The 52,329-nt window shown below is 57.7% G+C and carries 49 protein-coding genes (2 of these 49 cut by a window edge); 17 read left to right on the plus strand and 32 right to left on the minus strand.

Going from position 1 to position 52,329, the window contains the following annotated elements; genetic code table 11:
- The 4 genes from rocF to H1Y61_RS03895 all read left to right on the plus strand — a co-directional run.
- Nucleotides 1-18: the final stretch of an arginase gene (gene rocF, locus H1Y61_RS03880; protein ID WP_180573758.1), read on the plus strand. The gene continues 915 nt to the left of window position 1, outside the view; 18 of the gene's 933 nt are visible here — the last part of the coding sequence; the start codon falls outside the window, past its left edge; the stop codon is at nt 16-18.
- An 11-nt stretch (nt 19-29) separates the two neighbouring features.
- On the plus strand, nt 30-1,085 hold the full coding sequence (locus H1Y61_RS03885; protein WP_180574400.1) for an ornithine cyclodeaminase: 1,056 nt from the start codon (nt 30-32) through the stop codon (nt 1,083-1,085).
- Between the two features lie 86 nt (nt 1,086-1,171).
- On the plus strand, nt 1,172-1,330 hold the full coding sequence (locus tag H1Y61_RS03890; RefSeq protein WP_012654247.1) for a YqaE/Pmp3 family membrane protein: 159 nt from the start codon (nt 1,172-1,174) through the stop codon (nt 1,328-1,330).
- A gap of 132 nt (nt 1,331-1,462) precedes the next feature.
- Nucleotides 1,463-2,578: a glycoside hydrolase family 88/105 protein gene (locus tag H1Y61_RS03895; RefSeq protein WP_180574401.1), complete on the plus strand. Its 1,116-nt coding sequence runs from the start codon at nt 1,463-1,465 to the stop codon at nt 2,576-2,578.
- Nucleotides 2,579-2,601: 23 nt separating this feature from the next.
- On the opposite strand, the gene H1Y61_RS03900 is transcribed toward H1Y61_RS03895, so the two are convergent.
- Genes H1Y61_RS03900 through exbB form a run of 3 tightly spaced genes read right to left on the minus strand, consistent with a single transcriptional unit; the run spans nt 2,602 to nt 5,022 of the window.
- Complete coding sequence (locus H1Y61_RS03900) at nt 2,602-3,555, minus strand: energy transducer TonB (protein WP_180573759.1); 954 nt, start codon at nt 3,553-3,555, stop codon at nt 2,602-2,604.
- Nucleotides 3,552-4,019 carry a TonB system transport protein ExbD gene (gene exbD / locus H1Y61_RS03905; protein ID WP_012654250.1) on the minus strand — a complete coding sequence of 156 codons (468 nt, stop codon included), beginning with the start codon at nt 4,017-4,019 and terminating at the stop codon, nt 3,552-3,554. The genes H1Y61_RS03900 and exbD overlap by 4 nt, the downstream gene beginning before the upstream one ends.
- Before the next feature lie 4 nt (nt 4,020-4,023).
- A complete protein-coding gene (gene exbB / locus H1Y61_RS03910; RefSeq protein ID WP_409363969.1) occupies nt 4,024-5,022 on the minus strand; it encodes a tonB-system energizer ExbB in 999 nt (332 codons plus the stop codon).
- 461 nt (nt 5,023-5,483) lie between these two features.
- On the opposite strand from exbB, the gene H1Y61_RS03915 reads away from it, so the two are divergent.
- On the plus strand, nt 5,484-5,648 hold the full coding sequence (locus H1Y61_RS03915; RefSeq protein ID WP_041698999.1) for a DUF1328 domain-containing protein: 165 nt from the start codon (nt 5,484-5,486) through the stop codon (nt 5,646-5,648).
- Nucleotides 5,649-5,827: 179 nt separating this feature from the next.
- Here H1Y61_RS03915 and H1Y61_RS03920 read toward each other — a convergent pair whose 3' ends face one another.
- Entirely contained in the window at nt 5,828-6,601 is a 774-nt protein-coding gene (locus H1Y61_RS03920) for a Crp/Fnr family transcriptional regulator (protein WP_012654253.1), read from the minus strand.
- 141 nt (nt 6,602-6,742) lie between these two features.
- On the opposite strand from H1Y61_RS03920, the gene H1Y61_RS03925 reads away from it, so the two are divergent.
- Nucleotides 6,743-7,171, plus strand: a complete 429-nt coding sequence (locus tag H1Y61_RS03925; protein ID WP_180573760.1) for a response regulator — start codon at nt 6,743-6,745, stop codon at nt 7,169-7,171.
- 52 nt (nt 7,172-7,223) lie between these two features.
- Here the strand turns inward: H1Y61_RS03925 and H1Y61_RS03930 are convergent, their stop codons facing one another.
- Together H1Y61_RS03930 and H1Y61_RS03935 are read right to left on the minus strand one after the other, a co-directional pair.
- Nucleotides 7,224-7,790, minus strand: a complete 567-nt coding sequence (locus H1Y61_RS03930; protein WP_012654255.1) for an RNA polymerase sigma factor — start codon at nt 7,788-7,790, stop codon at nt 7,224-7,226.
- Nucleotides 7,787-8,002, minus strand: coding sequence for a NepR family anti-sigma factor (locus H1Y61_RS03935; RefSeq protein ID WP_070167055.1), 216 nt, complete (start codon nt 8,000-8,002; stop codon nt 7,787-7,789). Before H1Y61_RS03935 ends, H1Y61_RS03930 begins: the two co-directional genes overlap by 4 nt.
- 419 nt (nt 8,003-8,421) lie before the next feature.
- On the opposite strand from H1Y61_RS03935, the gene H1Y61_RS03940 reads away from it, so the two are divergent.
- Nucleotides 8,422-8,586: a DUF1328 domain-containing protein gene (locus H1Y61_RS03940; protein WP_012654256.1), complete on the plus strand. Its 165-nt coding sequence runs from the start codon at nt 8,422-8,424 to the stop codon at nt 8,584-8,586.
- Between the two features lie 142 nt (nt 8,587-8,728).
- Here H1Y61_RS03940 and H1Y61_RS03945 read toward each other — a convergent pair whose 3' ends face one another.
- The 4 genes from H1Y61_RS03945 to H1Y61_RS03960 form a co-directional block, all read right to left on the minus strand.
- A complete protein-coding gene (locus H1Y61_RS03945; RefSeq protein ID WP_156535737.1) occupies nt 8,729-9,043 on the minus strand; it encodes a hypothetical protein in 315 nt (104 codons plus the stop codon).
- Nucleotides 9,044-9,205: 162 nt separating this feature from the next.
- A complete protein-coding gene (locus H1Y61_RS03950) occupies nt 9,206-10,273 on the minus strand; it encodes a putative zinc-binding metallopeptidase (protein WP_180573761.1) in 1,068 nt (355 codons plus the stop codon).
- 254 nt (nt 10,274-10,527) lie between these two features.
- Nucleotides 10,528-11,523: a sensor histidine kinase gene (locus H1Y61_RS03955; RefSeq protein ID WP_071203295.1), complete on the minus strand. Its 996-nt coding sequence runs from the start codon at nt 11,521-11,523 to the stop codon at nt 10,528-10,530.
- Between the two features lie 177 nt (nt 11,524-11,700).
- Nucleotides 11,701-12,495, minus strand: coding sequence for a response regulator (locus H1Y61_RS03960; protein ID WP_012654260.1), 795 nt, complete (start codon nt 12,493-12,495; stop codon nt 11,701-11,703).
- A gap of 751 nt (nt 12,496-13,246) precedes the next feature.
- Between H1Y61_RS03960 and H1Y61_RS03965 the strand changes: the two genes are divergently transcribed.
- Nucleotides 13,247-13,441 (plus strand): NepR family anti-sigma factor, encoded by a 195-nt coding sequence (locus H1Y61_RS03965; RefSeq protein ID WP_234903485.1) that lies wholly within the window; start codon nt 13,247-13,249, stop codon nt 13,439-13,441.
- A gap of 134 nt (nt 13,442-13,575) precedes the next feature.
- Here H1Y61_RS03965 and H1Y61_RS03970 read toward each other — a convergent pair whose 3' ends face one another.
- The 3 genes from H1Y61_RS03970 to H1Y61_RS03980 all read right to left on the minus strand — a co-directional run bounded on the left by H1Y61_RS03970 (nt 13,576) and on the right by H1Y61_RS03980 (nt 14,954).
- Nucleotides 13,576-14,088 (minus strand): Dps family protein, encoded by a 513-nt coding sequence (locus tag H1Y61_RS03970; protein ID WP_174112998.1) that lies wholly within the window; start codon nt 14,086-14,088, stop codon nt 13,576-13,578.
- A gap of 128 nt (nt 14,089-14,216) precedes the next feature.
- Nucleotides 14,217-14,651, minus strand: coding sequence for a hypothetical protein (locus H1Y61_RS03975; RefSeq protein ID WP_180573762.1), 435 nt, complete (start codon nt 14,649-14,651; stop codon nt 14,217-14,219).
- Between the two features lie 3 nt (nt 14,652-14,654).
- The gene (locus H1Y61_RS03980) at nt 14,655-14,954 is read right to left on the minus strand and encodes a DUF883 family protein (RefSeq protein ID WP_180573763.1); all 300 of its coding nucleotides are present in this window, start codon (nt 14,952-14,954) and stop codon (nt 14,655-14,657) included.
- Between the two features lie 286 nt (nt 14,955-15,240).
- On the opposite strand from H1Y61_RS03980, the gene H1Y61_RS03985 reads away from it, so the two are divergent.
- The gene (locus H1Y61_RS03985) at nt 15,241-15,438 is read left to right on the plus strand and encodes a CsbD family protein (protein WP_180573764.1); all 198 of its coding nucleotides are present in this window, start codon (nt 15,241-15,243) and stop codon (nt 15,436-15,438) included.
- 95 nt (nt 15,439-15,533) lie between these two features.
- Here the strand turns inward: H1Y61_RS03985 and H1Y61_RS03990 are convergent, their stop codons facing one another.
- Complete coding sequence (locus H1Y61_RS03990; protein ID WP_180573765.1) at nt 15,534-17,150, minus strand: cisplatin damage response ATP-dependent DNA ligase; 1,617 nt, start codon at nt 17,148-17,150, stop codon at nt 15,534-15,536.
- Complete coding sequence (locus H1Y61_RS03995; RefSeq protein WP_180574403.1) at nt 17,150-18,160, minus strand: ligase-associated DNA damage response exonuclease; 1,011 nt, start codon at nt 18,158-18,160, stop codon at nt 17,150-17,152. Before H1Y61_RS03995 ends, H1Y61_RS03990 begins: the two co-directional genes overlap by 1 nt.
- A gap of 113 nt (nt 18,161-18,273) precedes the next feature.
- Here H1Y61_RS03995 and H1Y61_RS04000 point away from each other — a divergent pair, with 113 nt between their 5' ends.
- Together H1Y61_RS04000 and H1Y61_RS04005 are read left to right on the plus strand one after the other, a co-directional pair.
- The gene (locus tag H1Y61_RS04000; RefSeq protein WP_180573766.1) at nt 18,274-19,305 is read left to right on the plus strand and encodes a MerR family transcriptional regulator; all 1,032 of its coding nucleotides are present in this window, start codon (nt 18,274-18,276) and stop codon (nt 19,303-19,305) included.
- A 183-nt stretch (nt 19,306-19,488) separates the two neighbouring features.
- Nucleotides 19,489-19,725, plus strand: coding sequence for an Lrp/AsnC ligand binding domain-containing protein (locus H1Y61_RS04005; protein ID WP_012654268.1), 237 nt, complete (start codon nt 19,489-19,491; stop codon nt 19,723-19,725).
- A 91-nt stretch (nt 19,726-19,816) separates the two neighbouring features.
- On the opposite strand, the gene H1Y61_RS04010 is transcribed toward H1Y61_RS04005, so the two are convergent.
- Nucleotides 19,817-22,741 carry an aminotransferase gene (locus H1Y61_RS04010; RefSeq protein WP_180573767.1) on the minus strand — a complete coding sequence of 975 codons (2,925 nt, stop codon included), beginning with the start codon at nt 22,739-22,741 and terminating at the stop codon, nt 19,817-19,819.
- 278 nt (nt 22,742-23,019) lie between these two features.
- The gene (gene purU / locus H1Y61_RS04015; RefSeq protein ID WP_012654270.1) at nt 23,020-23,904 is read right to left on the minus strand and encodes a formyltetrahydrofolate deformylase; all 885 of its coding nucleotides are present in this window, start codon (nt 23,902-23,904) and stop codon (nt 23,020-23,022) included.
- Nucleotides 23,905-24,318: 414 nt separating this feature from the next.
- Between purU and H1Y61_RS04020 the strand changes: the two genes are divergently transcribed.
- Nucleotides 24,319-25,356 carry a glycoside hydrolase family 5 protein gene (locus H1Y61_RS04020; protein WP_235680827.1) on the plus strand — a complete coding sequence of 346 codons (1,038 nt, stop codon included), beginning with the start codon at nt 24,319-24,321 and terminating at the stop codon, nt 25,354-25,356.
- Here the strand turns inward: H1Y61_RS04020 and H1Y61_RS04025 are convergent.
- Together H1Y61_RS04025 and H1Y61_RS04030 are read right to left on the minus strand one after the other, a co-directional pair.
- A complete protein-coding gene (locus H1Y61_RS04025; protein ID WP_180573769.1) occupies nt 25,299-26,609 on the minus strand; it encodes a UDP-phosphate alpha N-acetylglucosaminyltransferase in 1,311 nt (436 codons plus the stop codon). The genes H1Y61_RS04020 and H1Y61_RS04025 overlap by 58 nt on opposite strands.
- Nucleotides 26,606-28,813, minus strand: a complete 2,208-nt coding sequence (locus tag H1Y61_RS04030) for a GumC family protein (RefSeq protein ID WP_180573770.1) — start codon at nt 28,811-28,813, stop codon at nt 26,606-26,608. Before H1Y61_RS04030 ends, H1Y61_RS04025 begins: the two co-directional genes overlap by 4 nt.
- A gap of 273 nt (nt 28,814-29,086) precedes the next feature.
- On the opposite strand from H1Y61_RS04030, the gene H1Y61_RS04035 reads away from it, so the two are divergent.
- The 4 genes from H1Y61_RS04035 to H1Y61_RS04050 all read left to right on the plus strand — a co-directional run bounded on the left by H1Y61_RS04035 (nt 29,087) and on the right by H1Y61_RS04050 (nt 35,072).
- Nucleotides 29,087-30,280: a glycosyltransferase family 4 protein gene (locus tag H1Y61_RS04035; RefSeq protein ID WP_180573771.1), complete on the plus strand. Its 1,194-nt coding sequence runs from the start codon at nt 29,087-29,089 to the stop codon at nt 30,278-30,280.
- A complete protein-coding gene (locus tag H1Y61_RS04040; RefSeq protein WP_180573772.1) occupies nt 30,277-31,428 on the plus strand; it encodes a GumK N-terminal domain-containing glycosyltransferase in 1,152 nt (383 codons plus the stop codon). Before H1Y61_RS04035 ends, H1Y61_RS04040 begins: the two co-directional genes overlap by 4 nt.
- A gap of 54 nt (nt 31,429-31,482) precedes the next feature.
- The gene (locus tag H1Y61_RS04045) at nt 31,483-33,003 is read left to right on the plus strand and encodes a lipopolysaccharide biosynthesis protein (protein WP_180573773.1); all 1,521 of its coding nucleotides are present in this window, start codon (nt 31,483-31,485) and stop codon (nt 33,001-33,003) included.
- A gap of 158 nt (nt 33,004-33,161) precedes the next feature.
- Entirely contained in the window at nt 33,162-35,072 is a 1,911-nt protein-coding gene (locus tag H1Y61_RS04050) for an alpha/beta fold hydrolase (protein WP_180573774.1), read from the plus strand.
- Here the strand turns inward: H1Y61_RS04050 and H1Y61_RS04055 are convergent.
- The 7 genes from H1Y61_RS04055 to epmA all read right to left on the minus strand — a co-directional run bounded on the left by H1Y61_RS04055 (nt 35,052) and on the right by epmA (nt 43,233).
- Nucleotides 35,052-37,499 (minus strand): glycoside hydrolase family 2 protein, encoded by a 2,448-nt coding sequence (locus H1Y61_RS04055; protein WP_180573775.1) that lies wholly within the window; start codon nt 37,497-37,499, stop codon nt 35,052-35,054. The genes H1Y61_RS04050 and H1Y61_RS04055 overlap by 21 nt on opposite strands.
- A gap of 54 nt (nt 37,500-37,553) precedes the next feature.
- Nucleotides 37,554-38,516 carry a DUF1839 family protein gene (locus H1Y61_RS04060; protein ID WP_180573776.1) on the minus strand — a complete coding sequence of 321 codons (963 nt, stop codon included), beginning with the start codon at nt 38,514-38,516 and terminating at the stop codon, nt 37,554-37,556.
- Nucleotides 38,517-38,518: 2 nt separating this feature from the next.
- Entirely contained in the window at nt 38,519-39,427 is a 909-nt protein-coding gene (locus H1Y61_RS04065) for an amino acid--[acyl-carrier-protein] ligase (protein ID WP_174113028.1), read from the minus strand.
- 4 nt (nt 39,428-39,431) lie between these two features.
- Complete coding sequence (locus H1Y61_RS04070) at nt 39,432-40,631, minus strand: acyl-CoA dehydrogenase family protein (protein WP_180573777.1); 1,200 nt, start codon at nt 40,629-40,631, stop codon at nt 39,432-39,434.
- Nucleotides 40,631-40,882: an acyl carrier protein gene (locus H1Y61_RS04075; protein WP_087730395.1), complete on the minus strand. Its 252-nt coding sequence runs from the start codon at nt 40,880-40,882 to the stop codon at nt 40,631-40,633. The genes H1Y61_RS04070 and H1Y61_RS04075 overlap by 1 nt, the downstream gene beginning before the upstream one ends.
- A 231-nt stretch (nt 40,883-41,113) precedes the next feature.
- On the minus strand, nt 41,114-42,163 hold the full coding sequence (locus H1Y61_RS04080) for a lysine-2,3-aminomutase-like protein (RefSeq protein WP_180573778.1): 1,050 nt from the start codon (nt 42,161-42,163) through the stop codon (nt 41,114-41,116).
- Complete coding sequence (gene epmA, locus H1Y61_RS04085; RefSeq protein WP_180573779.1) at nt 42,160-43,233, minus strand: EF-P lysine aminoacylase EpmA; 1,074 nt, start codon at nt 43,231-43,233, stop codon at nt 42,160-42,162. The genes H1Y61_RS04080 and epmA overlap by 4 nt, the downstream gene beginning before the upstream one ends.
- Nucleotides 43,234-43,395: 162 nt before the next feature.
- Here epmA and efp point away from each other — a divergent pair, with 162 nt between their 5' ends.
- A complete protein-coding gene (gene efp, locus H1Y61_RS04090) occupies nt 43,396-43,965 on the plus strand; it encodes an elongation factor P (RefSeq protein WP_012654285.1) in 570 nt (189 codons plus the stop codon).
- A 220-nt stretch (nt 43,966-44,185) separates the two neighbouring features.
- On the opposite strand, the gene H1Y61_RS04095 is transcribed toward efp, so the two are convergent.
- The 6 genes from H1Y61_RS04095 to H1Y61_RS04120 form a co-directional block, all read right to left on the minus strand.
- Nucleotides 44,186-45,637 (minus strand): efflux transporter outer membrane subunit, encoded by a 1,452-nt coding sequence (locus tag H1Y61_RS04095; RefSeq protein ID WP_012654286.1) that lies wholly within the window; start codon nt 45,635-45,637, stop codon nt 44,186-44,188.
- A 110-nt stretch (nt 45,638-45,747) separates the two neighbouring features.
- On the minus strand, nt 45,748-48,882 hold the full coding sequence (locus H1Y61_RS04100; protein ID WP_174113036.1) for an efflux RND transporter permease subunit: 3,135 nt from the start codon (nt 48,880-48,882) through the stop codon (nt 45,748-45,750).
- A 44-nt stretch (nt 48,883-48,926) separates the two neighbouring features.
- Nucleotides 48,927-50,162, minus strand: a complete 1,236-nt coding sequence (locus H1Y61_RS04105) for an efflux RND transporter periplasmic adaptor subunit (protein ID WP_180573780.1) — start codon at nt 50,160-50,162, stop codon at nt 48,927-48,929.
- A gap of 172 nt (nt 50,163-50,334) precedes the next feature.
- Nucleotides 50,335-51,003: a TetR/AcrR family transcriptional regulator gene (locus tag H1Y61_RS04110; RefSeq protein ID WP_180573781.1), complete on the minus strand. Its 669-nt coding sequence runs from the start codon at nt 51,001-51,003 to the stop codon at nt 50,335-50,337.
- A gap of 5 nt (nt 51,004-51,008) precedes the next feature.
- Entirely contained in the window at nt 51,009-51,959 is a 951-nt protein-coding gene (locus tag H1Y61_RS04115) for a phosphoribosylaminoimidazolesuccinocarboxamide synthase (protein WP_180573782.1), read from the minus strand.
- A 215-nt stretch (nt 51,960-52,174) separates the two neighbouring features.
- Nucleotides 52,175-52,329, minus strand: partial view of an energy-coupling factor ABC transporter permease gene (locus H1Y61_RS04120; RefSeq protein WP_180573783.1) — the 3' portion only. It continues 499 nt past the right edge of the window; only the last 155 of its 654 coding nucleotides appear in the window; its start codon lies beyond the right edge, outside the window — the gene reads right to left on this strand; it ends in the stop codon at nt 52,175-52,177.

The following is a 52,329-nucleotide window of genomic DNA, read 5'->3' on the forward strand; positions in this document are numbered from 1 at the left end:
TACGCCGGGAGTGTTTGATGAGTGCCCCTATGACTGCCATTGCCAATCTGAATATCGTCCCCTTCGTCAGCGTCGATCACATGATGAAACTGGTGCTGCGGATCGGGGTCGAGACCTTCCTCACCGAACTGGCCGAAGTGATCGAGGAGGATTTTTGCCGCTGGGAGGTGTTTGACAAGACGCCGCGCATCGCCTCGCATTCCAGCGATGGGGTGATCGAGTTGATGCCGACCAGCGACGGCACGCTCTATGGCTTCAAATATGTCAACGGCCATCCGAAGAACATGCGGCAGGGCCGCCAGACCGTGACGGCTTTCGGCGTGTTGTCGGATGTCGGCAATGGCTATCCGATGCTGCTGTCGGAAATGACAATTCTGACGGCATTGCGCACGGCAGCGACATCGGCAGTCGCGGCCAAATATCTCGCGCGGCCCGATGCCCGCTGCATGGCGGTGATCGGCAATGGCGCGCAAGCCGAGTTTCAGGCGCTGGCCTTCAAGGCGATCTGTGGCATCACGCATCTTCGGCTCTACGACATCGACCGCAGCGCAAGCGACAAATGCCTGCGCAATCTTGAGGGAAGCGGATTGGCGATAACGCTGTGCCATTCCTCGCAGGAGGCGGTCGAGGGCGCGGATATCATCACCACTGTCACCGCCGACAAGCAATGCGCCACTATTTTGACTGACAACATGGTTGGTCCCGGTGTTCATATCAACGCGGTGGGTGGTGACTGCCCGGGCAAAACCGAATTGCACCGCGATATCCTCCACCGTGCCGATATTTTTGTCGAATATCCACCCCAGACCCGGATCGAGGGGGAGATCCAGCAAATGGCTCCCGATCATCCCGTCACAGAACTGTGGCAGGTCATGACCGGCACGGCCAAGGGACGTAGCGATTCGCGCCAGATCACCCTGTTCGATTCGGTCGGCTTTGCCATCGAGGATTTTTCGGCCCTGCGCTATGTGCGCAGCAAGCTGGCCGAAACCGGGCTTTTCACTGAGCTGGACTTGCTGGCCGACCCCGATGAGCCTCGTGATCTCTATGGCATGGTGCTGCGCAGCAAGGGTTCTGTCGGTTGATGACCAAAATTTCATGATTGGCGGCATGGACCCTTTTGCCTCGATATCCATTTCTGCATGGACATGTGTTGCACAAAGGATAGGTCATGGACGTCGTTCGCATTCTGTTTGCCATTCTTCTACCCCCGGTCGGGGTTTTCCTTCAGGTCGGCATTGGCCTGCAATTCTGGCTGAATATTCTGCTGACATTGTGCGGCTATATCCCTGGCATCATCCACGCCATCTGGGTCATCTTGCGCAGGTAACATACTGAAGTGACGCATTGACGGTTACCGGCTGGCGACATGGCGATTGACAATGGGGCCAAGCCGGATGACCTTGGCGCCCGTGGCAACGGTTGGAGGACCGAGGCCTGTATCGCTTGGGAGGCCTGCCGTATGACTGTCGATCTGGTCGAGTATTTCGACGCCTATGCTCGTGATTATCAGCCTTATAAGGGCGGCAGCTGGTGCTATGAGGACGGTTGTCTCTATGCCGGGCTGATCGCGCTTTACGAGGCGACCGGTGATACGAGATGGTCGGCGCATCTGAAGCGGCTGGTCGATGGCCAGTTGGATGATCAGGGCCAGATGCGTGATTACGTGCTGACCGAGTATAATATCGACAATATCCTGCCGGGCCGGGCGCTGATTTTCCTGTTGAAAATGACCGGTGACGATCGTTACCGGGTTGCGGCAGACCGGCTTGCCCGGCAATTGCAAAGCCATCCGCGTCTTGGCGCCGGACCTTATTGGCACAAGCTGCGCTATCCCCATCAAGTCTGGTTGGATGGGCTCTATATGGGCCTCGCCTTCAAGGCCGAATACGGAAAGTTGGCTGGCGAGGAGTCTATGGTCCGCGATGCGCTCGAGGAACTGCTGGTCACGCTCGAGCTGACCTCGGATGGTGTGAGCGGGCTTTATCGTCACGGCTATGATGAGGAACGGCTGCAAGCCTGGGCCGATCCGCAAACTGGCCTGTCGCCTGCCCATTGGGCACGGGCGATCGGCTGGCTGGTGATGGCCATGGTCGATCTCTACGACTTGGTGCCACAAGGCGCGGATAAGTCTTTACTGGCTGAAAAGCTTGGCGGACTTCTCGCCCGGCTTTCACACCTGCGCACCCGGGATGGACGCTGGTTGCAGGTTATCGATCAGCCCGATCTTAGCGGCAATTATCCTGAAAGCTCTGCCACGGCGATGTTCGCCTATGCCTCTCTGAAGGCAGACCGGCTCGGGATCGCGGCGGCAACCGCAGAGGTCGGGTCAAAGGCATTGGAGAGCCTTCACCGTCATGCGCTTGGTCCCAACGCTTCTGGTCGGATCGTAATGAAGCAGATTTGCTGTGTGGCCGGACTGGGCGGTTTTGGCGGCGTCTACCGGGATGGAACGCCTGCCTATTACCTGTCCGAAGCGTTGAACGACGACGACATCAAGGGTGTCGGCCCATTGATGATGGCTGAAGCGGAGCGTCTGCGTTGCGCGACACACTCCGCATCTCCCGCACTGGTCTGACGGGAGTTGCCTTTTTCCGGTTGTTATTTGAGATTGAAGCGGAACGGCACCGTAATCGTCTTGCTGACACCTGGCGGAGGTGCTGGCACCGGCGACGAACGCTTTATGGCATCGACCGTTGCCTGATCCAGATTTGGAAACCCTGAAGAACGGGAAATCGACACAGAGAGAACATTGCCGCTGTCATCGATCTGGAAGCGGGCATAGGCCGTGCCTTCCTCCTTGTTGGCGCGGGCTTCGCTTGGATAGCGCTTGCGTCGCTCAAGATAGGCCGCCAACCGTGCCTGCCATTTTTGCGGGCTGACGCTCGATGAAAACAGACCAGAACTGGTGGTGGAGGCCGCCGTCCTGTCCGATTGCGTCACCTCTGCCTGGGCCTCGCGCTGGGCTTTCTGGGCCTGCGGCTGCGGGGCGGCTTTCGGTTGCTTCTTTTTAACCGGCGTCGTGTCTGCGGTCTCCACCGGCTTTTGCACTGGGCGAGTTACGGGCAGCGGGACTTCCACATTTTCCAGTTCCTTGGTTACCTGTTCCTCCACCGTCGGTTCTTCCACCGGTTTTGGCTCGGGTTCCGGTGGTGGTTCGGGCTGTACTTCCGCGACGTCGGGTGGCGGTGGTGGTGTCTCCTCGACTTTTTCAGGCGGTGTCGGTTCCGGTGGCTGCACCTCGGGCGGCTGTGGCACGGGTGGCGGTTCGACCGGCTGGGGCGGCTTCTGCACCGCTTCGGATTTTACCTCTTCGGCATCCTGTTGATCGGGCGTGATCTGGTTTTCTTCGACCTTGGAAGCGACCGGCTCGGGAGCCAGTTCGATCATGATGGCAGCAGGCGGAGCACCGTCGGCCAACGGTTCTTCCGGTTGTTGCAGCATCAGCACCACGGCACCGGCATGGGCGGCAAACACCAGGGTTCCGGCTGTACACCAGAGCAGCCAATCGAGGGCGGAACTGCGCCGCCCTGTCGGATCCGCTTGCCTGCTCATTGGCCGTTGGTATCCTCTGCGGGCGGCGTAATGCTGGTCGCCTGCGGCAATGTTTCCACCCCAACCAAGGCGATCTTCAGATAGCCCGCGTCGCGCAGCAGGTTCATCACCGTCATGAATTCGCCGTAGCCGACATTCTTATCGGCGCGCAGGAAAATCCGCGTGTCTTTATTGCCCTTGGAGACCTGTTCCAGCACGGTCGGCAGTCTGTCGCGGCTGACCGTGTCATTGCCAAGCGCCAGGCTGAGATCCTGTTTCAGGGTGAGATAGACCGGTTCATCCGGCCGTTTGGCCGGTGCGGCGCTGGAGGCGGGGAGATCGACATTGACATCGACAGTCGCCAGCGGCGCGGCCACCATGAAGATGATCAGCAGAACCAGCATGACATCGATGAAGGGCGTGACATTGATCTCGTGGTTTTCAACCAGATCGTCGCTCGAATTTTCGCGGATACCTCCAGCCATCGGATTATTCCGTCACCACCTTGAGGCGGGCGGCGCGCACATCGGCCGGCACCTTGCGGAAATCGAGATCCCGGCTGACCAGCCGCTCCACTGCCGTTGCCGCATCCAGCAATTGCTGGCGATAGCCGGTCACCGCGCGGGCAAACACGTTATAGATCACCACGGCGGGAATGGCGGCAACCAGGCCAATGGCCGTGGCCAGCAGCGCCTCGGCAATACCAGGCGCGACGACGGCAAGATTGGTGGTCTGCGATTGCGAAATGCCAATGAAGGAATTCATGATGCCCCAGACGGTGCCGAACAGACCGACAAAGGGACCGATCGAGCCGATGGTGGCAAGAATGCCGGTTCCGGCGGTCATCCGGCGTCCGGCGCGCGATTCGATCCGCGACAGGGCCGAGCTCACCCGTTCCTTGACCCCGTCATTGCCAGCATAATCGAGCGCAGGCTCTGACAGTTTCAACTCGCGTGCAGCGATCAGCAGCATGTCGGGCACGGTGCCGCGCCGCTTCTGCAATGCGCCTGCCGCTTGCGAAAGGGATCGCGCCTCTTGCAGCACAGCCAGACCGCGCCGCAGCCTCGCCTTTGAGCCGGAGAGCTGAAGGGTTTTGACAAGGAGGATGGTCCAGGTTGCAACGGAGGCAAGGCCAAGGGCAATCATCACTGACTTAACGACCCAGTCGGCGGCCATGAACATGCCAACAGGGGAAAGATCGTGGGGAATGTCAGAGCGCTGGACTGCGGCGGGAGCCTCCACTGCGACGCCTTCTGTGGGCGAGGGTGCCGGAGCTGGCGTGCCGTTTTCCGCTGGTTGGGTGTCAGATGGTGGGGCTGTCAAATTGGTGGGTGCCGCAGGCGCCTCTTGTATCGACGTTTGCGCAGGAATGGCTGGGCCCGGTTCGCTTGTGGTTTGGGCGGGCGCCGTCCCTTGCTGGGCCAAGGCGGCGGACGAACTCATCAGGGTGCCGGTTATCAGCAGACCCGAGCCAACAACCACGGTCATGCTCACGCGAGCGAGCGAAGAGGAGCGACGATACGCCATCAAACAACCTTCCGATCAAAATCCATTGCCAGCATGTCCCGCGCATGGCGGGGCTGTGCCTTTAATTGTTTGTCGATATTAAAGTTGAGTTATGTTTTCAAGTATAATCTTGCCAAGGATGCATTTTCCCTGAGCTTGCCCCAGAGCTTGCCAGGGAAAAGTGGTTCCCGGTTTTCCCGATCAGGCAAGCTCACACAGAAGATCAGAGAGACTGCCTGGTTCAGAATGAAGCGGGCAGTCTCTCGTGCTTGCCAGGGAAAAGTGGTTTCCGGTTTTCCCGATCAACGGGCATGGAGCATGGCGGCTTGTTGCCTGCGAAGACCATGGAAAATTGCCCATGCCGGGTGTCGCTCATTGCCAATGAAGGAACATTTTCAGTCGCTTGCCGTTCTCCTGCCGATAATTCTTTCAAGGAGCCTGTCATGCTGCACTGGATTTTGATTTTTCTGTTGATTGCTGCCGTTGCCAGCCTTCTGGGCTTTCGGGGCGTGGCGGGCGCTTCTGCCGGTATTGCGAAAATCCTGATCTTTATCGTGTTGGTAATCTTCATCATCGCCTTGGTCAGCGGCATTGTCATCGTCGCATAAAATACAGGTATTACAATAGACTTGCCTTATCCTGCGTCCTTCGGCGTGGGAGAAGATGCCCGTTCCTTGCCCCCCAAGGCGGGCGAAGCCGAAGTCCGCCGGATCTCCAGCTGACGGACTTCGGTTTCTTTATGAGAAACGGCAGATAGCGTATCGATTGATCTCAACAAAAATGCCGTTCATATAAATGGACGGCGCATGACGCCATCGGGCGTCCAGTTTGCGGCAGCCTGAAGACCGGCGCTGTCGAGGATCTCGCACCCACGGTCCAGCCAGCGGATCAGGCCACGGGCAGTCAGCTTTTTCAATGTCTTGTTGGTGTGAACGATCGAAAGGCCGAGCGTGTCGGCAACATGGACCTGGGTGATTGGCAAATAGGGTTTCTCCGCGTCGATGAGCCCAGCCACCCGGCCGCGATCATCCAGGAAAGCCAGCAGATAGGCAGCGCGTTCCAGTGCGGTGCGCCGGCCAATGCTGATCAGATGATCGTCCAGCATGCTTTCTTCGCGTGAAGCAATCCAGGTCAGGTCGTAGCCAAGGCCTGGATGTTTTTCGAAAAGGGAAAAAAGCCGCTCTCGCTCAAAGACGCAAAGCCGCATGGGTGTCAGCGCTTCGACGGAATGGGCCATTTCATCGAAAACCGCGCCCTGTAAACCGATCATATCGCCGGGAACCACGTAATTCAGAATCTGCCGGCGACCGTCCTCCAGGATTTTATAGCGAAATCCCCAGCCGGTCAGGGTTGTGTAAAGATGGGCGCTATGGCTGCCTTCAACAAGGATTGTCGTCCCCGCGTCAGCATGAAATTCACCCTTTCGGAACGCGCGAACGAACTCAAGTTCGCCGGGTGTAAACTCCCGGAAATGATCGTTGAGGCGGATGGGGCAGACCAGGCAGGCCGTGTGAATTCCGTTCTTGAGCCGTTCTCCATGTCTTGCCGGTTCCTCTGGCATTCCGCCTCCTTATTTGCTTTTATTTTCAGTAAAGTATCAGATGGAGCAAATGTTCCTGATTGAGGAGGGGTGACATGTCTTTTTTAAATGACCCGAAGCGATGAAGCACCGATAAGGGCTTTTAAGCAAAAAGGTTAATCAATGACTGAAAAACCGCTGCATGTACTCGTTGCTGAAAAGCAGGCCTTGATCGCCATTGAGATCGAGGTCGTGCTCACGGAAGTGGCAGGCGGTAAAATCACCGTTTGCCTCCCTCGCGATATGCCATTGAGATTGAGCGAAGCCCGCTATGATGTGGTGCTGATCGATGCGACCATCATGCCGGAACAGAACCGCACGCGGTTCGATCTTATTCGAAGTCATAATGCCGGAGTGGTGTTTCTGACCTCCTTCGACGAGGTGCCCGGGTTTAACCAGCCGGAACCGGGCTTTGCGCTCCTGACGAAGCCGTTTGACGAGCAACGGCTCCTGGCTGCGGTATTCGAAGCGGCGGCCAATCGAGATCGGATGGGCACTGGTTCAGACATAAAGATCAAGGGGAATGGCGCCGATCAGGGGCCGAACAGATGACAAGCAGATCTCTCCCAATCGGCGCGACCCGCGCGCCGATTGGGAGATGTCGTTATACCGCGAATGCGCGTTTCGTTACCGCAGCGTCATGAGCGTCGGGTCCGAAATCGCCTTCACCGCTCACACCAAGGATCTCCTGCAGGCGGTTTCGCGCCCGGTTGATCCGGCTCTTGATGGTGCCGACGGCGCAACCGCAAATTTCCGCTGCTTCCTCATAGGCGAAACCGGAGGCACCCACCAGAATAATGGCTTCGCGCTGGTCGCTCGGCAGTTGATCGAGCGCCTTTTTGAAGTCCTGAAGGTCGAGCGAACCGTATTGCTGAGGATGAACGGCCAGCTGTGAGGTGAAAATGCCGTCTGGGTCCGAGACCTCGCGGCCGCGCTTGCGCATTTGCGAATAGAATTCATTGCGCAGAATGGTGAACAGCCAGGCTTTCATATTGGTGCCTGGTTCGAAATGATCCTGCTTTGCCCAGGCTTTCATGATCGTATCCTGGACAAGATCATCCGCGACGTGATGGCGTCCCGCAAGCGAGACGGCAAACGCACGTAGATTGGGCAGGGCAGCCAGCATATCTCTCTTGAAGCCGCGATCATCCGATTGCTTTTCAAGGGTCATCGAGCAGTGTCCTTCCTGTCGCACTGTTTCCCCGCATTTTGTTCGGCGGCATCCAGACGCTCAAGCAAGTCCATGAAACGGTCCGGAATTCCTTCTTCCTGGACGGAATCATAGAATTGCCGGAGCTTGCTGCTGATCGTGCCGTGTGCCTCAGCCGGGATTCCCCCGGTTCCATCCTCTCCTGCGTCACGATGATTATGCTGGTTGTTCATGATGTCTCTGACGGTTGATTTTAATGTGAGGCTTAACGGACCATATCTGAGAAGGTTCCGCTTCTCCCCGCATATTTTTTCTCCGGGTTAGTCTCTAGCGTCAGACATGAAGCAAGGAGGAAATTATGCTGAAAATATAACGTGTTAAATTGAAATGTCGCATATCGAGAACAAGATGTCGAGTGACAGCATTTCATCAAATTAAGGTGAAATGATAACGGTCCTCAATTACCGGCTGTCGGCGACAGCGATCTATGGACCCGGCTCGGTGTGCTGCGCTTTGGGCGGGCAAGAAATTATCGAGAAGATCCAGACTGTCGTTAACCGGTTTGCGACAAAAAGTAACGTCTTGACGAGGTGGATGGAACTTTGGCCCCAGATTTTCGTTTCTAAATCAGTTGATAACGGAGTTCAAATCCATGCTGTATTATTCTCTCGTCTTTCTCGTCGTCGCTCTTATCGCCGCCGCATTGGGTTTTGGTGGTATTGCTGGCGCTTCGGCCGGTATTGCAAAGATCCTGTTCTTTGTCTTCATCGTGCTCTTCCTGATTTCGCTGGTGAGCCGTCTGTTCAGGCGCGCCTGATCCCTGCGAACTGGTAACAACGATAGGGCCCGGCAACTTGCCGGGCCCTATCGCGTTTTATCACCGGACGGAAAGCACAGTGAGCGTGAAAAAGCTCACACTGCCCTCGGGTGTCCAGGGGCTTATGGATATTTAGAAGACTTTAGAAGCGGTTATTGTCCAAGGCCACAGCCTGCACTTGTTTTTGAGAGCCGCCCTGGCTTTTCAACGCTTGCAGTTCGCGCGCCCCCATGATGGAGCGAATGCCGGTTTTTCCTGCAAGCAGGCTGGGTGCGACTGGAATACAATCCCCATACATCTTCAGGGCATAACCTTCCAGACGACGCAATTTCTCCGGCAGATCAGCCCGGCACAGGTTCGCATCGGCATAATCGATCACGGCCACAGGCCGGTCTATGCAATCCGTTCGTTCGGGATGACAAGCAACAATCACCATTATTGCCGCAAAGCTCATCATGGCCAATCTCCTTACCCTTGAAAAGGGTAACGGCCTTGCTATTCGCTTGTTCCTGATGGGGCTGGCGGGAGAAGGACAACATGGGCATGCTGTCGCCAAAATATCACAGTGATCAGCTGCGAGTACCCGGGGAACCCGATGGTTCCCCGCTGCAGGTCGATTTCAGAAGCCGGCTTTATGCGTGGCCCCATGAATGAGGTCGTGGATATATTGAAGTTTCACCAAGACGGGTTCCGACAGCACGAAGGGATAGAGATCCGGCTGGCCCATACTGCGGTTGATACTGTTGACGGCGACAGTCAGCGGGACCCATGCATCGATCAGGGCTCTGACGCCATCCACTCTATAGGGGTCGAAATCGACTTTGACGGTCAGATTTTGTTCATCGATGATCGGACGGGTGCGCAGGCCGAACGCGTAGGCCGTTTCCAGGGCATCGACAATATGGATGTAGTGAGCCCAGGTTTCGGCGAAATCTTCCCAGGGGTGGCTGGCGGCATAGGCGCTGATGAAGCTGCCCTCCCAACCCGGAACCGGTCCATTGGCATAATGCCGTTGCAGGGCTTCGCCATAATCTTCTTCATCATTGCCGAAAATTACCCGGCATTGCTCGAGTTGGTTGCCGTCGCGCACCAGGACATTCCAGTAGTAATGGCCGACTTCGTGGCGGAAATGGCCGATCAGGGTCCGAAACGGTTCGCCCAGGGCCACACGCCTTGCTTCGCGCTCCGCATCGGAACCCTCGGCGATATTCAGGGTGATCAGGCCGGAATCATGGCCGGTCATGACGGGCTGGCCGCCGGTGCGGGCTGAATCGTCTTCCAGGAACTCGAAGGCCAGCCCGTCTGGCGTCGCATCAGTGCGCGTGACCAACGGCAGGCCGAAGCGCTGGAGTGAATAAAACAGCACATGCTTGGCATTCTCGATCTTGCGCCAGTTTTCGAGATTGTCGTTGCTGGAGAGATCAGGAATAACCAGATTATGGCGGCAGGCGAGGCAAAATTCCTCACCGTCCTCGACCAGCCAGTTGCAGGCGTCATGGCGCGCATTGGCGCAGAGCCGGATAAAGCCCTGCTGCGGCACGCCATCAATCAGCGCGGCATTGCTGGAATCAATGGCGATAAACCCGTTGTCGGATGGGCGGAAACCCAACAGGGAATGGCAGGACAGGCATTGGGTGTTATCGAAGAACACCATGTTTCTGCAATTGGAACAATTAAAGAGGCGCATCAGGGCTCCATGGCTCACTCCTGCACAATCGCTCGCAAACCGGAATAGTGTTGCGACAGGATTATGCAGCAGGTTTGAATTGTCTCGCAAGTGGACTTGCATCGTTTCCGACGCACCGTATTGCGGCGGGGTGCAGTGTCGCGGCGTGTAAACGCATTCGCATACACAAAGTCCGCACTCACGAAAGCCCGCACCCACAAAAGATTGGCGAGAGGAATAGGTTCCCTGCTCAGGGACCGTAGCGTGAAATACAGTTATTCATGCAGTTCGACTGGAAATGTCAGCTCATAATAGACGCTTTCCTTATCGAACCGGTGGACGACATGGCCGTTGACGGAAGCGGGCACAACACGTTCGAGCACCGTGCTGCCAAATCGTCCCCTGGCGCGTTCCAGATCCTCGCCAGACAGTGTTTCAATCGGCTCGTTCCAGGTCACCCGGATTTCCTCGCCATTGCGTGTCCATTGCTGATGACAGGCGACCTCGATTTTCTTGCGTTGGCTGATGAAATCGCCGTGGCTGACCGCGTTGACGATCAGCTCATGCAGGGCAAGCCCGATATGCAGGGAAGCATTGGGCGACAGCAGAACATTATCACCGGACACCTGAACGAGATTTGCCGTTTCCGGCACGTATTTTTCCAATTGCTGGCGGACAAGATCCTGAAAATAAGCGCCACGCCAACTGGAATCAGTAATCAGGTCCTGCGACATCGACAGTGCATGCAGCCTGCCGCGAAACTTGCCCAGAAACTGGTCGAGCGTCCCGGAATAACGGGCTGTCTGGAAAGCGATGCTTTGAATGATCGCCAGCAGGTTTTTCGAACGGTGGCTGACCTCACGCAACAGCGCGCGCAATAGGCGTTCGCGGCGCTTTTCTTCGGTCCGGTCCACCAGGATCGTCATCATGCAGACCTCTTCCGGGCTGATGCGGATCATCCGGCAGCGAAATTCAAACACCGTATCGTCGCCCGGTTCGACATTCAGTTCCGCACCCTGGTCCGCCTCCACCAGCCCGGCTTTCAACTCCCGCAACTGGGCGCCGATTTCGGGTCCGAAAATCGAATCGTCACTGGGTTCTTCGCCATGGGCAAGCGGCCAACGCTGCGGCAGGGATGTAATGCAGATATAGCGCCCGTCCATGTCCTGAAGGGTCAGGCTTGCGCCAATGTCCAGCAGGGCCGTGATAAAGAACTCACGCAAGGGCCTGTCAGCACGCTGCGGTTCGAACCATGTCAACCGATTTACCAAGTGCTTCTCTCCGGCGGCGGTAGCCCTCTTTCAAGGGCCCGCGGCATCCATGCGCCTGCATAGTTTCACCAACATCGCAATGACGATCCGTTTTATCCGGCGCCTCGTGCTTCGACGCTATCCCTTCATTGACTGCGATGCCAAACCGGACCGGTCCAAAATCGCATGGTCCAGCCGTCAGGCATCCTGTTTGGCATGTTCGTTGAAGAACAGTGCCTGGCTGATCAGTGCCTTGACCATATCGGGATTGAACGGCTTGGTGACGAGAAACGCCGGTTCCGGCCGCTCGCCGGTCAGCAAACGTTCCGGGAAGGCGGTAATGAAGATCACCGGTACGGTATCCACCTTCAGGATATCATTGATGGCGTCGATGCCAGAGCTTCCATCGGCTAGCTGGATGTCGGCAAGCACCATTTTCGGGTTGGTTCGGCCATAAAGCTCGACCGCTTCCTTGTGCGTCCGGGCAATGCCGGTGACGCGATGACCGAGATCTTCCACCATCTGCTCAATATCGAGCGCGATCAACGGCTCGTCTTCGATGATCATGATATCGGTTGCCACCTGGCGGGAGATTTCCACGGCGGCCTGGTTGAACAGACCCCGGAAGTCGCTGTCGCTGACGCCGAGCACTTCCGCAGCTTCCTCATAGGTAAAGCCTTCGACTGAGATCAGCAGGAAGGCGTGGCGCTCACGCGGAGGAACGGCCAAAAGATTAGAAGCGGCCCGCTTTTCCCAGGCAAAAGGCGAGGTCATCGGCCGGATTTCGACATGGGTCGAGCCGAAAATCGTGACAAACAGTTTATAAAGTGAAACCCGATCACTGCTGGCTTCGGGATAGACCGAAAGATCGGCGATCAGAGCCTCCAGAACAGCGGCGACATAGGCGTCGCCCGATGTCTGCGAGCCCGTCACAGCTCGGGCATATCGCCTCAAATAAGGAATATGAGCAGCGACGCGGGTGGTAAGGGACATTCAGCTTCTCCAGTTTGCACGAATGCAGCATAAACTCGCTAGCAAACGCGGGGATCCAAAAAAAGTTCCAAATTTCGTCCGGCTATTTGCCCGATCCGTGCGGGGTGCCGGTCGATATCGATCCATTCTATCCACGTCATGACCTGCACTTATATTATGGTGCAAGGAGACCGATGTGTCCCCGCCTCGAAGAGGGCGCAATATATCAAATCTGTCAAAGGCTTGAGATATTTGCAAAGGGTATGATGAGCGATCTTCGATGATTTTCGTCTTTATGGGCAAGGCAAACCACTGTCGCGAGACTGGGAAAAGAATGGGCAGGCGTTAAAATCAGATGATGCTCACGAGCTTATGCCAGCGGACCGATGAAGTTCAAGACGCAAATCCTGCTGCAATCCTTTCCTGCCAAAATCATTGAAGGCTTTTCGGTCAGTCGGGACAAAAGGGTTTTGATTCGACCAACAACCCCTGGATTTCTAGAATTGCTATAGATATCCCCAGTGGTTTAAACAAGCAGCGATATTCATTCTGATGTTCAAGGTCAATGCATCGGATGCGGTTGATTTATATGTTCGAATGTTCGGATCTCTATTTGATAAAGATCAAGAAAGCCATGCCCGGTATTGTGCTATTATCTTATTTGTAACTGTCTTGGATACAAAAAACCAGGATTTCTCTTGCTGCGATCTATTTCTTGATAGAATGCATATCATATAACAAGCTCCCTCTCCAGGCCGCAGGCATTGACATCATGTCCGAAAAAAAGTCCTCGAAATCCGTCAAAGCTCCGACAAAGGAGAGCCAGGCCAATGCCATGATCGCGGCGCGTTTGAAAACCTATTACGATGAGCTTGTCGAGGAGGGGACCCCGGATCACTTTCTGGACCTGCTGGAGAGGCTCGATGCTGCCGAGCAGACTGCGAAGTCCAAGTCGGGTAACGCCTGAAACCGGTGTTTACGACAGACGGGGTGACGGGAAATATAGAAAAAGCGTCATGTGTTTGCAAATCACATGACGCTTTTGTTGTTCAAATCAGTCTCTTCGGTGAAACCGGCTCCCGCATTTTTCTAAAAATACTCTTATGAAGCGATAATCGCCCGCAACATCCACAATGCTTTTTCGTGGAAGGTCAGGCGCGCTGTCAGCATGTCTGATGTAACCAGATCGCCAGCTTCGTCGGCAGCCTCGCCTACCTCGCGCATCTGGCGCACGGCAGCCTCGTGGTCTGCGATCAGATCCCGGACCATGTCGATGGCGGCGTGATGCTGGGTTTCGCCAGTCTTTGGCGCGAAATTGCTGCTGCTTTGCAGGTTGACTGGGGCAAGATGTCCGAGGGCGCGAATACGCTCGGCAATAATGTCGACGGCGGCAAACAGCGTGTTATAATGTTCTTCCGTCAGTTCGTGGATCGGCTTGAATAGCGGACCAACCACGTTCCAGTGATAGACTTGGGTCTTGATTGTCAGCGCATAAGTGGCTGCCAGGATCTTGGAGAGATCCTTGGAGGCCTGTTCGCGGTACTTGTCTTCGAGACCGGTGCTGATTTTTTCGTCACGGGCTCTGGGCTTCAATACTTCTGCAACTTTGGCCATGGATTTGGTCCTTTCGGTTAAAAACAAGGCGACAAAGAACACCGCCGAAACAGGGCTCCGTCGTCGGTTGAGGTTATGACTGCACTTAACAACTGCTATTGGATTTGCCGTTACTTACGACCGATCCCTTACTTACGACCGATCCCTTGGCTGCGCGCAAACAGATAGGCCAGCATGCCGACCGCCGCGACCCCGACGATGGGGTTGACCTTCAGCATCCCAGGCAAGCGTCCCATCAGGCCCATGGTCAGTGGATCAGTCGCTGCCAGTGTCGCGGTTTGAAGAAATGCCCGCCTGCGCGCCTCACGCCGATTGATAATGGAGACGACCGCGAGCGTGATCAGACCGATCAACACCGCAATACCTGCAATCACCAGCCCGGCCGGACCAGCACCGATTTCAGCTGCCAGGAAGATCCAGCCGGAAACAATCCCCGCAACGATGGCAATCAGAAAACAAAACCCGGAAATAGCGCCAGCGATGGCGTTGCGCCGAGCCTTGTCGATCCTTGGCTTCACGCCTTCTGCGGCCACCAGTGTCAGACGTGTGAGCAAACCGAACATTGATTAGCGCCGCGACAGCAGGGCGAAAATGAAGCCGAGACCAGCGGCAACCGCGACCGACTGCAATGGTTTTGCCCGAATTTTATCTTCCAGATCCTGTTCCAGCGCGGAAACGCTGCTACGTGCGGAGCTGATCGCATCCGATGCCTTGTCGCCGACCTGATGCAAGGTTGCACTGCCGAGGGAGGCGAGCGTGCTCGTCAGCGAGGCAACGTCCTGCTTGAGCTGCTCGATCTGCGCTTCGAGTTCCTTGGACCGTGCTTCTGCTTCCACATCATTGATGGCTTCATTGATATCGACCATGGACGAACTCCTTCTGGATTTTAAGGCTGCGCAAACTGTTATCCCGTCTGCGGCGCGAACTCCATCAACAAACGTTGTTCAGGCCCAAGGGTTCCATTTTTCAACTATTTTCGGATCACCTATCTTGCATGGGGTGATTGTATCGACCCCTGTGCAATCGCGCCCGATCGCCATAATCGGAACCTTCCAGGTTGCATGACGTTAATCTCATGCTACCATGCTCGGACCGCTGATATTTGACGGCGGCACGGGCTTCTTTAAATCGCCAATCGCAGAGGAGACCGCGATGAACTGGAACCGTGTTGAAGGCAATTGGGAACAATTCAAGGGCAAGGCCCAGGCTCAATGGGGCAAGCTGACCGGCGACGACCTGGATGTTATTGCCGGTAATCGCAAACAATTGAGCGGCAAATTGCAGGAACTCTATGGAAAAGGCCAGGATGAGGCCGACCGAGAGATCGACGAGTGGGTCAAACGCCACTAATATAACTAAACCGCAGCTGGCGACATGATGTTGTTTTGCGGGTGCGGCGCTGGAAACCATGATGGTTCTGGCGCCGCTTTTTTATGATCTGATGGTTATGCTGGCAGCATATGCAGCAGCGTTTCCAGGCGGTCAGCATCACGCGGAAGTTTGTCGCTCCGCAACCGTGAAATTCGGGGAAAGCGCATGGCGACGCCGGATTTGTGCCGGGTGGACCGGTTCAGCCCTTCAAACGCCACCTCCACCACGAAACCATGCTCCGGCTCGGCGCGGATCGAGCGGACTGGTCCGAACCGGTCGATGGTATTGTTGCGCACATATTTATCGAGAATTTCCAGCTCCTGGTCGGTAAAGCCGAAATAGGCCTTGCCCACCGGCACCAGCTGATCTCCACCATCAGGCATCTGCATCCAGACCCCGAAGGTAAAATCGGAATAATAGCTGGAGCGCTTGCCATGGCCGCGCTGGGCATACATCAGCACCGCATCGACATTCAGCGGTTGCTTTTTCCATTTGAACCATGGCCCCTTGGCGCGTCCCGCCTGATAAATGCTGTCACGGCGCTTGATCATCACCCCTTCGATGACCGGATCGGGCGGGGCGTGCCGCAGTACGTCCAACTCGTCCCAGCTGGAAAAAGCAATCAGCGGTGAAAGATCGAATCGGGTGGCGGGGGCATTTTCGACAATCTTTGCAAGCAGCCCCCGGCGAGCCTCATAGCCAAGGTTTCGCACGTCCTGGTCGCCGGTAAACAGCAGATCATAGGCGCGGATGAAGGCCGGGTAATCGCTGAGCGTTTTCGTCGTAACGCTTTTGCGGTTCAGCCGTTGCTGAAGATCGGAAAAGCTGCGGGTCGGCTGGTTGGAGCGGGCGGTGCCGCCGACCAGCAATTCGCCATCGATCACCCCATCGAAATTCGCTGCGGCGACAATATCGGGAAAAGCCCCGGAAATGTCGTCGCCGGAGCGGGAATAGAGGCGGCAGGTGTCTCCATGGCGCGACAGTTGCACCCGGATACCGTCCCATTTCCACTCGGCGGCGAAATCGGCGGGCTCGAGACCATCCAGATCGCCATTGCCGACCGGATTGGACAGCATGACCGAATGAAAGATTGCCGGTGTCGCCAGCACAGGCTTGTCGGCTCCGTCCTCAAGCCAGGCAAACAGGCTCACATAGGGTGGCTCCAGCCCATGCCACAGCGTCTCGATCTCACCGACATCCTTGCCCGACATCTCGGCAAGCGCTTGTTTGGCAAGCCTTGCAGAGACCCCGATCCGCAAGCCGCCGGTCGCCAGTTTGAGAAAGGCAAAGCGGCCAGACGTGTCAAGCTGGTCGAGCAGGTCGCGCACGGCACCCCGCACCTGGGTGCGGCCAAGCGATTGCATGAGGGCCACGACCTCGCCAAGGCTCGGTTCGGCTATTTCGGCCTTTTCACCGCGGTCCTGGTTCCAGACCAGCGAAATGGTTTCGGCGAGATCGCCGACATAATCATAGGAATAACCGAAGAGAACCGGGTCCATCCGCTCCAACACCAGTTCTTTCAGGAGGGCTGGCTTGACCGTCTTCAGATCGAGCGTTCCGGCCAGAACGCCCAGCGCATAGCCCCGGTCCGGGTCCGGTACGCTGGCAAAATAATCTGACAACAGCTTGAGCTTGCCATTGCGGCTTGGGGTCAGGACGAGGCGGTCGAGAAGCGTAGCAAAGGCGCGCATCAATCGCCCTCATCTTCATAGCCAACCAGATGCAGCGGCTTGGCGGCGATACCGTTCAACTCGCACCAGCGCACCAAAGCCTCTTCGCGCCCATGCGTGACCCAGACGGCGCCGGGCTGCAATTCGCTAATCGTCTCGATCAGCTCCGGCCAGTCGCAATGGTCGGAAATCACCAGCGGCAATTCAACCCCGCGCTGCTTGGCCCTTTGGCGCACCATCATCCAGCCGGAGGCGAAAATCGGCAATGGGTCGTGAAAACGCCGCGCCCAGCGATCGGCAAAAGCCGAAGGCGGGCCAATGACGATAGCGCCTTCGAAATGGCTGGATCCGCCGTTTTCCACCGTTGCGGGGCGCAATTCGCCCAGCTCGATGCCCTGGCTCTGGTAATAGTCGCAGAGCTTGGCGAGCGCACCATGAATATAGATCGGCCTGTCATAGCCCGCCTGGCGGATCAGCGAGATCACCCGCTGCGCCTTACCCAGCGCATAGGCTCCGACCAGATGGCTGCGCTGCGGAAACTGTTCCAGCGACCGCAAAAGCTTGCTGATTTCCAGCGCTGGATCGGGATGGTGAAAGACTGGCAGCGCAAAAGTCGCTTCGGTGATGAACACATCGCACGGCACAGGCATGAAAGCCGCACAGGTGGCATCTGGCCGGCGCTTGTAATCGCCGGAAACGACAATGCGGGTGCCCTCCCGCTCGATAGAAATCTGCGCCGACCCCAGAACGTGTCCGGCTGGGTGAAAACCGATGGCAACGCCATCCAGCGTGAGGGTTTCCCCAAAATCGACCGGCTGCGACGATCTGGCAAAGTCCGCGCCGTAGCGCAACGCCATGATGTCAAGCGTCTGCCTTGTGGCCAATACTTTATCATGACCAGCGCGGGCATGATCGGAATGGCCATGAGTAATCAACGCCCGTGCCACAGGTCTTACCGGATCGACATAAAAATCGCCGATCGGACAATAGAGACCGGCAGGAGTCGGATGCAGCAGGGCCTCGGGCTTGATCATGATGCTAAAATAGGGCGGGAGGCTTGAGAAGTGTAGAGCGAATTTGCTCTTGACCTGTCCCTTGGGGCCGCTTCCATACGTATGGCGGTTAACAACGAACGAGGTGATTCGTGACGTATTCCGCTCAATATCTAAATGCTTCCGAGGCAGCGAGCCGACTTGGCGTATCGATGAAGGCCCTGAGGCTCTACGAGCAGAAAGGGTTGATAACGCCGGTTCGCACCACTGCGGGATGGAGGACTTATGGTCTTGCCGAAATGGCCCGCGCCACGGACATCATTGCCCTGCGAGATCTGGGCCTCAGTCTTGCAGAGGTCAAGCGCGTGCTGGAAGGGGACCCGCAATGCCTCGAACCGGCTTTCGCGCGGCATCAGTCCGCGCTTGAACGGACCATCCGGCAGACGGCGCAAGCCCTGGAGAAAATCCGGGCGCTGCGCCAGGATATAGCTGCCGGGACTGTCCCGTCATTCACCGATCTGGTGGGCCTGTCTCGTCGCAGTGGCGACGTTCGGCTTGCCCTGGATCTTCCTTGGCCGTGGGGCGGAGAACGCTTCGAGCTGCTGGATATTCGTCCAATCAATTATATTGTCGGTCCACTCGGATGCGGCAAGACCAGGCTTGCCCATGCCATCGCCGCCGCTTTGCCCGATGCAGCATTTCTTGGTCTGGACCGGCTTGAGGACAAGGGCAGTGCGGCAAAGGCGCGTCTTGATGCCGATCTCTGTTTAAGGGAAAGCATTGAGCGGGCCTTGGCTTGGCTCATGGAGGAAGGGGCTGTTCCTTCTGATGCCTTGACGGCCCTTTTGGTCGGGCTGGAAGCTCAGGGTCCCGCCTGCCTGGTTATCGACATGGTGGAGGATGACCTGGATCGCGCCACGCAGGAGGCGTTGACCGGTTACCTGCGCCATCACTGCTCCCAATCACGCCCGCTGTTTCTCATGACCCGATCGGCGTCAATCCTGGAGCTGGATGCGGTGACGGGGGACGAAGCCATCATTTTTTGCCCGGCGAACCACAGCCCGCCAAGCGTAGTCGCGCCTTATCCCGGTGCGCCCGGCTATGAGGCCCTTTCCACATGTCTTGCCTCACCGGAGGTTCGGGCGCGCAGCCGGGGTGTCGTTGCCTTCAGGCCTCATTCGTAAATACTGCTGATTTGGCGAAGTGCCATTCGCCTGTGCATCCGTGCGCAGGCGAGACCTGCGATTGCAGGGTGACATCCCGCTTGTATTTGCGGTATCGGATAGAGACAGTGTGGCATTGTTTTCTCAGGCATTGCCCGCACGGTCTTTCAGACGTTTCGACGCGCAATCTCAGGATCTATTTCCATGAAACCCATTTTCGTTCAGCTGCAATGTGTTCCCGGCAAGACCTATGAGGTGGCCGATGCGATCTATAAGGCGGAGATCGTCTCAGAACTTTATTCCACCTCGGGCGAATATGATCTGCTGATGAAGGTCTATATCGAGGATGGGCAGGACGTCGGCAAATTCGTCAATGAGCAGATTTCGGCCGTACCCGGCGTGGTCCGTTCGCTGACGACAATGACGTTTACCGCTTTCTAGAGTTTATCAGGGAAAGCGGAACCCGATTTTACCGAAAAGCCCGATTTTACCGAAAAGATGGACTCTCCTTAAAGTCATCAGGCGAAGCCTGTTACCAGCCTTCGGTTAGGACCTTGTCCAGCATGGCGACGAAGAAGCTGGCGCTTTCATAGGTCAGGCAGAGCGGCGGCTTGATCTTCAGGACGTTGAGATGGTCGCCGGTCGGCTGCATGATGATGCCGAGGTCGAGCAGCCGTTCGCAGATGGCGGCGGTTTCTTGGGCCGCCGGTTCCAGCGTCTGGCGGTTGCGGACCAGTTCGAGGCCAAGATAAAGCCCCATGCCGTGCACGGCACCGGCCAGGGGATGGACGGCAACCAGATCCTCCAGTTTTTCACGCAGGAAATCGCCGACATCGCGGGCATTGTCCTGCAAGTTTTCGTCGCGCATGATGTCCAGCACCGTCATGCCGATCACTGAACTGACCGGGCTTCCACCGGAGGACGAGAAGAAATAACCGTCCTGCTCGAAGGTATCGGCAATCGCCTTTGTGGTGATAACGGCGCCGAGCGGCTGACCATTGCCCATGCCCTTGGCGATGGTGATGATATCAGGGATGACGCCCTGCTGCTCGAAACCCCAGAAATGATGGCCGAGACGGCCATAGCCGACCTGAACTTCATCGGCGATGCACAGCCCGCCACGCGCCCGGATCAAGGGATAGACGCCCTGGAGATAGCCGGGCGGCAAGGCGATGCCACCGGCATTGCCAAACAGGCTTTCGGCGATAAAACCGGCGAGGCCCGTACCGGCGGCATCGATTTCTTCCAGCGTTTTTTCCACCTCAGCGATATAGGCGGCAGCGCTATCCGGCCCTCTATGCGGGCCGCGATAGCTGTTGGGGGCGGTGAGGGGCCATACCCAGTCCGGGCGGGTTTCCAGGGCGCGCGGATTATCGGCAATCGAGGTGGAGACCGCGTCGCTCGCCATGGTCCAGCCGTGATAGGCCTCCTTCAGGCTGACCATGTTGCGTTTGCCGCTGGCCGCCCAGGCAAGCCGGATGGCGAGGTCCACGGCTTCCGAGCCGCTATTGACCAGAAAAACTGTGTCCAGTCCTTCCGGCGCAAGGCTCGCCAACCGCTCAGAAAATTCCGCGACGGCGCGGTAATGAAAGCGGGAATTGGTGTTGAGACGCGACCACTGCGTCCAGGCGGCATGGGCAAGACGGGGATGACCATGGCCAACGGTGGCGACATTGTTGACCATGTCCAGATAGGCGCGGCCCGCCATGTCGAACAGATGTTCGCCAAAACCACGCTCGATCTGTGGGGGATGGGCATAATAGTGCTTTTGCGGGCTGGCAAAATGCTGGTTACGGGTCGCAAGCAGGGCTTCGCTGCCTGGCAGTGGCGCATCCAGATCGACGCCGAACAAGGCGGCGGGCGACAGGCAGACGCGCCGCCAGGCATAGGCGTGATCGGGTCTGGCAAACAGCGGCGGCACGAGGTCAGGATCGCGGCAAAGCTGCAATCGCAGCCCGCCCACGGACCCTTCCGCGCCGGCAATCCGGCCAAGGGGCGTTCCCGCCTGCAATTCCGTACCGTCTTCAAACTGGCATTCCAGCCCATGGATATGCAGGGCCAGATCCTGAGCCATCAAAATGAAGTGCTGGCTGGTGCGCTTTAGCACGCAATCGAAGGGAACCACGGCCTCGGTTCCGGCTGGCAAGCAGGCATCGACATGTAGCGCAAAGGTTGCTGGCATGCGCGGCGACAAAAGCCTGGTATAGGACAGGCGGCATTCACCGTAGCGGGTCGCGGCAACGCCGGTATCGGCGGCGGCCTTGGCCAGCAGCTTCCAGTCGATCTGGGCATCCGCCCAGTCGTCCTCGATCAGCGCGGGGCTGAGAGTGGACAGGTCGGTCAGATGCACGCTGAGCGGATCGATGCCGGGCAGAAGCCGGCCAAGCACCGGGCGCTCTTCCGGTGGTTCCTGGCCAAGCGTGGCAAAGATCGCTGCTTCCATGACCGAGAAGGGCAGGGAGGTGGCGAGGGTGAAAATTTCCCGTTCATGTTCCAGATTGCCGGAGACATAATCATTGTCGGGATCGATCGACAATTGCTGTTCGCTGCTGGCCACCAGCACGGCGGCGCGCGCGACGATAAGAGGCCAAAGGGCTTTGATCTCGGCTTCATTCAACGGATAAAGCGCGTGAAAAGCCTGGATGACTGGCAGCACGCCGAAGGGATCACCATCGGACTGGTGCAAGAGCGCCGCACATGTCACGGCAAGGTCGCCCACCAGCCAGCCTGTCACCAGATCACCGAAATCGATCACGGCTTGTGGCAGAAGCCGACCGGCGGCATCGGGCGCGCCCATGATGTTGTCACCGGTCAAATCGTGATGCACGGCCTGAAGGCGCAGCTCGCCCAGCAGCGGATTGATATGACGCATGGTGACGATCATTGCCTTGGCAACATCGTCACGGCGTTTGGGCTCGCTGACGGAGGCCAGCAGATGCAAGGTGACCGGTCCGGCACGCCGCAGATCCCATTGCAGGTCACGGTCCAGGCCGGGATGGTCGAAATCGGCCAGCGCCAACGCCATGCGGGCGCAAAAGCTGCCGATGGCGCTCATGGTCGCAGGTGCAAGATAGCTTCGCTGGCTCAGGGATTCGCCGTCGATATAGGTCAGCAGGCGGGCGTAATAGCTTTCCTCACTGAGGGTCACGGCCACGATCTCTTCTCCACTGAGGGAGGGGACCGGTTGCGGGGCTATCGGGGCATCGGGGATTTGTGCCAGATGCCGCAAGGCCGCATTCTGGGCTTCCAGTTCGATGCTCGCATACTCCTGGCGGCAGATTTTCAGCACGAAGCGGCGGTCGCCGGTATCCACGCGGAAATTGCGGTCCTGTTGGGAACCCAGCTCCTTGACGGTGCCTTCAAGGCCATACTGCTCTTTCAGCAGGGTCACTGCCGCCTCAAGCGTCACGTGAGGCCGCGCAAGCCCGGTGCGCTGAAAGAGAAGGGTGTTTGGCATGGACTGCCTCCTGCAGAATCAATCGGCTGAGAGCTGGGCCTGTCCGGTCTGAACTCCGGTCCGACCTGCATCATGCAAGCTCAGGTCTGTCTTCTTTTGGTTTCTCGCGTTGGAAAGCCGATAACCATGTTTCCTGACAAACTCTAGCAGAGAGAATCCGCGCGTCTATCGCCCATCTATAAAATAACATGGGGAACAAACGTTTGAGGTGTGGAAAGAGCGGGTTTCGCTTGTGAAGAGGTCCTGCTCGATCCTTGATGGCTGGCCTTGATGCCTGTCTATCCCATGCGTTCTGATGCATAGGAGCCGGGGCTGGCCGGAAAAACCACGCTCTTGTTGCCGTTGATGAAGGTGCGATGATGGATATGGGCATGGATGGCGCGGGCGAGAACCTGGCTTTCCACATCGCGGCCGATCGACACGTAATCCTCGGCGTTCTGGGCATGGGTGACGCGCGCGACATCCTGCTCGATGATCGGGCCTTCGTCGAGATCGGCGGTGACATAGTGCGCGGTGGCCCCGATCAGCTTCACGCCGCGCTCGAAGGCCTGCTTGTAAGGATTGGCACCCTTGAAGCTCGGCAGGAAGGAATGGTGGATGTTGATGATCTTGCCCGACATCTTCTGGCACATCGCGTCGGAGAGGACCTGCATATAACGGGCCAGCACGATCAGTTCGGTACCGGTCTGCTGCACAAGCTCCATCAGCTGGGCTTCGGCCTGCGGCTTGTTGTCCTTCGTCACCTTGATGTGATGGAAGGGAATATCGTGATTGACCACGACCTTCTGGTAGTCGAAATGGTTGGAGACCACGCCGACGATATCGATCGGCAGGGCGCCGATTTTCCAGCGATACAGCAGGTCGTTCAGGCAATGGCCGAAGCGTGACACCATCAGCAGAACCTTGACCCGCTCTGTCGAATCGTAAAGCCCGATCTCCATCTGGAAATTATCGACAATGGGTGCAAGGCCTGCCTCGATCTTTTCGCGGCTTGCCCCCTGTTCGGAAATAAAGCTGACGCGCATGAAAAAACGGTCGGTATCGAGATCGTCGAATTGCGAGCTGTCGACGATATTGCATCCCATTTCCGCCAGATACCCGGAAAGGGCCGCGACAATGCCGCGCTTGGATGGACACGATACCGTCAGAACATAACTCGTCATCTCGTCTTCCTCTGATGTGGCCGGTTTGTACGGCCTCTTTCCGTTAAAGCGTCTTCCGCCTGAAGAAGCGGGTTGTTAGCCTTCTGATTTATGATGCATAATCCATTGTCAATCCCGATCAATTCAGGGGGCTTGGCCCCGATCTAGTAAACTATTTTTCTTTTAAGGAAAAGTGTCGAAGAGCCATGAGAATGAAACTGCCGGGTTTGCGGGGCAAAAGGTGGTCCGATTGCGTCTTCATGCGCCGCATTGTGTCGCAACATTATGGTAGGACGCCGAATGACAGCGCAAATAAGTCCAGTCGCTGTTTGCCAGCACAATAGCTGCCTGCGTGACAGAACGAAAAACGAGGATAAGCAAATGGCAGTGATGACGACAGACAGATGTGAGAGCGTGTTGAAAAGGACCATAACCATGTCTGTGGCTCTCACGCTTTCGGTGGCACCGGTCATCATCGGACAAGCGTGGGCCGGTCAGGCCTGCATGCGAGGGGTCAATCTTTCTGGCGCGGAATTCGGTGAGATTGGCGGCGCCCCGGACAGGGCCTATACCTATCCCAGTGCCAAGACCATTGGCTATTTTGCCGAGAAAGGCTTCAATTCTGTAAGGCTTCCCTTCAAGTGGGAACGCCTGCAACCCAAACTCAAGAGTGCTTTCGACGCTGACGAGCTGAAACGACTTGATACAGCCGTTGCACAGCTGAAGGCGGCGCATGTGCGGGTGGTGCTTGATCCTCATAATTTCGCGGTCTATCATCAAAAGCAGATCAATAGTCCGGATGTGCCTGTCGATGCCTTCGCGGATTTGTGGATGCGGCTGGCCGCTCACTATGCCAATGACCAGACCATCGTCTTCGGCTTGATGAATGAGCCCTATGATATGCCTGCCAGCCAATGGCTTCCGGCTGCGAATGCCGCCATTGCCGCCATTCGTCAAGTTGGGGCGAAAAACCTTATTCTCGTGCCGGGCGTGTCCTGGACAGGTGCCCATAGCTGGCAAAGCGACGGCTATGGCGGCGCCAATGGCGAGGTCATGCTGGGCGTGAAGGACCCCGGCAATAATTATGCCTATGAGGTTCACCAGTATTTCGACGCGGATTTTTCCGGCACCAAGGACGAATGCAGCCGGGCAGGCGACGCGGTGGCCGCCATAGAGACCTTCACGGATTGGCTGCGCAAGAATGACAAGCGTGGCTATCTCGGCGAATTCGGCGCGCCGGGCGCAGAACCCTGTGTCAAGGGTATCAAGGACATGGTTGGTGTGGTGGAGAAGAACCCGGATCGCTGGGTCGGTTGGGCCTATTGGGTGGCCGGTGACTGGTGGCCGGAAACCGAAATGCTCAACATCCAGCCCGGCAAGTCCGGTGACAGGCCGCAACTGGCCGGCCTGACCCCTTATCTTCGCGATTTCTCCGCTGCGTCTGCGGATTGCCCGTCCTTGCGGTCCCGATAGGCCAAAATTTTACTCCAGTCTACCGCATCGGCAGTGCCGATCAGGAACCACATCAGGGCGGCAGTCTTGATCGAATAGAAGGAATTGCTGATCAACATCAGCAAGAGAAGATAGATCACCATCATGCCCCGGAAGGCCCAGGCCCTGGGGTCTTTCATCGGTGAGAGCACGAAAGCCGCCCAGAGCCCGACAAAGCCGAACAGGCCGAAATTGGTCAGCGTGTAGGAAATACCGGAATCGGCGGTAAAGGCATCGGTGGTCTTTGCGCCGAGAACCACCTGGAAATCCAGGCTGTTGAGAATGCCTGCCGTCACTTTCAACCGGCCTGACAGATCGTTGGCACCGCCTTCGGCGCCGACGATTAGCCCATAGGCGGCAATCACGGCCAACAGCAGGAATGGGGCGACCAGCCAGACAGTTTTCGGAATGAACCTGTACAGCGGCATAAGCAGGGTAATGGCGACGCAGGTGAAGAAGCCGAAGCGTGCATCGGCCAGAACAATGCTGGTCATGGCCAGCGCCATGACGATCAGCCGCCATGGCATGGCGGGTCGAAACAGCGCCCAGGCATAGAGGATGACACCAAAATTGCCGGCTGAGACCGGTTCCAGAAACACCGAGGACACCCGATGCTGGCCGAGAAAGGGCAGGAGGGTTCGCGGTTCGGGTCGCAGCCCGGAAATGAACAGACCCCGTGTCTGGCCGAAGCTTTCCTGAAGCGTCACGGTGCCGCGGGCGATGTAATAGCCGAGCACATTGAAATAATCGAGATAGCTTTCAAGCGCCAGATATTCGTAAAGCGCCACGGTGAGCACGATCAGGCCACAGGCGATCACCAGCCGGTCCGCCAGCCCGGCATGGGCAACCCTGCGGCCCATGAAATAGAACCCGACCGGGATGAAGATGTCACGCAGTGCTTTCGGGTCCAGCGCGCCGCGCAAGGCAAAGATCATCAGCATGTAGCTGACGAACAGCAGCAGGGTGAGGTAGAGGCCAGGCCGCCGGTCGACCGCCAGCAGAAAGGCAGCGCTCAGCATGGTCATTTCCCCCAGCATGACATGGGTGTCGCTGACGGGCATGATCCGGGTGTTGACGAAGCAAAGAAACAGATTGAGCACCAGCCCGCCGATGACAGCGAAAGAGGCAATCGCCGAGATGAGCCATTCGGGAAGAAACGCCTGATGTTGCGCCTCATCCTCGGTCAGGGATCGGTCGCTGGTGCCGGTCGGCCCGGTTTGCGCCGTCACCGTCATCCGGCGGTCTCGAGCACGATACGACCCACGACCCGTTCTGCGTCTTCGCCCAGCCGTGTCAGCAGGTCATTCAGGGCGGCGGCCTCGTCTTGCGCCGTGGTCAAAACCAGAATGACATCGGCCTCGGCGGCAAGGGCAGTAAGATGCTGCTCGCCACCAGCACCGCTGGCGTTGGTTCCTGTGCTGTTGGCATTGATCCCGGCGCCGCAGGCATTGATTAATGTGAAATCGGTTTCCGCCTGAAGGCTTTGCTCGACAAATCGCGAATAGGTCGGGCGACCGGAGGAGGCCGATGCTCCCGCTGCTGGCCGCGCTGGCTGGTTATGGGGCAGGGCGAGACGCTCGTAGCGCAGAATGTGCGAGAGAGGTGCGTCTTCGAGATCGGGCTGCTGCAATGCCTGGGCAAGGCTTGGCCGGGCATTGGTTTTTCTCTGCGAGCGGATCGCTAAGCGGTGGTCCAGCATGGCACCATTGGCCAGCAGCACACCGCGATCCCGATCAACCAGCTTCTGTGCTACATCGCCAATAAAGGCGCTTGCCACCGGCCTGCCGGCTGCAACGAAGAGAACAGTCAGATCAGCATAGCCTTCACCGCATTCAATCAGAAAACCGGCTGTGCTGGCGACCGCATGGGACCAGGCGCCGCCTGCCGCCGGTTGTGATGCGGTTGCCGGGTTGGATGCGGGAACAAGAGGCGAGACCAGCCGGTGGCCAAAGGCGGTGATAAAGCTGAACGGATTGCGGGATCTACGCTTTTTCGGCTCCGTTGCATCAGCAATCAGAGCGATATGTCGTGCTGGCGCAACTGGCGGCACTGATGGCGCTTCAGCTTTGGTCGGATGAGGGGCGGCGTCGGCGGGCGCGATGCGGTCTTGGTGAGGGGCGTCGATCTCCTTGCGTGACAGGAGTTCCAGCACCACCGCCAGCGTGCTGCCGAAGGCCAGACCAAACAGGATGGCGGCGGCAAGGATCATCACTTTGAGGGTCGTGACCGATTTTGCTGTCGCCACGGCCTCGGTGATAACGCGGGAATTGTTGATGGAGATCGTTTGTTCCTGGCTCAGTTCCTCGGCGCGGTTGAGGAAGGCCTTGTAAATGGTGCGGATGGCTTCGGCTTCGCTTTCCAGCTGGCGCAGGGTGATCTGGCGCGCGCCGCTGTCGAAACTGGTTTTCGTCAGGCTTTGCAGCTGGGTTTCCAGCGCCTTGCGGTTGGCAACCGCCCGGTCATAGCTGAGCTTCATCGACTGGCGTACGCGGTCAAGCTCCTGCTGGATCGCCTGGCGCATGCTGGCCACCTGCGAATTGATCGCCTTCAACTGCGGATGGTTGCCGCCGAGATTGGCTGAGGCTTCGGCCTGGCGGTCCTGTAGCTGGACATAGCGGTCGCGCAGCAGCCCGACCGTGGTGGATTGCACCGCTTCTGGAATATTGCCGTTTTCAACGGCAGCGACCGTGAGATTGCGGGTCTGCTGGTAAATGGCCTGTTGCTGTTCTTCCGCGCCGCGCGCTGCGATCAATTGCTGGTTCAGCCCGGCCAATTGCTGGTCGATCACCAGTCCGGTGACGCCGGTGCTGGCCAGACCGTTGGCGGAGCGGAATTCCTCGACCGCCCTTTCGGCCTTCAGCACTCGATCACGCAATTCACTGGCCTGGGCCTGGAAGGCGGCGCTGGCCCGGCGCGCTGCATCGGAGCGGGCTTCGTCCAGCTGTTTCAGGTAGACGGTGGCAATCATATTAGCAATGTCAGCGGCTGTTTTGGCGATGCGGTGCTCGACGGTGATCGACATGATGAAAGACTGGCCTTCGCGCTCGACTTTCACATGCCGGACCAGCCCGCCGATGGTGGCAGCCATGACCTCAGCGGGGGATATGGCGCTGCTTGGCTTTCCCGCATAGAGATAGGGGTCTTTCGTCAGGTCGAGCCGGTTGACCACTTCCCCTAGCACGGCGCTCGACAGGACAACGTAGATCTGGCTGTCGAGGCTGGCCGGGTCGCTTTGTACGGCGGCTGTCGGCTGTCGGCTGTCGCTACTGGTGGCAGACAGGCCGCGCGGATCGAGCAGGATCTGGGTGGACGATACATAGACAGGCTTCAGGCTGAGCGCATAGAGAAGCGCCAGACCGGCAAACAGCGCGGCAAAAAACGCCAGGTAATACCAGCGCCGTCGCAAGATCCCGGGGATTTGAAAAATGTCGATGTCCATTTTCATGTCCAGGACCGGAAAACTCCAGCCGGTTGTCCTTCTGAGGGCATTGTCATACCGTTGCTCCGAGGCGGAAAGTCCGCTGGCGAACCGCTAAAATGGCAGGCCATGGTTAATGATACCTAACAATTTGGCCTGTTAATCACGATTCTTTACCGCGTTTGTGCAAGGATAGGACATTTATGCACAAGTTGCTTTACCAATGTTTCAAGGCATTCTAACCAAACGATCAGGAAATTGAGGTTCTTTCCGTTTAAACCCGGGGGTATTGGCATGATCATCGGCGCAAGGCGAGCGGTAAGGGAGGATAAATCCTCATCCGCACCTTTGATCGTCCAGGTGGTGCGGCAATATCCGCCGGGCCGGGGTGGATTGGAAGATGTGGTCTCCAGCCTGAGCCGGGAACTGTTGCAACGCGGGTTCCGGGTGCGGGTCGTGACGCTCGACCGGCTGTTTTCCGATCCCGGCAAAACCCTGCCAGCCCGCGAAGTGATTGATGGCGTCGAAGTGGTGCGCGTCCCCTATCGCGGCAGCAGCCGTTATCCGCTGGCGTTTTCTGCCTTTCGCCATATCCGCGATGCGGACCTTGTGCATGTGCATGGGGTGGATTTCTTTTTCGATGCGCTGGCGCTTGGCCGGTTTTTGCATGGCGCGCCGATGGTCGCCACCACGCATGGCGGTTTTTTTCACACCCGTAAATTCGCCGCGATCAAGCGGATGTGGTTCAGCAGCCTGACCCGGTTGTCGGCGAGCGCGTATCGGTCGGTGGTCTGCTGTAGCGCCTCGGATCTGGCCTTGTTTAGGGTCATTCAGCCCAGGCATTCGGTGTTGATTGAAAATGGCGTCGATACCAGCAAGTTTTCCGGACTGGCCTCGCGCCAGCCGGTGAAACGGATCGTCACGATTGGCCGTTTCTCGGTGAACAAGCGGCTTGATCATTTGTTGCAAGCCATGGCCGTGCTGGTGAAGCGCGATCCGCAGTGGCGGCTCGATATTGCCGGCTCGCCATCGGATCTGTCCGCGCAGGATGTCAGCGCGCTCATCGACGCCAATGGTCTGGCTGATCATGTCGGCCTACATCTGCAACCCGACAATCGCATTCTGGGCGAGTTGATGTCCAAGGCATCAATCTTTGCCTCGGCATCCGATTATGAAGGTTTCGGCCTGGTGGCCGTGGAGGCAATGAGTGCCGGTCTGGTACCCGTCCTTCATGGAAACGATGCCTACCGGGCGCTCGCAGCCCAGCATTCCGGCATTGAGCTTGCCGATTTTGCCGATGCCGCGCGGGCGGCCACATCGATTGAAACGGCGTTCGCCCGGCTGGAAGCCGAGGGTGCCGATCTGCGCCACGCGCTTGCCGCTGATGTCAACCGCTATTCCTGGGAAGGGGTGGCGGAGCGTTACATTGCCCTTTACCGGCGCGCCCTGCCTGCCATTCATCGCTGCGGGCAAGAGGCTGCGGCATGAGCAATGCCCAGGTGATGAGTAATATTAAACCGCGCCGTCATGTTCTGATCGTGACCGGGCAGCATTTCGCCGATGCGCCGCGCAAGGTCGATCTGCATTTCATGGCGCACAGCCTGCTGTCGCGGGGCGACAGGGTGGATTTCCTGGTCTGGCGGCTGAGCCCGATCAGCCGGCTGCTGAAGGACGGGCGTTACGCCTTTGCTCGCACGCATCGCCTCAACCAATGGGAGGGTTTGAGCGAGGGATTGCGGCAATTCATCTGGTTTCAGCTTTTCCATCCCATGAACCTGAAGTTTTCCTGGCTCAACCGCCTCGCCGATCCGCTGTTTTCCCGTGTCGGTGCGTTTTTGCCCAAACCGGTTCGCGACGCGCTGTCTTCCTACACGCATATTCTGGTGGAAAGCGGTCCTTCGCCGCTGCTGGCCCCGGTGCTTGGCCAGCATGCGCCGAAGGCCCGGATCATCTATCATGCCGCCGACCGGCTCTCGACCATCGGCGTGCCGCCTGCCGTATACCGGACGCTTGAAAAGACCATCGGGCTTTATGATAGCATCCATGTGTTGGCGCAGGCACTGCTGGCGGATTTTCCCGCCGATGCGCCGCTGCTTTACCTGCCGCATGGCATTGATAAGGCGGCTTTCGATGCCGCCAAGCAACCCCCCTATCAGAGCGGTGCCTACCAAGGCAGCAAGCATGCCGTCAGCGTTGGCGACATGCTGTTTGATGCCGATGCCATCGATGTCATGGCCGCCGCCAACCCGGATTGGACCTTTCATCTGTTTGGGGCCAAGGCATTGCCGCGCCGGGTGCTGCCCAATATCGTCGCGCATGGCGAACAGGCATTCGAGCGGATCGTGCCGTTCATTAAATTCGCCGATCTCGGCATCGCGCCTTACCGGGATGGGGCAAGCGCCGATTATCTCAGCCAATCGAGCCTGAAGATGATCCAGTATAGCTATTGCCGCCTGCCGATTGTCGCGCCGCATTTTGCCGCCATCGGGCGGGGTCATGTCATGGGCTATGACCCCGCTGATCCGGCCTCGATCCGCGCGGCGTTTTCAGCCGCAGGAGCATTTGATCGTCAGACGATTGCAACGGATGGTGTTTTAAGCTGGGACGAGACGGTCGATGTCTTGTTTGCGGGGTGACGGAATGGATGGCGGCCTTGTGGACACGCAGAACGCCACGGACATGGTGAAGCAATGAGCAATGGAATAGTCGCAAATTCCGCGTTCAATGCGGCGGCAGGATTGACCCTGCTGGCGACGGGATTCATATGCTCGATCTTCACGGCACGGGTTCTTGGGCCGGAAGCCAATGGCATCATTGCCTTTTCCGTCTGGCTAGCCTCAACAGCGGCGCTGGTGGCCGAACTTGGCACCGGTGTGCTTTTATTGCGTCTTCTGCCGCAGTTGAAGGGGCAGGGCTATGGCGAAAGCGACCGTAAAGGTTTCGCCGCCTATCTGCTCTGGCCGGTGGTTGGCTCGACATTGCTGCTGCTGGCCCTCTATTTCCTGTTTTTCTGGGTGGCGGAGGCCAGGCATTGGGCAGAAACCGCGCCTGAAGTGCTGGTGGTGACGGCGCTGTTGTTTGCCACGCAGGCTATCGGGATGTTTGCCAAGAATTACCTGATCGGCGAACAGCGGGTGGATATTTTCTTCCGTATGACCTTGACGGCTGGGCTGCTGCAACTGGTCGGTGTCATCACGGGTACCTTGCTGTTCGGCGTGCCAGGTGCGCTGTTTGGCTATGTTCTGGCCTATATTTCCCAGTTTCTCTTCGCCGCCGCCCTACTACGCCACAAGGTGAAAAGCTGCGGCATCGGACTGAGTTACCTGCTTGGCTCCTCCTTCGTGCTCTCGCTGGAATTCATGGTGGATTCGATCTTCCTGAACCGGATCGAGCTGTTCTTCCTGCAACGCTATCAGGGCATTGAGACCGTCGGCTATTATTCCGTGGCCTTCTCGCTGACCAATATCGCCTTGCAGGTACCGATTCAGCTGTCCGGCAGTCTCGTGCCTTATTATGCCGAACATCTGCACCGCGCGCCCGGCGGACGGTTGCCTGTGGCGATGTTTGAAAGCGTGGTGCGAAGCCTGGCCTATTTCACGCTGCCGATGAGCCTGGGCCTGGCGGCGGTGTCGCACCGGTTGGTCACGCTGGTGTTTGGCGATGCCTTTGCCCCGAGCGCGCCGATGCTGACGCTGCTGGCGCTGTCTGTGCCGGTTGCCGTTGCCTGTCAGGTGGCGACACAATATCTGTTTGCCCTCGATAAAATCCGCCAAAGACTGTTTGTCGGGCTGGGCGGTGCGTTTATCATGCTGGTCGGGGATGTTTTGCTTGTGCCTTCCTATGGGGGAGAAGGTGCGGCTTTCGTGCGGATCGTGGTGTTCACAGCCATGAGCCTGGCGATGCTGCGCTGGATGCGGTTCGAAGGGTCATTGGCGCCGCTGGGGTTCAGTCTTTTCAAGGTTACCGTAGCCGCTGGCTGTTGTGCGGCAGCGGCTTTGGCGGTGCAGGATGTGGTGCCGGGTATCGGCGGCCTTGTCCTTGCGATCATCGGTGCCGTCAGCGTCTATTGTCTTGCGCTTCGGCTGTTGCGGGCCGTGCCGCAGGCGGATGTGTCGGTCATGGCAGGGCTGATTGCCCGTTTGCCAAAACGGCTGGCGGGGCCTTTGAATGTGTTTTTAACGTTGCTGACCGCGACACCCAGAAGGAGCTGAGGGGCTCTGCAGCGTTCCTTATGCTTCCGGTTGGAACATGGTCTGTTGGTGTTCTTTATATATGCTCAATAGTTTTCACCTTAAATCCATGGAGATTTAAGGAATTATGCAGTAGCCGTTTTTGAGAGAGTGCCGTGGGGCAAGGAAAGGGCAGGTTGATGGAAGCGATAACCGAGCGGGTTGGCCCGGCATCTGGCCAGCGGCTTCAGCCGCACCAGCATGCTGTGGCCCAGCCGGTCAGCTTTGCTGGCACCTTCGGGCTCTATCAGCCGGCGGAGGGTGCCAAACAGGGTGTGGTGCGCAAATGCGCGGTGCTGTTTCTTCAGCCCTGGGGCTTTGAGGAAATGTGTACGCACAAGCTGTTTCGCATCATTGCTGAAGAACTGGCATGTGAGGGCATCGCAAGTCTGCGTTTCGACTATCCCGGCACGGGCGATGCGCTGGATCCGCCGGACCGTAGTCTTGGCCTGTCGCTCTGGCAGGATACGATACGCTTGGCCCTTGACGTGCTTGCTCAAAAGACCGGCGGCCTGCCGGTGGTTTTGCTGGGACACGGGCTGGGCGCGTCGCTTGGCGTGGGCATGGCCGCTGAACTCGAGGGACTGGCGGGATTTGTCGCCATGGCGCCCGTGGCCTCCGGCCGCGCCTATCTGAGGGAATTGCAGTTCTGGGCGCGGGTCATCGATGACGGATTGGGTCTGGCCGAACATTTGCGCCTCAGCGGGATGACGGCCATTGCCGGACATGTGATGCCGGAGGCAAAGGCCTCGGCCTTGAAGAAAACTGATTTTTCCGCCGTGCAGCCGCATCGCTCCATTCCGCATCTGTTCGTCAACCGGGCGGATCGGCCCGGTGACGGGCAAATGGCAAAGCAGATTGAAGCGAAAGGCGCCCGCGTCGAGACCATCGATTATCCCGGCTATGATGCCATGGTCGGCAATCCTGCCATAGCCCGAATGCCCATGGTAGCGGCTGAACATGTCATCAGCTGGATCGTTCGCCGGGCAGCAGCGCTTGGCGAGCAGAAGCGTCCGTTGGCTATCGATCCTTCAGCAGTATCCGTACAGGACGAAGATCAGGCGCACCTGGATGGCGGGGATTTTCGCGAGACAGCCCTTCGGTTTGGCCGGGGCAAACGGCTTTACGGTATTTTGTGCGAGCCGACCGGTCCCCGCAGTGGCGCAAGCGTTCTGTTGCTCAACACTGCCTATGACCGCAGTGCGGGATGGGGACGCTCGGGTGTCGCCATGGCGCGCAAGCTTGCAGGCGAGGGTATCGCCTCCCTGCGCTTTGATGGAGCCAATGTTGGCGACAGCCCGCCGGTGCCGGGCCTGCCGGATCAGGTGCTTTACGCCGAAACCCAATATGACGATGTGGAAGCCGCGCTTGCCGTTCTCGAAGAGCGTTCACTGCTGCCCAGCGTGGTGGCCGGACGGTGCAGTGGTGGTTATCTCGGGTTTTCCTGCATGACCAAGGATCACCGCATTGCCGGAGCCTGCCTGGTCAATCCCTTCGTCTTCTATTGGGATAAGAGACGGCGGGTGGAAGACGGGCTAGCCGTGGTGCCGCGTTCGCTCGATACCTACAAGCATCGGCTGTTTCAGATGCAAACCTTGCGACGTCTCTGGCGGGGCAAGGTGGATGTGAAGAACGCGACCCGCAATTTCGCTCTGGTTGGCGTGCGTCGTGTGTTGAACCGCCTTGGCCTCGCCCAGGTCTTCAGCCGGGATGTCCGGCTGGAACATCGGGCCGTGCGCGTCGCCTTTGCCGCTCTGGCAAAGCGAAAAACACCGCTGGTGCTGCTCTATAGCGAGCAGGACGTTGGTCTTGACCATTTCTATCAGCATTTCGGCCCGCAGGGCCGCAAGCTGGAGCGCTATCCCAATGTCCGCACCGACATTCTGGCGGAGACGGATCATAATTTTTCTCCCGCCGCTGCCCAGCAGCGCTATTTCGAGGAAATCAAGGCGCTGGCACTGGCGGTCCAGGCGTCGAAATTGCCTGCCCAGCAGATTAAAGCCGCTGTATCCGCAGGCAAAGAACCCGTCTCAGAACCGGAAGCGTCGTAAGGCAGAGCCAGTCAGGATTTCGCCGCTGGGTTTCTCCGGTATTAGAAGCCTAATCCGGCGGGCAAAACCGGGCACCAGATGAAAGAAATCGTCGGTGCTGCGGCCGTCTTCCAGGGCGATATGGACCGATTGGGCCAGCCGGTCTGTTTCCAGCATCAGCCACCAGCCATCTTTTTCCTGCGAGAGTGTGGTGCGGATCTCTGCATCATGCATGGCCTGGGCGCGTCCCTGCGGGAAGTGAAAGGACTGGCTGACGATTTCGCCGCTTGCAGGCTCGCTCAGGGTCGCCACCGTGACGTCATGGGCGGGCGGCCCGAAGCGGAAGGCATAGGTCGTGTCGAAAAACGCTCCGAACACATCGGTGGCATGCAGTGTTATGCTGCTGCGCGGCGTCAAGGTGACGGCGCGCCTTGCTGCCACGACCGGCTGTTTACCGTCGCGCAGGCAGGTGAGATCCAAAGTCAGCGTCTGTTCCCGCACCGTGTCATTGCAAAGATGCACATCAAGCCCATTGGTGCCTTCGTCGGTCATGGTGATGCGGACGGGGTTGAAGGCGCGCCGCACTGCGTACCAGACGGGTTTCGGCGTACCGGTCGCATCCACCAGTCCCCAGCCGGGACCGATGGTCAGGTCCTGAAAAGTCCAGATCAGCGCGCCATTGCAGGATGAGCCGGGACGTCGCCATTCCGCATAGGTTTCCTCCAGCACCTCTCCGCTCACCGCTCGCGACAGATGCAGGTAACGCGCCGGATTTTCCCGGCGTAACCGGGCCGGATCGACATCGTAGAGCAGGGCGAGGTAGTGATCGCGAATATCCTCGAAATCCCAGGAGGCACCCCGGTCTCGCGGTACACGCGCCTTCCAGCGGGGATCATGAACCGCTGACACGGACAAATGCCTGTCCAGCGTCTGTTGCTGGGGGACCTGGGCAAAGGCCAGGCATTCGGCGGCAAAGCGGACATGGGCGCGGCGGGCATCCTCAAGCGGGCGGCAATAGGCACCAACGCCGTAATAATGGGTGATGCCGGTATCCGGGCTGAAGGGCATTGCGCCACCCATCGGCGAGTTTTCCACATAGGGCAGATGCGGTGCAAAGCGCGCGCAGAGCTGCGGCAGAAGGCTGGTGAAGACAGGGCCTTTCCAGCTGGTTTCCGGCAGGCCCAGCATGGCGCCCTGCTGATAGACTTCGCTGCCGCCGCACAGGATTGCCAGTGAGGGAGACGCCTGTACGGTGCTTAACAGCTGCCCCACTTCCCGGCGGATATGGTCGGAAAATGCCTCGTCGGCAGCGGGATAGTCGAAATTGGCCAGCATGATATCCTGCCAGACCATCAGCCCCAGCCGGTCGCAGAGCCTGAAGAAATCAGCACTTTCATAGGTCATGGTGCCGCCAATGCGGATCATGTTCATGCCGGAATCCACGGCCATGCTCAGCCAGGGCGCATAATCCTCGGCGGTGCCGGGCAGGCGGGTCAGGTCGGCATTGGTCCAGACGGCACCGCGGCAGAAGATTTTCACGCCATTGACGAAGATCGCGAAATCCTTGCCATCCGCGCCCCGGTCGATCCGGATGCGGCGAAAGCCGGTGAGGCCAAGCGAATGCGGTTTTCCATCCAGCGTCAGGCGAATATCATGCAGCACCGGTTCGCCATGGGTGCGCGGCCACCAGGGAACGACGGTGGGAAGACGAAGCTGGCCCGCGACATGGCCGTCGGCATCGGCTTTGAGGGCGAGCGTCTCGCCTGCGCATGTCACGGATATGGTTGATACCGCGCCTATCAATTGGAACGCAAAGTCAAGCAGGCCGGTGCCGTCTTCATCCAGATCGGAGTGCAGCGCGAGATCGGTGATGGTGCTTGCGCCCGGGCGGATCAGGCTGATTGGCCGATACGGCCCGACCGCATGAATATCAGGGCACCAGCCGGGCATATGGCCAAGGGCGGTTGTGCGCACCAGCCGCAGGCCCTGGTCGCTCATCATCTGCGGTCGCCAGCGGGCTCTTGGACCGCGCTTTTCCAGATGGGGTCTCAGGGCGCGAAAGCAGATCGACACGTCGTCCGAGCCGGTCAGGATCACATCGACATCATGGGCCTCGAACATGCTCTGCGATGGCAGGATCAGCCTGTCGTTCAAATAGACCTCGGAAATGGTCGCCAAGCCTTCGAAGCGCAGCACGGCCGGGCCGGGCTGTTCGCCGGTCAGGGGGCGGAGATACCAGATGTCCTTGCCATGCAGCGGGCTTGGATGATCCGGGTCGAACAGGCCCGCCTTGGTCAACGCCTCGGCGACGGTGCCGGGAACCGGGGCCTGAAGGCGGGCGCTGGGGCGGTGCAATGCTTTCGGGCTGTCATAGGTGCCTGGCTCGCAGACCAGCAAGGTCCAACCGGCTTCCAGCGGGCGGATGTCGGCATCGAGATAGGTGATCATCGGCACTGCGTCCCTCATAACGGCAAGATGGCGCCTGCATGACCAGATCTGGCCTTATACCCTCTTGTCGGCAAGCCCCGTCATCAGCCTGTCCCATGCGTCAATGGCGGGGTCAAGTGCTGCTTTCAGCGGATCGAATTTCTTGCGGGTGACGGCACGAGCCAGTTGGAACTGAACCGTTTTTGCCAGTTCCGAAATCCGCAATGCTTCGGCAATTTCGTTCGTATAGCGATCGTCTGCGGCGAGCCATTTCAGATGGCTGGCCAAAAGCTCGAAATTCGCCCCGAATTGCCGCAGCGTGTTGAAGGCATAGGTATGAAAATAGCCGAAGGGCCGCTCTGCGATGGCTTCCACCTGGGCCGGAAACACTTCTGCAAATCCGGCAAAGGGATTGCCTTTCGGGCGGCGGGCAAAGTGAAAGGCGAAAAGCCGCTTGGCAACGGCGCGCAGATGCGTTTCATCCCTCCGGGTTTCGGGGAATTTGGCAAATTCGGTGTAGGGCAGGAACGGCGCGGTCTCCGGTGTTGCTAATTGCCAAATTCCGTCAAAATCCTCAGCTTCCAGCCGGAAAAATCCGCCATTGTGGAAATAATCCATCGATCTGTTCGCGAGATCCAACCGGTTGATGCCGACGGTGGTCTTGCCATGGTGCTGGCGATAGCCGACGCCTGCCGTATCGGGCATGAAATAGCTGTCCATTTCGACAAGGCACAACCGGCCACGGCTGATCTGCTGGGCCACATGCGTCTCGGCCCGGTCGAAAATTGCCAGTTCCGTGACACGAATGCCGTAAAGCGCTTCGAGATCTTCCAGCGGCACCTTGAAGAAGGTGAACTGGTCGCCCTCGAAATCCTGGGTCAGGGTAAAGCCCAGCATGGCTTCCGGCGGCAGGCCCAGCACGGACAGGACCTCGATCCACAGATCGACATAGCAATTGGTTTCCGGCCACATACGCTCAGCCGAATGCAGCAGATGAGGTGTATAGCGGGCCGGATCGAGCGGCAGAACCGTGGTCATCGTCAGCCCCAGAGTGCGGTGCGCACCGATTGCGGCCAGGCCTTGACGTCCAGCCCGTGATGATGGAACAGCGCCAGCGCGATCCGCTCCAAACCAAAGCCGACGCAGGCGGTATGGGCAACCGAACCGTCTTCCAGATTCAGGCCCCATTTGCTGCCGAAAGCATCCTGATGATAGTTGAAGCTCATGCAGGCGGTGGGCTTGGCGACTGAGGTGATCGGGATCAGCAATTCGAATTTCAGGTTCTGGTCGCGCTGGTTATTGGCGAGCATCTTGCCAGCCCGCCCGAAGAAGGGATCGTTGGCAATGTCGATTTCGACCGGCAATGCCACCTCTTCCATCATCTTCAGGCCGCGATCCATCCAGGTCTGGCGGAAATCGGTGACATGGCTCTCTGAGCCCATGCAGACATATTCGCGCATGCGAAACAGCTGCTGGCGGGCCGGATCGGTGGAGGGTTCGTGGCGAAAACAATAGGATTGCAAGTCAAACAACGCGCCGGAGGCGGCAATCGGGCCACGCTTGGCAATGGTCGGATAAAGCGGATAGCAGGCGGCGGGCGTCAACACGATATCCGTTGCTTTCTGGTCCTTCGTCCAGTCCTCGTCGGCATCCATGCATTTCAGCAGGCTGACATGGTCGAGTTCATTGCCGCAGAAGCTGTGGACGGTGCCGGCCAGTTGCGGAAAGCTTTTCATATAGCCGCTGGTCTCGAAATAGGCCCGGTTCATGCCTGGCGGAAAGCGCAGAGCTTCGGCGCCATCCGCGCCACCGAACCGGTCGATCAACCGCTCGAAAGCGGCGATCACATCTTCAAACTGGCCGCTACGGCCATAAAGCCCGTCCACGCCAGTATCGATCAGCAGGCCGGCCTCGAACAGCCGGTCGAGAAAATTGATTTGACTATCCATTTGCTTACCCCAGCAGACGTGTGTCGAGTTTATGAACCAGCAACATATTGGAGGTGTTGCCAAGAATACGGTCATTGGAAATCATCAGCCGGGCCGAATGCGCGTCGCGCAGGTGGCGGCCAAGGCTGTAGGGCGTGCCATTCTTGTAGCCCATGATGCCGCAGATCAGCATGGCCTGGTTGATGATGTCGATGATCGTCTCGGACGAGGCAATCTTGACATTGTTCATCGTCACCGAAAAACCGAAGGACGACAGCTTGTCGCCATCGTATTTTGCCTCTTCATAGGCTTTCAGCGCGGCAACGACATTGGAGCGGACCAGTTGCAACTGATTGGCGGCTTGCGCCAGATGCAAGGCACCTGGCGGCATCTGACCCTGGCTCTTGCGAGCGGCGGCACGTACGAAACTCTGCGCTCTCGCCACAGCATCGACAGCAATGCCGTACCAGACGCCGCTCCACAGAATATGGGAGGCGGCCAGCATCGATTGGGCGGCAATGTCGGCGAAGGGCTTCGGCAGGATCTGGACGGCCGGCGCTTCGCCCTTGAACAGGAAGCCATCGGACCGGGTGCCGCGCATGCCGAGCGTGTCCCAGTCCACTGTCTTTTCCAGGCTATATTGGCCCTTGAGAAATACTGTCATCACCTGGTCGGACGGCGCGGCATCCTTATGAGCGCGCGAGGTGATCAGGATCGCATCGGCCTCTGCTCCATAGGAAATCACCGTGGCGTCTTTTTCCAGTCGGCAGGTGTCGCCGTCGATCTCGATGGCGCAGATGGAATTGCGCAGATTGCCGCCAATGCCGCCTTCAGTCGTGGCGGAGCCGAGCAGCAATTGCTCACCAGCGACCCGTGCCATGAAGCTGCGCTGCCAGGCATTGTCCTGGGCATGTTCCACGAGGCTGGAACATTTGATGTGATGCATGGCGAAAATCATCGCGCTGGAGGCGCAGGCCTGGCCAAGCGTGGTGCAGATCTCCGCAATTGCGGCAAATCCGGCATTTTCACCGCCAAGTTCTGCGGGGATCTGAATACCGAGCAGGCGCTCCGCCTTCAATGCATCTACGGTCTCGCGCGGAAACCGGCCCTGGAGATCGACATCCTCGGCATATTGTGCCGCAATGGCGGCAACGCGCGCCGCGCGGGCAGCGAGATCACCTTGGGGAGGCGATATTTCAAGGGCGTGAGTGGCCGGAACGGTCATCAGGCGACCTTCCGATCCTCCAGGATCTGGCGCACCGTGCGTTCGATGGCCTCGATGCTGGCAAAGGATTTGCGATTGAGCAAGTGGTCGGGAAATTCGATGTCGAAGGCTTCCTCGATACCAAGCATCAGTTGCACGGAAGCAAAGGAAGACAGTCCCAGTGCATAAAGATCGGCATCTGCCGCGATCTCTGTAACGGCACCCTGTAAGCCACCGACTTTGCCCAGAATAGTCCGAATGGTCTCGTTCATCTCAACCCTCATAGGAAATCTGTCTGATCAGGAGAATTGGAATAGATCAGAAATCGTAATATTAGGCTAATATGAATATTTCAATTCTTTTGACCCTGTCCGAAATTCTAACAGGATCGTTGAGATTTCAAAACTTTAAGGTTGCATCTTCTCGGCTTTTTTTGGGGCTATCTCATTTTTTATGAAGTTGTATTTTTATATTATATATACTTTTGATTGCGCAAATGATTTCTACCGATCACGATAAATGTGGTGATGTCCATGGAAGTCCGTGACCCGATAATGATCGCCTTCCTTGCTGATCTGGCTCGCATCGATCGGCGCCTTGCCGTGGCCGCCGGGAATATCCAGCACGTAAGTCGGCTGACAGAGACCGGACAGATGCCCGTGCAAGGCTGAGACGATGGCTTGGCCTTCTTCTATGCTGAGGCGAAAATGGCCGGTGCCGGGCGCCAGATCCGGGTGATGCAGGTAATAAGGCCGGATACGCATGTCGACAAAAGTGCGCATCAGGTCTGCCAGCACGCCAGCATCGTCATTGACACCTTTCAGCAGCACCGTTTGACTTAAAAGCGCAAAACCGGCTTGCAGAAGTTTCGCACTCGCCGCCCTGGCTTGCGGCGTCATCTCGCGCGGATGGTTGGCGTGAATGGCGATATAGGTGGTCTTGCCGCTTGCCTGCAAGGCATCGATCAGATCCTTGTCGATACGCGCCGGATCGGCGACAGGAACACGGCTGTGAAACCGGATGATCCGGACATGATCGATGGTGCCCAATTGCTGCAAGATCGACCGCAGCCGGCGTGGCGACAGAACCAGCGGGTCGCCGCCGGTAAAGATCACTTCCCAAATATCCTTTTGGTCACGGATATAGGCTATGGCCGCGTCCAGCGCCGGGCCTGAGAGCAGGCCATCACCGTCCGGTCCGACCATTTCGCGGCGAAAGCAGAAACGGCAATAGACCGGGCAGCTATGCACCACCTTCAACAGAACCCGGTCTGGATAGCGATGGACAATGCCCTCCACCGGGCTATGGGCATGGTCACCGATCGGATCGGCCCGCTCCACGGGTTGATGCACCAATTCGCCAGCCTGAGGTACGAATTGCGCGGCAATCGGGTCTGTGGGGTCGTTTGGGTCGATCAGCGCCAACATGGCGGGGGTAATGGCGATGGCGTAACGGGCAGCGACCGCGTCCAATTCCGGGCCGGTTTCGGCAGCAACAAGTCCGGTCTCGACCAGTTCTCTGACAGTTTTCACTGTTTTGACGGACGCGGTCACGGCTGCGGCTCCGCCACCGGCGTCCACAGCACTTGATCGATCCGTTGCGCGCCGGTCGCCAGAAGCACCAGCCGGTCGAAGCCGAGCGCAATGCCAGAGGCTTCGGGCATGATGGTCAGCGCTTCCAGAAAATCCTCGTCCAGCGGATAGGTCTCGCCATAGACCCGCTGCTTTTCCGTCATTTCCAGCCTGAAGCGACGGCGTTGTTCCTGCGGATCGGTCAGCTCGCCAAAGGCATTGGCCAGTTCGACACCGCAGGCATAAAGTTCAAACCGTTCGGCGACGCGCGGGTCGTCGGCCGCAGGCCGGGCAAGGGCGGCTTCCGCCACGGGATAGCGATCGAGAATGGTGGGCCGGCCAAAGCCCAGATTCGGTTCTACTTTTTCAACGATCACCCGGCTGAACAGATCGGCCCAGCCATCGTCTTCGGCGACGCGCATGCCCACCTGCCGTAGCTGTGCGGCCAGATGGTCGCGGTCGGTTTCGCCACCGGCAAACACGCTGCCCAGAAGATCGATGCCCGCATGGCGCGCGAAAGCATCTGCAACGCTGAGACGCTCAAACGGGGCAAAGGGATCGCAAACGCCGCCGCGGAAGGTAAATTGCCGGGTTCCGCTGGTTTCGGCGGCAAGCGCCAGGATGGCGGCGCAATCGGTCATCAGTCGCTCATAGGGCTCGCCTGAACGATACCATTCCAGCATGGTAAATTCCGGGTGGTGCAGGGGGCCGCGCTCCCGGTTGCGGTAGACATGGGCAAAGCAGGCAATGCGGGACTCGCCGGCGGCCAGCAGTTTCTTGCAGGCAAATTCCGGTGATGTATGCAGGTAAAGAGGATGCGATTGGCCATCATTGCCAATAGCGCTTGTTGCGAAGGCATGCAGATGCGCCTCATTGCCGGGCGACACCTGCAAGGCTGCCGTGTCGACCTCCAGGAAGTCGTTACGGTTGAAATAGAGCCGCAGGGCGGCCTGGATGGCATTGCGGCCAAGCAGAAAGGGGCGGCGGTCGGCATGGACCCTCGGTGTCCACCAAGGGGAGGCGGAGGGGCGCTTTTCGCTCATTCCAGTCATTGCACTCTTAATCTTTCGTCATTGGCCGGCAATTCGGCTGCAACACGGGCTGGCTATTTCGGCAAATTTGGGTTAGGTGCGCCCCATGCAACGTCACAGCATGTCAAAGGGGCGCTGGGTCGTCCTTTACGATGTGTGTTTGAGAGATACAAGGAATTCCGAATGGTCAAGGTCATCGCCTCTTCGGTCCGCAAGGGCAATGTTCTCGAAGTCGACGGCAAGCTCTATGTCGTGCTTACCGCGCAAAACTTCCATCCCGGCAAAGGCACGCCGGTGACCCAGATCGACATGCGCCGCATCGTTGACGGTGTGAAAGTGTCGGAACGCTGGCGCACAACCGAGCAGGTGGAGCGTGCTTTCGTTGAAGACGTCAACCATCAGTTCCTCTACGAGGATGGTGAAGGCTTCCACTTCATGAACCCGGAAAACTACGACCAAATCGTGGTAGATGTCGAGACCATGGGTGACCAGAAGGCCTATCTCCAGGAAGGCATGACCTGCGTTATCTCCATGTATGAAGGTGTTGCGCTGGCGCTTGACCTGCCGCGCCATGTGACGCTGGAAATCATGGAGACCGAACCGGTCGTCAAAGGCCAGACGGCATCCTCGTCTTATAAGCCTGCGATGCTTTCCAACGGCATCCGCACCCTGGTGCCGCCGCATATCAATGCCGGAACCCGCGTTGTGATCGCCACCGAAGACAATTCCTATGTCGAGCGTGCCAAGGACTGATGTCCGGCACTCCGGCCGTTCGAGCTGTCATTTCTGGTTGATGTTTTGATTAAGGAAAAGCCCGGTCTCTTTCGTGAGCCGGGCTTTTTGCTGTCATGCGAGAACTTTAAAGACGCTTGGATTCCGTGCTGTCGGCAATACGCAAGACAAACAAAGTGACCATCAATAAAAAATGCCCGGCGATCAGGATCGCCGGGCGTTTGCATGAGAAGTCTGATGTTTACTTGGCTTTGGCAAGAGCGGGCGGGATATCCGCAGGCTTGACATTGGCTTCAATAGCCTGGGCCTTGCCGTTGAAATTATAACCGCCGCCGATGGCAACATTCAGTGTCACATAGTCATTGGCCATTTGCTGGATCGACTCGGCAAGGCTGGCCTGAGCGGTGGTCAACTCACGCTGCGCATCCAAGACATCGAGCAGGGACGAAGCGCCGTCCTTATAGGATGCGGTCGAAAGTTCGAGCGCTTCCTTATAGGACTTTACATAGGCGCGATTGGCTGCAACGGCGCGAGCATCGCGGTTATAGGCAGCAAGCGCGCTTTCAACGTCTTCGACGCCGTTCAGCACAGTCTGCTTCCAGGCCAGGTATTTTTCACGAGCGACCGACTGGGCGTTCTTGACATTGGCACGCAGCGTACCACCATCGAAAATCGGCAGGTTGAGCGACGGACCGAAGGACCAGGTATTGGCTGTGCCATGGGTGTTGGAATGCACATAGGACGGCGAAATCGAGCCGCTCAGCGTGATCGAAGGCAGCAACTGCGCCTGCGCATTGCCGATGTCGTAAACGGCAGCGGCCAGATCGCGTTCTGCCTTGCGAATGTCAGGACGGTTGCGGATCAGATCAGCCGGAATTCCCGACAGAACCACACGACGTGCAACCGGCTGAGGAGCATGCTTCTTCAGATCGTTGATGAGCGTCGAGGCGGGAAGGCCAAGAAGTGTCGAGATGTGATAGGCATTGCTATAGAAATTGGCTTCGAAACCGGGAATATCCGCCAGCTGCGAGTTGACCAGACCTTCGGACTGCACGACGTCGAGGCGCGAAGCTGCACCGGCTTCAAGCTGCAGCTTGGTCAGCGCAAGGGTTTCGCGGCGAGATTTGACGGCTTCGTTGGCGATTGCGATACGGGCCTGATAGTAGCGGGCATCGATATAGGCTGTCGCCAGATCGGAGAGATAGGTCAGGCGAGACGTATCGACGCTGGCATAGGCGGCATCAAGCGATGCAGTAGCGCTCTGCTTGGCGCGGCGATATTGACCCCAGAGATCGAGAAGCCAGGACGCGGAAAGCTCGCCTTTGGATTCCCAGGCCCGAGGCTGAGAATTATAGCCGCCATTGGTCTGGCTGCCGCTTTCGCTTGCCGTGCCTGTCAGGCTAGGCAGGCCACCGGCAGATGAGGTGACGACGGTCGCGCGCGCCTGCTCGATCCGCTCCAGTGCCTGCAGAACATCGAGATTCTGGTTGACGCCCTGGTTGATCAGCGTGTTGAGGCGCGCATCGTTGAACGCCGTCCACCACTGAACTGTGGTCGTGTCTTGCGCAGACTTCGTGCCGCCCTCAGTAAACTTGGCAGGAAGTGCGGTTTGTGGCGGGCTGTGCTCGGGCCCCATCACGCAACCTGACAGAAGCAGCATTGCAAAGGGCGCAGCTAAGCGTACGGAGACCATCTATTCTATCCCTGTTTCAATCCGAAGGCGCGCCGAGCAAGCAATGGGCCGCGACCGCCACAATCTCGAAAATGCCGCGCTTTTATTGGGCGCGGCAACTGTTTCTTAACCTATCGTTTCTGCTCAGCTTGTAACAGCTCTTCTTTGGCTTTTGCACGGTTTGAAGCGCGTCTGACAATGACAAAAAAGGATGGAACAAAGAAAATTCCCAGCAGTGTTGCAGAAAGCATACCACCGAGTACGCCGATGCCGATCGCATTCTGCGCTGCAGAGCCTGCGCCAGTGGCAATTGCCAGCGGAACGACACCAAGAATGAAGGCGAGTGATGTCATGATGATCGGCCGAAGACGGAGTCTTGCCGCCTCCAGGGTCGCATCCATCAGGCTTAATCCGTGTTCCTGCCGCTCCTTGGCGAACTCGACGATCAGAATTGCGTTCTTTGCCGCCAGACCGATTGTGGTAAGCAGCCCGACCTTGAAGTAGACGTCGTTGTCCTGCCCCATCAAAGTTGCTGCCGCAACGGCGCCAAGAACACCGATCGGTACGGCCATGATCACTGAGAAGGGGATCGACCAGCTTTCGTAGAGTGCCGACAGGCATAGGAAGACGATCAACACCGACAAGGCGTAGAGCAAGGGCGCCTGCGAGCCTGACAGTCTTTCCTGATAGGAGATGCCCTGCCAAGCGACGGTGTAGCCGCCTTCCATCTTGGAAACCAGACGTTCTACTTCATTCATTGCGTCGCCGGAGCTGACGCCGGGTGCCGCAGAACCGTCGAGCGAGAAGGCGGTGACAGCGTTGAAAGCCGAAATCGAAGGAAGCCCGTTCACCCATTTTGCGTCCGTGAACGATGAGAAGGGGACCATCTCATTGCTCGAATTGCGGGCATCCCAATATTTTATGTCCTCGGCCTGCATGCGGTAGGGTGCATCGGCCTGGACATAGACCTTCTTGATCTTGTTGTTCAGCGTGAAGTCATTGACATTGGTGCCGGCGAAAATGGTCGTCAGCATTGAGTTGGCGTCGGAAATCGTCACGCCCATGGCGCTCAGTTTTTCCTGGTCGAGAATAAGCTTGACCTGACTTTCCTCATCGCGGTCGTTCGGGCGCATGGCGGTTATAACGCCGCTGCTATTGGCCTGAGCCAGCAGTTGTTTTGCAGCGATCGACAGTGCTTCCGAGCCGTGGTTCCCGTTATCGACGAGATACAAGGAAAAACCGCTGGAATTGCCCATGCCCTGAATGGCTGGTGGCAGAATCGGAAAGACCTGCGCTTCACGAATGGTCATGAAATAACCCATCGCTCGTTGGACAATGGCACTTGCGGCCATATCCGGCTTCTTGCGCAGATCAAAATCCTTCAGCTTGGCGAAAACCAGGCCATAGTTCTGGCCGCTTCCGTTGAAGCTGAAACCATTGACGGCGAAAACCGAATCGACAACGCTGCTTTCCTTGTCGAGCAGGTAATCCTCAACTTTTTTCATCACTTCGCCCGTCTGCGCCGAGGTCGAGCCATTTGGAAGCTGGACGATCGTCATCAGCACGCCCTGGTCTTCCTGCGGAAGGAAGGAGGAGGGCAGGCGCAGGAACAGCCAGGCGCAACCGCCGACCAGTACCGCGAATATCAACAGAAGCCGGAGCGGGCGCCTCAGCAGGTGACCAATGGACCAGACGTAGCCATTGGTCGTGCGGTCGAAATTGCGATTGAACCACGCGGCTGGACCGGTCGTCTTCCTATGACTCTTGTCTATCGGTTTCAGTATCGTCGCGCAAAGCGCAGGTGTCAGGACGAGTGCGACAACTGCGGAAAGCAGCATCGCCGAAATGATGGTGACCGAAAACTGACGATAGATAATGCCGGTCGAGCCACCGAAAAACGCCATGGGAACGAACACAGCTGTCAGCACCAGGGCGATGCCGACGATGGCGCCAGTGATTTCACCCATGGATTTCTGGGTCGCCTCCAGGGGTGGCAGGCCCTCTTCGGTCATGATGCGTTCGACATTTTCCACCACGACGATGGCATCATCAACGAGAAGGCCGATGGCAAGCACCATGGCGAACATGGTCAGTGTGTTGATCGAATATCCCGTCAGCGCCAGAATGCCAAACGTACCGAGCAAAACGACAGGCACGGCGATCATCGGAATGAATGTCGCCCGGAGGTTCTGTAGGAAGATCAACAACACGAAGAAGACGAGGACGATGGCTTCAATCAGCGTATGAACGACCTTTTCGATTGAAAGTGATACGAAAGGCGTGGTGTCGTAAGGATAGATGATGCTGACATTCTGAGGCAATGCCGGAGCAATCTGCGCCAGCTTGGCCTTCACACGGGAGGCCGTATCGAGAGCATTCGCTCCCGTTGCAAGGTTAACCGCGAAGCCGGATGCCGCCTGACGGTTCGAGCGGGATGTGGAGGTGTAGCTTTCCTGGCCGATTTCAACCCGGGCCACATCGCTCAAGCGGACATTGGCACCGCTGGTATCGACTTTCAGAATGATCCGCTCAAAATCCGACACCGTGGTCAGCTGGCTCTGAGCTGTCATCGTGACGTTGATTTGCTGTCCTTCCACGGCAGGTAGACCGCCGACCGAGCCAACCGAAATCTGGGTATTCTGTGCTTCAATGGCTGAGGTGACATCCGCAGGTGTCAGCTGAAACTTGCGCAATTTGAACGGATCAAGCCAGACGCGCATGGCAAAAGCGGAGCCGAAGGCATTGATATTGCCGACACCTTCCAGGCGTTTCACCTGGTCTTCAATCTGGGCGGAAAAGATATCGCCGAGGTCCGCCGATGTGCGCTTGCCATCCGTGGAGACGAGGGCACCGACCAACAGAATACTGGAAGTCGATTTCGTCACTTCGATGCCGTTATTCTGTACCGTTGACGGTAATTGCGATTCCACCAACTGCAACTTATTTTGGACCTGGACCTGAGCCATGTCCGGATCAATGCTGTTGTCGAAGGTCAACGTGATGGATGACGATCCAGACGTCGAAGAAGAGGTCATATATGTCAGGCCATCCAGCCCTGTCATTCCGTCTTCAATGATCTGAGTAACGGTCTTCTTGACGGTATCGGCGCTGGCACCTGTGTAGGTGGCGCTGATTTTTACGGATGGTGGTGCGATTTCCGGGTATTGCGAAATCGACAGGCTGGTGATTGCCAGCCCGCCGCCAAGCATGATCACGATTGCGATCACCCAGGCGAAAATCGGTCGCCGTATGAAGAATTTTGACATGAGTTAATTCCTGATCACGATGTTACAGGAGATGTCCTTTGACATCATGATTTCGGTGCTTCCGTTGCAGTCTTGTCTGCTGCCGGCGCAATAACAAAGCCCTTAGAGTCGATTTCCGATGGGACCGGCTTGACCGTGGCGTTGTCGGTGATCGACTGGAAGCCATCGAGGATCAACTGGTCGCCTTCCTTGATGCCGTCATTCACCAGCCAGTTGTTGCCAGACAGCTTGCTGCTGCGGAATGTCCGGGTCTCAACTTTGTTGTCTGCGTTTACGAATTTGGCGGTCAGGTCGCCATTGGCATTGCGGCTGGCAGCGCGCTGAGGAATGAGATAACCGTCTTCTTCGCCAACGGTGATCGTAGCGCGGACATACATGCCGGGCAGGATGAGATTGTCAGGATTATCGAACAATGCACGAATGGTCACTGTTCCGGTTGAGGTGCTGACCGCCATTTCGGACATGTCGATCTTGCCGACATGCGGATATTCAGTGCCGTCCTCCATCGTCAGCCGGATATCGGTCGTCTCGGCATCCGCCTTGTTGCCGTTGCGCTTGAGATTGCTGGCGGCGATGGCGGCGCGCAGACGCAGGAGATTAACGCTGGATTCGTTCAGGGAGATATAGATGGGATCAATCTGCCGCAGAGTCATCAACGATTCTGTCTGGCTGGCCGTGACCACGTTGCCGATCGAATAATTGGTTGCCGATGTGACTCCATCGAAAGGCGCCTTCACGGATGTCAGATCCAGATTGATCTGCGCGGTCTGAAGAGAAGCGCGCGATTCAGACACGGATGCCTTTGCCTGGAGCAGCGTCGTTTGGGCGTCTTCATATTCTTTTTGCGATGCACCGGTATTGGCCAGACGCTCATAGCGCTGAAGATTTGCCTGGGCAGCCGGTACGCTCGCCTCAGACTTTTCCAAGGTCGCCTTGGCTTCATCCAATGAAGCCCTATAGGTATCCTCGTCGATCTTATAAAGCAGATCGCCAGCCTTGACGAAGCTGCCTTCCTTGAAGGCAATTTCCTTGATCACGCCGCCGACCCGTGGACGAATGTCAGCGGATTGGAAAGCTTCTGCACGGCCCGACAATATGGTCGTCAGCGGTGCGGTGGATTTTTTAATCGCGAGAACGCTGACTGGGCTTGGCGGTCTTTCACCGCCGGGACCCCCTGGCCCCCCCGGGCCGCCGGCTTGCTTTTTCCCGTCATCGCTGCATCCGCTCAGCGCAATTGCCGCCACGAGAATAATGGATGACAGGGTGAGATGTCTGGCCATGCGCAGGTCCTAATTTACGAGATAGTCTTGTTCTGACAGTTTCAGTAAAAGAAAATCATCACAAGACAATAACATTCCGTAACCGCTCTATCGGCCGATGTTTTTTGCGCGATGGCATCAAGGACACGGCCTGCCTACAAACGGCGTATCTCGTGACGTAAATTAACAACCGTCACTTTGCAAGTGGATTTTGCAGTGCGGTAGTCACCAGGCCAATCAGATCCCGGCAGCGAATATGGAGAATCTCGGGCTTTTCCCGCGTGATTGAAAGGGGATGGATAACCCCTTCCAAAGCGGTGGCAATGACGGATGCAGTATGATGTGGATCGGTTACGAAAAAGTCGCCCGTCGCCACGCCTTCAAGGACGATGTTTTCGAAAATTGCGCAAATCTTTTCCCTGTAGAGATCGGCGGCGGTGAGTTCCAGATCGGTGGTCAGCACGATCATTTTGAACAGGTGCGGATTGTCGCAAACGTCCTGCAGCAGTTTGGTCAGGAGCTGCTCGGCCATCTGCAGCAATTTCATCTGAGGTGAAGGAAGCAGTTCCAAGTCAGCGAGCCCGGCCATTAGTTTTTCGAGATGGGCTGTCGCGATCGCATCGACCAGAGCGGTTTTGGAATGAAAATGCTTGAATACATTGGCCGGAGACATTTCCAGCTCTGCTGCGATATCCGCCATCGCCACCTGTTGGTACCCGCGCTGGCGAAACAGTTCCTCCGCCGCCCGCAGGATTTCCTGGCGCGTTTCGGCCGCCGGACGACGTGACCTGCGCGGGCGGCATGGTTCCCGCTTGCCAGCGCTTCGTCCGGTGGGCTTGCCAGTGGTTTTTGGCGCTGTCATGATCGTCAGCGCCGGTCGAGATAGGAGAAGAGATTTGCTTTCACGCGATCAAACGGCGTTTCACCGGAATCATCGGCCTGGAACGTCAATCCTGTAATGGCCTCATAGGCCTGGATATACACTTTGGAGGTTGCCTCGACCAAGTCCTGTGGAATTTCTGGAATGTCGTCCTTATACGGATCGCATCGTTCCGCCACCCATGACCGTACGAAGTCCTTGTCGAAGCTGGCCGGCCGGGTTCCCTGGGCGAAGGCCTGTTCATAAGTCTCAGCAATCCAGTAACGGCTACTGTCTGGCGTGTGAATTTCATCAGCCAGAAGGATGTTACCTGCTTCGTCTGTGCCGAATTCATATTTGGTATCGACGAGAATAAGGCCGCGTTCGGCAGCCTTCTGTTGGCCGCGAGCGAAAAGAGCCAGCGCGTATTGGGAAAGCTGCTGCCATTGATCAGGCGTCAGCAGGCAGTTATCGATAATTTCTGCGGGTGTGAGTGGTGCATCGTGACCACCGTCGAATTCCTTGCTGGTCGGTGTAATGATCGCCTGCGGCAGCTTCTGATTGTCACGCATGCCGTCCGGCAATGTCATGCCATACATCGTTCGCTGCCCCTTCTTATAAAGCGTCAGGATCGACGTTCCGGTCGTGCCCGCTAGATAGCCGCGCACCACCACTTCCACGGGGAGGATCGTCAGGCGCTTGCCGATGACAATGGCAGGGTCGGGATAGGCAATGACATGGTTGGGGCAAATATCGGCGGTCTGTTCAAACCAGTAGCGCGCCGTCTGCGTCAGGACCTGACCTTTATAAGGGATGCAAGCCAGGATACGGTCGAAAGCGCTCAACCTATCTGTCGATATAATGATACGACTGCCATCGGGCAGATCGTAATTTTCTCTGACCTTGCCGCGATAATAGTTGGGAAGCTCGGAAAAAAAAGCTTCTTTCAAAATGCGCATCGCTTGGCCCCTTTATGTCGCTGCCATCTCGCGTTGGTGATCTGGTTCAAGCGCGTAAGTCAATTTTATTGCTCAAACCCGTCATGAACATTCCAACCGGCTGCTCTCTACATGATGCAGTCCTAGCGCGCCTAACCCATCGCGGTGGGATTTTCAAAGAAAAAAGCGCGCGGCCATCGCACGCGCGCTTCCCATTCTCTTAAACTGCGCTGATCTCAGGCAAAGGTCAAACGGTCGATCTCGGTGATCTGGCTGGTCACGCGAAGGTGCCGTATCCGCTGTACGCCGAGCACGATGATAAACGTGATGCATGCCTCAATGGCAAATACCGGTGCATAAGCAACGACCCAGCGTCCCCAATCGGCAAAGG

It is taken from the genome of Agrobacterium vitis (genome assembly GCF_013426735.1).
GTDB lineage: Bacteria > Pseudomonadota > Alphaproteobacteria > Rhizobiales > Rhizobiaceae > Allorhizobium > Allorhizobium vitis_D.

Coding starts and splice junctions, on each gene's coding strand:
- H1Y61_RS04045 (WP_180573773.1), top strand. CDS start 31,483: ATGAGCAATGGAATAGTCGCAAATTCCGCGTTCAATGCGGCGGCAGGA.
- H1Y61_RS04115 (WP_180573782.1), bottom strand. CDS start 51,959: ATGCGCATTTTGAAAGAAGCTTTTTTTTCCGAGCTTCCCAACTATTAT.
- H1Y61_RS04095 (WP_012654286.1), bottom strand. CDS start 45,637: ATGGTCTCCGTACGCTTAGCTGCGCCCTTTGCAATGCTGCTTCTGTCA.
- H1Y61_RS04055 (WP_180573775.1), bottom strand. CDS start 37,499: ATGATCACCTATCTCGATGCCGACATCCGCCCGCTGGAAGCCGGTTGG.
- H1Y61_RS04030 (WP_180573770.1), bottom strand. CDS start 28,813: ATGGACATCGACATTTTTCAAATCCCCGGGATCTTGCGACGGCGCTGG.
- H1Y61_RS04070 (WP_180573777.1), bottom strand. CDS start 40,631: ATGACCGTTCCGGCCACTCACGCCCTTGAAATATCGCCTCCCCAAGGT.
- H1Y61_RS03925 (WP_180573760.1), top strand. CDS start 6,743: ATGACTGAAAAACCGCTGCATGTACTCGTTGCTGAAAAGCAGGCCTTG.
- exbD (WP_012654250.1), bottom strand. CDS start 4,019: ATGGCTGGAGGTATCCGCGAAAATTCGAGCGACGATCTGGTTGAAAAC.
- H1Y61_RS04050 (WP_180573774.1), top strand. CDS start 33,162: ATGGAAGCGATAACCGAGCGGGTTGGCCCGGCATCTGGCCAGCGGCTT.
- H1Y61_RS04100 (WP_174113036.1), bottom strand. CDS start 48,882: ATGTCAAAATTCTTCATACGGCGACCGATTTTCGCCTGGGTGATCGCA.
- H1Y61_RS03975 (WP_180573762.1), bottom strand. CDS start 14,651: ATGTTCGGTTTGCTCACACGTCTGACACTGGTGGCCGCAGAAGGCGTG.
- H1Y61_RS03945 (WP_156535737.1), bottom strand. CDS start 9,043: ATGATGAGCTTTGCGGCAATAATGGTGATTGTTGCTTGTCATCCCGAA.
- efp (WP_012654285.1), top strand. CDS start 43,396: ATGGTCAAGGTCATCGCCTCTTCGGTCCGCAAGGGCAATGTTCTCGAA.
- H1Y61_RS03980 (WP_180573763.1), bottom strand. CDS start 14,954: ATGGTCGATATCAATGAAGCCATCAATGATGTGGAAGCAGAAGCACGG.
- H1Y61_RS03990 (WP_180573765.1), bottom strand. CDS start 17,150: ATGCGCGCCTTTGCTACGCTTCTCGACCGCCTCGTCCTGACCCCAAGC.
- H1Y61_RS03935 (WP_070167055.1), bottom strand. CDS start 8,002: ATGAACAACCAGCATAATCATCGTGACGCAGGAGAGGATGGAACCGGG.
- H1Y61_RS03885 (WP_180574400.1), top strand. CDS start 30: ATGACTGCCATTGCCAATCTGAATATCGTCCCCTTCGTCAGCGTCGAT.
- H1Y61_RS04040 (WP_180573772.1), top strand. CDS start 30,277: ATGAGCAATGCCCAGGTGATGAGTAATATTAAACCGCGCCGTCATGTT.
- H1Y61_RS03970 (WP_174112998.1), bottom strand. CDS start 14,088: ATGGCCAAAGTTGCAGAAGTATTGAAGCCCAGAGCCCGTGACGAAAAA.
- H1Y61_RS03985 (WP_180573764.1), top strand. CDS start 15,241: ATGAACTGGAACCGTGTTGAAGGCAATTGGGAACAATTCAAGGGCAAG.
- H1Y61_RS03960 (WP_012654260.1), bottom strand. CDS start 12,495: ATGTCCCTTACCACCCGCGTCGCTGCTCATATTCCTTATTTGAGGCGA.
- H1Y61_RS03950 (WP_180573761.1), bottom strand. CDS start 10,273: ATGCGCCTCTTTAATTGTTCCAATTGCAGAAACATGGTGTTCTTCGAT.
- H1Y61_RS03920 (WP_012654253.1), bottom strand. CDS start 6,601: ATGCCAGAGGAACCGGCAAGACATGGAGAACGGCTCAAGAACGGAATT.
- H1Y61_RS04110 (WP_180573781.1), bottom strand. CDS start 51,003: ATGACAGCGCCAAAAACCACTGGCAAGCCCACCGGACGAAGCGCTGGC.
- H1Y61_RS03890 (WP_012654247.1), top strand. CDS start 1,172: ATGGACGTCGTTCGCATTCTGTTTGCCATTCTTCTACCCCCGGTCGGG.
- H1Y61_RS04025 (WP_180573769.1), bottom strand. CDS start 26,609: ATGACGGTGACGGCGCAAACCGGGCCGACCGGCACCAGCGACCGATCC.
- H1Y61_RS03915 (WP_041698999.1), top strand. CDS start 5,484: ATGCTGCACTGGATTTTGATTTTTCTGTTGATTGCTGCCGTTGCCAGC.
- H1Y61_RS03930 (WP_012654255.1), bottom strand. CDS start 7,790: ATGACCCTTGAAAAGCAATCGGATGATCGCGGCTTCAAGAGAGATATG.
- purU (WP_012654270.1), bottom strand. CDS start 23,904: ATGACGAGTTATGTTCTGACGGTATCGTGTCCATCCAAGCGCGGCATT.
- exbB (WP_409363969.1), bottom strand. CDS start 5,022: ATGACCGTGGTTGTTGGCTCGGGTCTGCTGATAACCGGCACCCTGATG.
- H1Y61_RS04065 (WP_174113028.1), bottom strand. CDS start 39,427: ATGGATAGTCAAATCAATTTTCTCGACCGGCTGTTCGAGGCCGGCCTG.
- H1Y61_RS03900 (WP_180573759.1), bottom strand. CDS start 3,555: ATGAGCAGGCAAGCGGATCCGACAGGGCGGCGCAGTTCCGCCCTCGAT.
- H1Y61_RS03895 (WP_180574401.1), top strand. CDS start 1,463: ATGACTGTCGATCTGGTCGAGTATTTCGACGCCTATGCTCGTGATTAT.
- H1Y61_RS03940 (WP_012654256.1), top strand. CDS start 8,422: ATGCTGTATTATTCTCTCGTCTTTCTCGTCGTCGCTCTTATCGCCGCC.
- H1Y61_RS04105 (WP_180573780.1), bottom strand. CDS start 50,162: ATGGCCAGACATCTCACCCTGTCATCCATTATTCTCGTGGCGGCAATT.
- H1Y61_RS03965 (WP_234903485.1), top strand. CDS start 13,247: ATGTCCGAAAAAAAGTCCTCGAAATCCGTCAAAGCTCCGACAAAGGAG.
- epmA (WP_180573779.1), bottom strand. CDS start 43,233: ATGACTGGAATGAGCGAAAAGCGCCCCTCCGCCTCCCCTTGGTGGACA.
- H1Y61_RS04005 (WP_012654268.1), top strand. CDS start 19,489: ATGAAACCCATTTTCGTTCAGCTGCAATGTGTTCCCGGCAAGACCTAT.
- H1Y61_RS04060 (WP_180573776.1), bottom strand. CDS start 38,516: ATGACCACGGTTCTGCCGCTCGATCCGGCCCGCTATACACCTCATCTG.
- H1Y61_RS04035 (WP_180573771.1), top strand. CDS start 29,087: ATGATCATCGGCGCAAGGCGAGCGGTAAGGGAGGATAAATCCTCATCC.
- H1Y61_RS04075 (WP_087730395.1), bottom strand. CDS start 40,882: ATGAACGAGACCATTCGGACTATTCTGGGCAAAGTCGGTGGCTTACAG.
- H1Y61_RS04020 (WP_235680827.1), top strand. CDS start 24,319: ATGTCTGTGGCTCTCACGCTTTCGGTGGCACCGGTCATCATCGGACAA.
- H1Y61_RS04010 (WP_180573767.1), bottom strand. CDS start 22,741: ATGCCAAACACCCTTCTCTTTCAGCGCACCGGGCTTGCGCGGCCTCAC.